This is a genomic window from Crocosphaera sp., from assembly GCF_030064895.1.
Taxonomy (GTDB): Bacteria; Cyanobacteriota; Cyanobacteriia; order Cyanobacteriales; family Microcystaceae; genus Crocosphaera.
Genome location: NZ_JASJEB010000023.1, coordinates 1 through 42239 on the forward strand (window position 1 = coordinate 1; position 42239 = coordinate 42239).

Sequence of the window (42239 nt, forward strand, 5' to 3'; positions counted from 1 at the left end):
AAAAGCGATGCAGCGCGGTCTTGGGGGTTTCCCCCATGAGCGACTGCATCAAGAAGCTTGTGGAGTCGGTCGGACGGGGGTGTTAAGAAATTAGCATCTAGTTACGAGGCAATCTGAAAGAAGCAAGAATCTCCCGTTACAATCTTTGATTTAACGGGAGAGTGTCAAAACTCTTACTCATTTATCACCCTTGCTAAATCATTTATTACTGTTACAAAATGATTAACTCTCATTACTCACTTCTTTCTCCTGCCTCATAAGACTATTTCTTATTAATAGCTAGATAGATCGTGTTTAAAGTAGGTTGGGTTGAGGCACGAAACCCAACACCCATAAGCTTCTGTTGGGTTTCACTATCGTTTTACCCAACCTACCAAGTTTCCAATTACTTTTACAAAACGATTGATCTATCTTAAATGGTAAACGTTTAATATAATCACGAATAACCTCGCCAGACAGAAAACCATGCCAGATTTAGCGTAAAGTGTAATACGTTCAAATTCGTCGTCGGTTAACCTAACTTTAATGCTTTTATCCCTGGCCATGTTCCCTTGATTGGAGTACAATAATCATTATAACCGAGTGACCAGTAATGTGGGCCGGTTAATACACAAAAACAAAAAAAGTACCATGAAAACTGAAGAATCAAAGTATAGGGTTTTTACCACTAATCCCTGGTAATGTAAAACTTTGAGGGACTAGAAAAACTGATACTTTTTGCGGTCGGGCAGCCCGTGTTATGGATAGAAACCAGGAAACAGAAAAGGCTTGTGGAGTCGGTCGGACGGGGGTGTTAAGAAATTAGCGTCTAGTTACGAGGCAATCTGAAAGAAGCAAGAATCTCCCGTTACAATCTTTGATTTAACGGGAGAGTGTTAAATCCTTAGATTACTTCTAGCTTAAGACTGATATTCTGATGCTACAATCATAGATCCAATACCCCGATCGGTAAAAATTTCCAAAAGAATAGAGTGGGGGATACGACCATCGATAATGTGGGCAGCTTTAACCCCTTGAGCCAGCGATCGCACACAACAATTTACTTTCGGGATCATCCCTCCGCCCACAATACCTTGAGCGATTAAGTCTCTAGCTTGTTTAATATCTAGTTTGGTTAAGAGTGTATTGGGGTCTTGATAATCTTCGAGAATACCTGCGGTATCGGTCAACAAGATTAATTTTTCTGCACCCAAAGCTGCGGCTATTTCCCCTGCTACAGTGTCGGCATTAATATTATGAGCTTGTCCTATTTCATCGGCAGCGACTGAGGAAATAACGGGGATATAATTATTATTGACTAAAGCATCAACAATTTTGACATCGACTTTGCTAACCTCTCCAACGAAGCCAATATCTTCTTTGTCCACACGACGGGCTTTAACTAAGTTACCGTCTTTTCCGCATAGTCCCACACCTTGGCCGCCGGCTTTATTAATTAAAGAGACTAATTCTTTATTAACCCGGCCAACGAGTACCATTTCTACTACATCCATTGTTGCAGCATCGGTGACCCTTAAGCCGTCTTTGAATTGGGGTTCAATGCCTAATTTACCTAACCAACTGTTAATCTCGGGTCCACCGCCATGAACAACTACAGGATGGACTCCTACACAAGCTAGAAAAATAATATCCCGAATGACTTTATCTTTGAGGGAACTATCTTTCATGGCAGCCCCTCCATATTTAATCACAACGGTGCGTCCAGCGAATTGTTGGATGTAGGGAAGGGCTTCGCTCAAAACTCGGACGCGGTTGGCATCGGCTTCTTGAATATACTCGTTTTCGCTACTCATAAATTAATGGTTATAACTCACATAGCCTTAAAAATGATAGCATTGTTAAGGCTAATTTTGTCAGAAATTTAATTATAAAATATTCTTAAATTATTTTTTGTTTTAGAATTGTTCCTAAACAAAATATTAAGTAGGGTACGTTAGGCAAACTATAATTTTTTGAGCATTTGCTATACTTTTTTTATGTCGTAAAGCACCAAAAAAAACTATTTTTGTTTGTTATGCCACGCTAATACACCCTACAATTATCTTAGCATAGTCAATAAAATAAAGATAAAAAAGAAAAGATTGTGAACAGTAAAATGTCGGAAGAATGGTTAGCTTTAATGATTGGTAATTCTCGACTACATTGGGGCTATTTTAAGGGGGAATTTTTACATAATACTGGTGATACTCTTCATATTCAGCAAATGGTTAATCCTTTGAGATTGCCTGATAATTGTTTTAGTTTTCCTCTGGCTGATTCTTTACCTTTAATGCTTGCTTCTGTGGTTCCATCTCAAACTAAATTTTGGCAAAGTTATCAAAATGTTAATCTAATTAGGTTAGAGGATGTTACCTTAAATAATCTTTATTCAAGTATGGGCATTGATCGAGCTTTAGCTGCATTAGGTGGGGGAGAAATGTATCAGTTTCCTTGTTTAATTATTGATGCTGGTACGGCTTTAACTTTGACGGGTATTGATAGAGATCGCACTTTTATTGGGGGAGCTATTTTACCTGGATTAAAGTTACAATTTGATTCATTATCTTCAAAAACAGCAGCTTTACCTAATATTAGTTTACCGAAAAAATTAAGCGATCGTTGGGCTAATAATACGGAGAATTCTATTATTAGTGGGATTTTATATACGGTTTTAAGTGGAATTAAAACTTTTATTGATGATTGGTTGCTCAAATATCCTGAAAGTAAAATTATTTTAACTGGTGGTGATGCTACTCAATTATATGATTATTGGCAACAAGAAAATTATGAACAATTAGAACAAATAATAGTTGATCATAATTTAATCTTTTGGGGAATGCGATCGCTTTATGTTTCAGGTTTGTACTTTTAAGAGTTTATCTATTTTTAGTTATGATCAAACAAAAATATTTACTACGTTTATTTATCCTAACTTTGAGTTTATCGATTTTCTTGGGTTCGGTTAGTTCTTCTTATTCTCAAAATCCTTCTTCTAACCTTTCTAGTAAGCAAATGGTAATTAAGGAGATTAAAGGATATGCACAGCGTCATGTTGATAATAATGAGAACATGAAAACTGAGGTTATTATTGAGCTTTATAAGGACAATACTATTGGACTGACAAAAGTAACAATTGCTGAAATTTATGAAACAGAGTATGCTCGACTAAAACAAGTAAAAAATCAAGATAGTAACAGTATTTTTTCACAATTACCTAAAGGTTTATATGGATGGATTGTTGCTGCTGTTCTTTTTATTTTATTGATTATTAGAGATTTAATTAAGGAGTTGCTAAAAACATCATTCAAGAATATAAGTAACTGGGTTTATCAGCAATTTTCGGGAACAGCTTTTTTTGAAGATATAAATCTCAAAAGTTATCGTCAAGCTTTGATTAAAAAATATGAAAAACTGAAGATAATTTTTCGTCCTAATTATCCTTTAGATATGAGAACAGTTTATGTTCCTTTGAAAGTTTCAGGAAGCAAAGAGTATAAATCAATTGAAGTTGATAATGCACTTAAAGATTATAAGCGTTTAGTAATAAAAGGTGCGCCTGGTTCTGGGAAATCAATGTTTTGTAGATATTTCTGTCTGTCTTATGCGGAGGGTAAATTAAACTATTTATTGGATAAACCTATTCCTATTTTATTGGAATTACATAGTTTAAAACATTCTAATCTGACTGTGGAAAATTTAGAAAAAATTTTAGTCAAAGTCTGTGCTTTAAATGATTTTCCTAAAGCAGATCGTTTTATTACTGAAGGTTTGAGAAAGGGAAGGATATTTTTATTATTTGATGGCTTAGATGAGGTTAATATTTCTGCACGCTCATCGGTTATTGAGGTCATAAAAAACTTTTTAGATACTTATGACAAATGCCGAGTTATTATTACTTGTCGTACAGCAGTTTATCAGAATCAATTTTTTGATGTTGTGGATCAAACTTTAGATATAGAAGAGTTTAGAGATAAACAAATTCGAGATTTTCTCAAAGAATGGAAGTCTCAAATGTCTCCTGGAAAATCAGTGGAACAACTGATGGAACAATTGCGAAAACGACCGAAAATTATGGAGTTAGCAAGAAACCCTTTATTATTAACTATGATTGCTTATCTTTATACTGATACACCTTTTATTTTGCCTCATTCTCGTATCGAATTTTATCAAAAAGCAACGGATACTTTACTTGAACTTCGAGATCAAATAAAAAATATACGGAATGAATATGAAGGAAAGAATAAAAGACGTATTTTACAATCTCTTGCTTTATATCTTTCTAATTCTCCACAACAAGATCGTCGTGAAATATCTTATGACATCATAATAAATAAACTTAAAGAAGTTCTCCCAAGTCTTAATTTAAGTCCCAGTGATACCAACCCTATTATCAAAGAAATTTGCGATCGCAGTGGTTTATTATTACGTATTGACGGAGGAGAAAATTATAAATTTGCTCATCTTAGCTTACAAGAATATTTTGCAGCAGAAGCATTAAGAGGGAGTGAACTAGAATTGATTAATAAGTTTAAAATTGATACAGTTGCATGGCGAGAAATTGTTAAATTATGGTGTGGTTTAGCCACTGATAGCACTAACTTAATTCGAGAAGTTTATGAAAAAGATCCTTTAGCAGCGTTGGAATGTTTAGCAGATGCTCAACTTGTTGATGAAACCCTAGCTAACAAAATTATCGAACATTTTAAACAAGAACTTCTCAATCAAGAAGATACAGAAAATATTGCCAAAGCTTTAGCTGCTGTTGCTGCTGATTATCGTCCCAGGGGAGAAGCTTTATTACAGTTTTTAGTTGACATTATGAATGAGGATGATAACTCTAGTCATAAACAAGCAGCAGCGAAGACATTATCTTACACAAATTTACCTAAAGCAGTGTATATTTTAGCTGAATACTATCATCAACCTCATTTATTACAAGTTCGTCAGGAATTAATTAGAATGGGTGACTTGGCTGTGTCAACCCTGGAATCTATTGCTATGGAAAATTGTGTCCAAGCAATGGATGATTTAGTTGCTATTGGAACCCCTGATGCTGCTGATACTTTAGAGAAATTCCTGCATAATCCTCAATTAAAAGAAGAAGCTGCTTATCGGGTGGCTGCTGTTTTAGATAAACTTAAAGAAGATGAAAATAGTAGCGGTCGCCTTTAATTTTTCTAATAACATGATATTATTTGAGTTCGGAGTTCGGAGTTCGGAGTTCGGAGTTCGGAGTTGTTATTTTGTTAAGGACATAATAGGAGTTTGAGACTTGAAGCTTATTAGTAAGCTATCCATAAATTCCCTTTCGTCCAACTCAAGTCATCAATTATGACTACAAATAAACCCGTTTAATTGAACATAATTTCAACAGTCCGTATCTAATCACATATTTACTCTATTTTATCAAGATATACTTTACAAAAGTTATCTATGGGTAAAAATGAACTATAAAAAATGAATGTTAGAATCTTGAAAATTTGTGGGGATATCAAGACAAAAAGTTAATTCAAGAACGGAGTAATTACTGTTACAAGGGGAAAGCCTTATTTTCGGATATAGTTAAAGCCCATCCTACCTAAAATATTTATAACACGAAAATAGCAAAAATGCAAATATCGGGCAAATTTAGTTAAAATATGGCAAAATTGCTTAATTATTAAGTTGTGTAAAGAGAGCAATTTGATTGAAAAATATCATATTTTTACTCAAAAAGTATAATCTTTAATTATATAAAATTAGCTAACTAAATCTTTCTGTTTTTATAACGGATAGAAAATTTATAGTCAATTATGATATTTATAACAATCAGTAATGATATGTGAGAAGCGAGAATATATCAGGACATAATAGTATTATCTCCCTACTATTGCCTCCTTGTAGGGGTTTAACACCGTGTTTTACCCAGAAAGCTAATGTTCTCACAACTGAAACCTGATTGCTATAGATAACAATTCTATTATAAGCCATCGAACTGGTAGAAATCATGAGAATTAATAGTTTACAGCTATTTAATAGACGAAGACGCAGACAAACAACAGAATATTTATCTAATGAAGATTATAGTTGGATTTGGGAACCTTTTAAAGACGCTAAAGATTCAAAGTTAGCTAAAACAGCTTGTTTAGTTTCGGAAATTATTGCTAATAGTTCCCCCGATAAAATTCCTAAAGTTCCTTTCAATCTTGATCCTCGTATTGTCATTCCTTTATGTGCGATTGTTCTTCAAAAGGATCTTAATAATCTTGGTCAAGTCAATATAGAAGAATTTTCTTCTAGAAACGACGCTGTTAATTACTTTCTTTTAAAAACACAACCTAGTTCTCGTTGGCTATATTTATTTGATAGTCTATCTCCTCAATTACAATATAATTTATGTTATATTTTTAGTCATTATCGTCTTTGTAATAAGAACGATTGGCGCAATTTATTCAAGCATAACAATTATGAATTTAATACAAGCTGGCATTATTATTTCATCCTTGCTATTTTCTTAGTTATTTCTGTAATAGCTATGATTAGAGGATTTGTTTTTATCAGAATTACTGTTAATATATTTCTGCGTATATTTGTTATTTTTAATTTTATTATACTCATTGCTTTTTGGTTTTATTGGCGAAAACATGGTTTTAAATTAACATCTTTAAAAGATATAAACCGGAATCATGAATTTATTAATTTTATTTATGATATTGGATTAATAGTATGTGGATTAGGAATATTAATTGAGATTTTTTTTCTTGAGATGTTTCTAGTAATCAGTAATATAACAAGCGAACCAAACTGGTTCGCACTTTCAACTTTTTTTGTCTCTTTCATTGGATTTATTACAAGTTTATTAATCAAAAATATTATCATCAAATCCAAAATAAGAAATGATTTTATAGCTGTGAATATTGGTGTAATTATTATTCTTGGTGGGATTCTTGGTGGGATTCTTGGTGGGATTCTTGGTGGGATTATTATTGTTGGTGTAATTATTGAAGGGATTATTATTGTTGGTGTAATTATTGAAGAGATTATTATTATTGTTGAGAGAATTATACAATCCTTGAAACCTTTATGTATGTTAATTATTATGTTTTCTCCTTTTATATCTAGTCTTTATTTTGTCAACTATACTCTCATTAATTTATTATCTTTGGGATGGATAGAAATATTGCTATTTTGGTTAACTACTTTAGGAATAGGTGGGATACTTTACTGGAGAGGAAAGACCCTTGATTATAAAGCGAGAAACCCCTTAAAAGGAATATTAGATAATACAATCATTCAATAATGGATAATGGATAATGGATAATGGATAATTGATAATTGATAATTAAACTATGAAAATTATTCATCATCTTGTTTGTTTCCACGTATTAAAAAACGTACCTCTTCAAGTAAGACATTAAATCTTTTATCACTGTCAGCTTGTCGTTGTTTCATCAACTCCATTTCTTCAGCGTGTTTTTGCTGTTGTTGTTTCATTAAGGCCATTTGTTCGTCAAACATATCCATTCTCTGTTGAGTTTGAGCAGCTACTTGTAATAAAGCTTGTGCCGTAACTCTCAACCCATCAACACTATCTTTAACTTCACTAATACTTTCTCGCATTTCTGTGATACTCTCTTTCATTTCACCCACAGAAGAAGCCAACTCATCCAACATTTCATCATTCCAACGTTCTGTCGTCATAGCATTTCCCTGATTTTGAATTCTTGCTTTATTTTACCAACTAACTAGAAAAAATATTATTGGCTGTAAACTAATTAACCTTCTTGTTTTCCCCTCTTCCAGTAGGAGATGAAATATTTTAACTGATAACTGTTCACTGATAACTGTTCAAGACCAACATTGATATACTATGCTTATAGATTGCTATTATATTGAGGGATAAAATTAGCCACTAATGCAACCTACTGACCCCGACCAGTTTACCGAACAAGCCTGGGATGCGATCGTAAAATCCCAAGAAGTCGCGCGACGCTTTAAAAATCAAAACTTAGAAGTTGAACACCTTGTTTTAGCCCTTCTAGAACAGGAAAAAGGCTTAACTTTGCGTATTTTAGAACGGGCCGAAATAGATATCCCTCGGTTGCAACAACAAGTGGAAACATTCACCAACCGACAAGCTAAATTTGCTACCGTCGAGCAGCTATATTTAGGCAGAAGCTTGGATATTATGACCGATCGTGCCGAAGCATCCCGTCAGAGTTGGGATGATAAATATATTTCAGTAGAACATCTCTGGGTTGGTTTTGCAGAAGACGAACGTATTGGACGAAAATGTTTACGCAGCTTTAACCTAGATCCTCAAGATTTAGAACAGGCCATAAAATCAGTGCGAGGGACTCAAAAAGTCACCGAAAAAGATCAAGAAGATCGTTACGAAGCCTTAGAAAAATATGGTCAGGATCTCACCGAAGCAGCAAGAGAAGGCAAGTTAGACCCTGTAATTGGTAGAGATGAAGAGATACGCCGAGTAATTCAAGTTTTATCCCGTCGTTCCAAGAATAACCCCGTTTTAATTGGAGAACCAGGTGTCGGGAAAACTGCGATCGCCGAAGGGTTAGCACAACGGATAATTAACGGAGATGTGCCGGAATCATTGAAAAATCGGCAATTAATCTCCCTAGATATGGGTAGCTTAGTTGCAGGGGCAAAATTACGGGGACAGTTCGAGGAACGCTTACAAGCTGTGATGCGAGAAGTCACCAACTCCGACGGTCATATCATCCTCTTTATCGACGAACTCCACAACGTGGTAGGAACAGGGTCACGGGAAGGTAGTTCTATGGATGCAGGGAACCTCTTAAAACCCATGTTAGCACGGGGAGAATTGCGCTGTATCGGTGCAACAACCCTCGATGAGTACCGTAAGCACGTTGAGAAAGATCCTGCCTTAGAACGGCGTTTTCAGCAGGTGTATGTGAAGCAACCCTCCGTAGATGACACTATTTCAATTCTTAGGGGACTCAAAGAACGCTACGAAGTACATCATGGGGTCAAAATAACCGACTCTGCCTTAGTTGCTGCGGCCACCTTATCAAACCGTTATATTACTGATAGATTCCTCCCCGATAAAGCCATTGATTTAGTAGACGAAGCTGCTGCAAAATTAAAGATGGAAATTACCTCTAAACCCGTGGAATTAGAAGATGTAGATCGACGCTTAATGCAGCTACAAATGGAAAAATTATCTTTAGAAGGAGAAGAACAAAGAGGAATTTTAGTTGTTGACAAATCGTCCAAAGAAAGATTAGAAAAAATTCAACAAGAAATTAAAGAATTAGAAGAGATACATGAAAAATTAGGTAGTCAATGGCAATCTGAAAAACAGATGCTAGAGGAAATAAATTCTCTTAAAGAACAAGAAGAGCAATTACGCCATCAAATTGAACAAGCAGAAAGAGATTATGATCTTAACAAAGCTGCTCAGTTAAAGTATGGGAAATTAGAAGGGTTGCAACGAGAATTAGAATCTAAAGAAACACAATTAATTGATATTCAAGACCAAGGAGAAACCCTATTAAGAGAACAAGTTACCGAGTCCGATATCGCTGAAATTGTAGCAGGATGGTCTGGCATTCCTGTTAACCGTTTATTGGGGTCAGAAAGGCAAAAATTATTAGACTTAGAAGGTCATTTACATCAACAAGTTATCGGTCAAGAAGAGGCAGTTTCAGCCGTTGCAGCAGCCATCCGTCGCGCTAGGGCCGGGATGAAAGACCCCTCTCGTCCCATAGGTTCCTTTTTATTCATGGGTCCAACAGGAGTAGGAAAGACAGAATTAGCGAGAGCATTAGCAGCCTTTCTCTTTGACTCCCAAGATGCCATGATTCGCATTGATATGTCCGAATACATGGAAAAACACGCCGTTTCAAGGTTAATTGGTGCGCCTCCTGGTTATGTCGGTTACGATCAAGGAGGACAACTATCAGAAGCCGTTCGCCGTCGTCCCTACTCTGTCGTGCTTTTAGATGAAGTAGAAAAGGCACACATCGACGTTTTTAACATTTTATTACAAGTGCTTGACGATGGACGCATTACCGATTCTCAGGGTCGTGTCGTCGATTTTCGTAACGCTATCATCGTTATGACCAGTAATATTGGTAGCGAATACATTTTAAATTTAGCCGGAGATGATGATAATTATGAAGCCATGCGTAAGAAAGTTTTACAAGCATTACGGAAGCATTTTCGCCCTGAATTTTTGAACCGTATTGATGATTTAATTATCTTCCATACCCTCAAGAAACAGCAATTAAGAAGTATTGTTACTTTGCAACTTAAACGCATTGAAAGGTTATTAGAAGAGCAAAATATTGCCATAGAATTGAGTGATGCTGCCCTTGATTATATCGTTAATTCTGGTTATGATCCTGTGTATGGTGCGAGACCTTTAAAAAGGGCGATTCAACGAGAGTTAGAAAACCCTATTGCTACTAAAATATTAGAAATGACTTTTGATTCTGGGGATACTATTTTTGTTGATTGTAAAGACAATAATTTGCTTTTTAATAAAGAAAAGAAAGATGAAGAAGTTCCCAATGTTGAGGTTGAAGTAGTTTCTTAATAGTAGGGTGGGCAATGTCAACCCTACGATTTATTGTTCTTATTTTTAATATCTTCTTTTAATTGTTTAAGCTGTGTACATTCAGGTTGATCTGTAAACATTTCTCTAGCCCAATGTTCACAATATAATTTCCTAGATATTATTATATCTCAATCACTCTACTGTACGCAAAGTGGTGTAATTACATAAAAATTTTTAAATTTGTTAGTAGCTTATGAGTATAATTTCGTAAATTTCTCAAGATTCAATAAAACCATTAAATAAGTAAACTTCCAAACTTCATCAATTTTTCAGCTTCTGAAGATGTTATTTTTCGTTTACCTTGTAACACATCTAAAACGACTTTCTCACTATCAAATATCTCTAAAAAATCTTGAGGAGATAGATTATCTTCTTCTATTAAAGCTTTAAGTAACTCAAACCCTTCTAATTTTGGAATAGGTTCAGAATTGTCTTCATATTCATAAATTAACATTCCTAATACTCTTACATATTCTCGATCTTCTGGTTGTAATATTCCTTGATCTAAAATAAAATTAACTCTATTTTGAGTTGCCATTAATTCCTCATCATTTTTAATGGGACGAGGGGGAAACTCCATTACTAACTGTAAATAATAATTATTAGCTTCTTTTAAACCAGTCGTCATTTTTCCAAGACTCCTTACTATAGTTTGCGTGAGTTAAAACTGCCCGAATAAAAACTAATTGTGCGTCATAATCAATATAAGTGATTAAACGGTAATTATTACCACTAATATTGAAAACTGTAAAATTTCCAACAACATCTGCTGAAGGAAAGACTTGACGTAGTTCAACAAAATTAAAGAAGTTATACTTAGATATCCTCTCATACCATAGTAGCAACCCTGGCTTGGCTGTAGCGTGTTTTTCCCAAAATTCTCGCAAGGTTCTTCGACTAATAACACGCATTTTAGTTTTATTGCTTCGATTTTCTTAAATAATTATATAATAAAAAGAAAGTCAGACAACGAAACCAATGGTTAAAACACCATCTAAACCTTTAACCCTAGAAGAATTTTTAAACCTCCCTGAAACAAAACCAGGGACGGAATTTATTCAAGGAAAAATTAGACAAAAATCTATACCACAAGCAGAACATAGTTTATTACAAGGTGAACTTTGTTCTGTTATCAATAATATAACAGAAGAGGAAAAAATTGCTTATGCTTTTCCAGAATTACGTTGTACCTTTGGGGGAAATTCTATTATTCCTGATGTCTCTGTGTTTCGTTGGTCAAGAATTCCTATAAATTCATCAGGAAAAATTGCCAACCGTTTTGAAACATATCCTGATTTGTCAATTGAAATTTTATCCCCTCGTCAAAGTTTAACGAGAGTATTAGAAAATCTGTTATATTGTTCTCAATATGGAACAGAATTGGGTTGGTTAATTGATCCCGGAGAAAAAAGGATTTTAGGTGTTTTTCCTGAACAAAAAGTACAATTATTTCGAGGTGATCAAGAATTACCAATTTTAACAGGAATCGATTTACAGTTAACCGTTGAACAGATATTTAATTGGTTAAAATTTTCTTGAAGTTTACCTAAGAATTACTATCTGCTATAATAAAAATAGTTGAAACTTAAACTAAAACATTATGGATTAGTGAACCGATGAAAAATTTAGAAAGTCTTACTATTCATCAGTTCCGAGGTTTAAAAGATGTCAAACTTGAAAACCTGGGTCAAATTAATGTCTTGGTTGGGTTTAATAATTCAGGTAAAACAAGTGTACTTGAAGCGATTCAAATTTATTGTAATCCTTTAAATATTAGAGTTTGGTTAAATGTTGCTAATCAAAGAAAACAAGATATAACTCTGCTAAAAAGATTATCAATAGAAGCTTTACAATGGTTATTTCCTGGTAGTAAAAAACCTATCATGATAACAACTCAAGGGATGTTTATCATAAAAAAAATTTATGTAAATTATAAAGCTGTAGAAGAAATAGGATTTTTTGATCGCAGAAGTGATCACCAATTAATGCTCGAAAATATTGAAGATATTGAAGATGATGATCTAAGAGAATCTAGAAATGTTGTTAAATTAAGTATAGAAGTGGGTTTCAATAATGATCAAAATGATCCTCAATTATTTACTATGACCAAAGAACTTGAAATACGTGATAAACATCCTATTTCTATTGATAGTAAATTTTATAGTTTATCCAGTATTTTCATTTCTGCCTATTCTCATATATCTGAAAAGGGTCTTTCTCGTTTATTATCGGAAGTAAGAATGCAAGACTTTAAGACAAATGTTCTTGAATTATTACAACAAGTTGATCCTAATATTTCTGATTTAGAAATTTTAAATTCACCTAGTTCAACTTCTTCTGGATTTGAAGTTTATATTCAACATGATCAACTGGGACTAACTCCAGTAAGTAATTTAGGGGATGGTCTTCGTCGTTTACTCTATATTTCTTTAATTATTATTCAAGCAAAAGGAGGAGTTCTTCTTATTGATGAAATTGAGTCATCAATTCATACCGAAGCGTTAAAATTTTCCATGCAATGGTTAGTTAAATGGTGTAAAGAATTGGATATACAATTATTTGCTACTACTCATAGTTTAGAAGCAGTTGACGCAATTTTAGAAGTAACAGAACCCACAACAGATTTAGTGTTTTATCGCTTAGAAAATAAAGAAACATACACTAAAGTTGTCAGACATCCTGGAGAAAGATTAAAAAGATTAAGAGAAGAGTTAGGCCAGGAGGTTCGTTGGTGAATCGTCAATATGCTTTAATTGGAGTAGAAGGAAATCATGATCAAGTATTTGTGGCCAAAGTTCTCAAAGAACTTTTCAACTTTCAGGAATTTAATGGTGATGAGTTAGAATTAGAAAAATTTTGGAAAAAATTTGTTCCTACTTATCCCCCTAAAAATGGTAAACTTTATAAGAGATTAGATATGCCCTCTATCTTATTTAATGATAAATTATCGGTGGGAATTTATGTAGGAGAAGGGGCGAATTTAATTAAAAACTTGACTCTAAAATTATCTGATATAGATATAGACAACCTGAGTGTTTTTGCTATTGTTGCTGATGCTGATGAAAATAGTCCTCAAGAGGTCGTTCAAAGTTATTATGATAGATTAAAAGAGTATTTTCCTAATTTTCCTTTAAACCCAGGAGAAATTGTCAATAATACACCACGTTTAGGAATTTATATCTTACCAAATAATTCTAATCAAGGAGTCTTAGAAACATTACTTTTTCAATGTGGAGAAGTTGCTTATCCTGACTATATAAAAAGAGCAAATAATTATATCGATCAATTTACTGAAGAAGAAAGAAAAAAATTAAAATTAAAATGGAAACCTTTTGATAAACAAAAAGCGATAATTGCTACAATTGTTAGTGTCCTGAAACCAGGAAAAACCAATACGGTAAGCATTAAAGATAATAAATGGATTAGTAAAACTACTAAAGAACAAGTCCCTGAATTAGCAAATTTTGTGAATTTTTTAGAAGAATTACTCAAATGAGAGAGATTCCTCCGAATAAAAAAGATAGAAATAAAAGGAATAACAAGTAAAAAATTGGGGGTGACATCAACCCGCATCACACCCCCTACACCAACACATTTATTCAGGACGATTACCATAGAATAGTTGCATAGTTTCCACAGTTAAAACTTGGGGAGGAGTTGCATCGGGAGGATAAAGAAAATCAACCTCAACATTTCTTTGTTCCCCTGGTTTCAAATTAAATCTGACCAAAGGTTCCCCTTTTTGTCCTTGTCGCTGTACTAGGTGGAAGAAGCGTTGTTGATTGCTTCCATCCCGATCTTCATAATTCACCTGTACTGTTCCACGAAAGAACACTTGACCTTGAGGACGACGGGAAAACATCAAGCGATCGGCGTATTCATTTTTCTTAAAAGGAGTTTGCAAAGTTACAGCAACCGTTTGGGGTTGATTAGTTTTATTAACCAAAGGAAGGGTTAAACTATAATGGACCCCATAGTTTCCGTGGGCTTGATAAGCGGTATCAGGATAACGTACTAACATAGGTGCGCTTTGTATTTGTCGAGTCCCGTGGGTTCCTGTTGTCACCGTACTCAGGGGATAAGAAAACGCCCCACCCCGTCGAGGAATACTCAAGTAAGGTTTACCAGGTCCATCGCTTAATCTTGCTTCCCATTCCGACCCCACAGAAATACCAGCAACACGGCCATAGATGGTTTTATCACCATAGTCTATATTTGGGGGAGTGGGTGCTAAGTCCCTGGGATAGATTAAACCACCTTTAGTAACAATCTGTCGCCATTCGTTGAGGTTGGGTTGTCGATAAGAAATCTTGACCTTTTCTTTTTCCCCTTCTTCATATTTAATTTGTTCTGCCACCTCATAAAGGGCTAAATTAGCCATATAAAGCGGTCCATCGCTATACACCTTCAAAAAAGTAGAACGCGCGCTACTCGGTTGAATAGGGAGGGTAAATAGCATCCGACTTTGGTAAGGTGGGATAACAATACGACGGGATAATTCTTTTTGGTTAACCCCTCGGAGAATGTCACCCATTAAACGGGAACCTGGGCCAGAAAACACTTTTCCTGATGGGTCTTCAACTATGGGAGGAAGATTAATAAAGGGTGCATCAGAAGAGTTGAGGTAACTAGCTCCTTGTTTAATATTAACCGTTATGGTCTTAGACGTGGGGTTATGTACCAAAAGACCTTGATAAAGGGTTTTGTTGCCTTGGGCCGGTCGAGAAATATGATGTGTGAAAACATCAAAACGGCCTTGTACAGGATGATTTAGATGCGCTTGAGGCTGTATTTTGCCATTGCTAGGAAAGGTAGATAATAAGACACCTTCCCGAGAAACAACTTCCGGACTATTGCTATTGAAAACGAGAACGTCATTAAGTTGCCCAGGTAAAGGGCGTATCTCTTGAGGTTGAGTGATAAATTGAGGATTCCTTTCCCTATAGGTTAAGGGATAGGACGCTGTTTGTGCGATGAGAAGTGATGATAGTAATGAAAGCATAGATATAAAACCAGCAATTTTCAAACAGAGTTAATTATTTTAACTTTTTTTCACATTGCCGTCATTGACTGGAATTTGTCAATCCCTATATAGAAAAGAACTAAAACAGGACAAATTAGTTCCCATTGCTCTTTTAAATCACTTCGAGCTAACAGAAGCTTTCCTTGAAGCGTTAGGATTGTTCCATTGAAATTTTAAATCTTAACTATAGAGAGAGACGGGGAGATGGGGAGATGGGGAGACGGGGAGACTGGGAGATAGGGAGACTGGGAGACTGGGAGACTGGGAGACGGGGGAGCGAAATACTTATATTATTTCTAGTGTTCAGATACTTCCCACACTTCCCACACTCCCCACACTCCCCACACTCCCCACCCGTCCCACACTTTACTTACCCATACCCAACTGTTGAGCTTTCTGATAAACTTTTCCTTCTGTCAACAAGGAGGGTGCAATAACTACTTCCACATCTTGCATTTCTTTGAGATTTTTGGCCCCTAAAGTTCCCATACTGGTTTGTAATGCTCCTAGTAAATTATGGGTGCCATCGTCCAACTTTGCAGGGCCGGTGAGAATTTCTTGGATACTGCCTGTGGTTCCCACGTTGATACGAGTTCCTCTGGGTAAGACAGGAGACGGGGTAGCCATACCCCAATGATAATCCTTTCCAGGGGATTCTGCTGCACGGGCAATGGGAGACCCTATCATCACTGCATCGGCACCACAAGCGATACATTTACAGATGTCTCCGCCGGTGACAATACCACCGTCAGCTACCACTGGAACATAACGGCCTGTTTCTCGTTGATAATCATCCCTGGCCGCCGCACAATCTGCGATCGCCGTTGGTTGGGGAACCCCTACTCCTAACACTCCGCGAGAGGTACAAGCTGCCCCCGGACCAATACCTACTAAAACGGCTGCTGCCCCTGCTTTCATCAAGTTTAAGGCTACTTCGTAGGTGACACAATTACCAAAAATGACAGGCATAGGCATTTCTTGGCAAAATCCCTGTAAATCAAGAGGTGTAATCGATTCTGGGGATAAATGCGCTGTGGATACTACTGTTGCTTGGACAAATAATAAATCTGCTCCAGCTTCTGCTACTATCTTACCATATTTGGAAGCACCGGCCGGGGTTAAACTGACTGCGGCAATACCACCGTTGTTTTTAATTTCAATGATGCGCTGTTTGATTAATTCTGGTTGAACGGGTTTTGCGTATAGTTCCTGCATTAACCCCACAAACTCAGATTTGCCTACGGAGACAATGCGATCGAGAATTGGGTTAGGATCTTCGTAACGAGTTTGAATCCCTTCTAAGTTTAGAACACCGATCGCTCCTAAGTCTGAGAGTAACCCGGCCATTTTCACATCCACCACACTATCCATAGCACTAGCTAAAATGGGGATACTCCGTTCAATTCCGCCAATTGTCCAGGACGTATCTGCTAAACTAGGATCTAGGGTACGAGTGCCAGGCACTAATGCGATTTCGTCTATCCCGTAAGCGCGTCGGGCTGTTTTGTTGCGACCAATAATAATATCCACTTCTATATTCCATTCCCTAAGTATTAGATTAGGCTACCAAATTTTTAGGGTTTTAGGGAAGGGGTTTAGTCTGCTAATGTTGATTTTACGGACTATAATGGACGCAGAAAATCTGATTAGTGATCAGTGCAATTCTTTGGTGGTGTAAGTAAGTATTATGAAAATAAACCGTTCTCCGAAGCGACGGGACTATGGCTTACAATATGGTAAAAAGCCTAAACTCCACAGACAACATCATTCTTGGGCTGGTTGGGGTCTGGGTGTTGTTTTGTTAGGATTAGGGGGTGGAACGGTTGTCGGGAGTTTTTTGGTGCAAAAAAACCTGACTCCTGTGGTTGAAGGACAACTTAGTAATTTTCTTAATCGTCCTGTGGAGTTGGGAGAATTAGAAACATTTTCTTTCAATTATATTCGCTTTGGTTCTACGGATCTTTTATCGACACCAACTGATCCGGCTAAGGTGTCTATGTCAGCTTTAAAAATTGCTTATAATCCTCTTAATTATATTATTAATGGCAAGTTAGAAATTGAAGTAACTGCTATTGAACCTTCTGCTTATTTAGAACAAGGGGAAAAAGGTGGGTGGTTAATAACTAAGTTTAATAAGTTAAATCCTAATAGTCCTATTCGTTTTAAACATTTGGTTGTAGAGAAGGGTGAAGCTATTGTTGTTTCTCGTTCTAAGAATGGGGAAAAAGAACCGGCTATAAGTTTAGAAAATTTATCGGGTAAACTTCAACTTGTTAATAATAATATTGGAATCAAGTTTCAAGTTGATTCGGAAATAATTGATAGTGGAAGTATTAATGTTTCTGGGATTTATAATCGTAGGAAAAAAGCAACTAATTTATTGGTTAGAGGGAATCAAATTAATGCTAATATAGTTAGTCAAATTCTGCCTCTTCCTATAGAGTTAGAATCGGGAAAAGTTGATGCTAATTTAGAAGTATCTTATGCGAATAAAAAAATAGAAAATTTACAAGGTGTAGCTAGGTTAAACCAGGTTGATACAAGGCTTAAGGGTTTACCTCAATCTTTGGTGGGTCAGGGAAAATTACGGTTTAAAGGCAGAGAAATTAAGTTTGATGAGGTTGCTACTCAGTTTGGGGAAATAAGGGGAATTGTTAAGGGAAATATTGATTTAGATAAGGGTTTAAATTTAACAGCTAATACTGAAGTTGCTTCAATTACAGATGTTTTTAAGACTATTAAGCAAGACCCTAAAAATATTTCGGTTTCTGGTAAGGTTGAAGGAGATTTAAAGGTTAAAGGTGCCTTTAGAAATCCGAATGTTTTAATATCTCTGAAGAATCAGGATGAGATAAAAATTGATCGTGTTAATTTTAGTGATGTAAGGGCAAGTTTAGGATTAAATAAATCTCAACTGACTATTAATGGTTTTCAAGCTGTTCCTATAGTGGGGGGACAAGTAATAGGAAAAGGAAATATAAAAATTAATTCTTCTTCTCCTCTCTATTCTATTGATATTGAAGGAAAAGGTCTTCCTACAGCTAGTTTAGCTAGTCTCTATGAAACGGATATTCCTAGTTATATTAATGAAGTTTCTACTTGGGTTAATTTATCAGGAAATATCAAGAAAACAGAAACTTTTAAAGCAAGAGGAAAGGCTGATTTTGAAGTGGAAAACGGTACAGTTAAGGCTGAAAATATTGTCTATAATAAGGGTAGTTGGCAAGGGAATGTTATTGTTTCTGAAATTGATGTAAATACTTTTAATTTGCCTCTTAAACAGGGTAAGATTCAAGGTAAATTTATTGTTTCTGGAAACAGTAGAAAACCGATCAAAGATAGTCTTAAAGCGGATGGGGAATTAACAATTAAAGTTAATGATAGTTTGATTAATGCTCAAAACATCAAATTTTCTCAAGGTAACTGGCAAGCAAAATTAGCGGTAAATAATACTAAAATTAGTCAACTTTTACCTCAAACTGCTTTTAAAGGTAGCTTAAACGGAATTTTTTATGTTGAGGGTAACTTAGAATCTAATATTAACAATATTCAAGGTCAAGGTCAGGGAAGTTTGAGCATTGGTGGCGGAAAAATTGTTGCTAATAATCTCTACTTAAATCAAGGTAAATGGTCAACTGAAATCACAAGTAAAAATGTTGATATTAGTAGTTTAACTAAGAAAGTTCCTGAACAATTATCAGGGAAATTAAACAGTAATTTAACTCTAGCCGGAAATATTAACCCTGAGACTTTTATAAATAGTATTGAAGGAAAAGGTAACGCTACATTATCCCTATCTCAAGGGGCGATCGCAGCTAAGGATCTCACCATTACTCAAGGTGACTTTACTACTACTTTGATCCCTAGCTCTCTCCCTCTAAAGACAATATCTACTAATCTAACTGGAAATTTAGCAGGAAACTTAGAAATTGCAGGAAAATTAAACAAAATATCCCCAGAATATATACAAGCTAAAGGAAAATTAGAATTTAGTCAAGGATTATCCTATATCAACCGTTCTCTGACTACTGCTATGGAATGGGACGGACAAAGATTAACCCTAGATGATATTACAGCATCGGGTTTAACAGCAAAAGGATGGTTAGATGTTGATTTAAACAAAAAGAAAGATATATTAACAGCAATTAAAGCATTTTCTTTCGATATTGACTCAAAAAATTTTGATATAGCGAGTTTACCCTTATCTTTACCCGTTGAGAATGTAAACTATTCAGGAAAATTAGACTTTCAAGGGGCGATCGCTGGAACTCCTCAAAACCCTAATATTGAGGGAGAAATGGCCTTAATTAACTTAAAAGTAGAAGATATTAATTTTGAACCTGTAATTAGTGGAAATATTCTCAAAAATTCAGAAAAAGGACTAGAATTAGCTTTAAACGGCACAAAAGATCACATCCATTTGCAACTTGATCCCCAACTCAACTCCCTTACTGTAGCTATTAAACAGGAAAACATAGATTTAGTAGCTAATAAACAAGATAAACAATGGAAAATAGATATCAGTTCCCTCTCCTTACCTATTATCCAAAAAATTGCTCAAACAAAGTCCAAAAATAATACTTTACTCCAACAACCCATGACAGGAAAAATATCCGGTCAATTTAGTCTAGACTTAGACAGTGGGGCGATCGCTGGTAAAACAGTTGCTATTCTTAATCCCATTATAGGGACAATTCAAGCTAAACAACTTAAAGGAAACTTTCACTACGTAAACCAAAGCTTAGCCATAAATAATGCTACAATTTTCACCCAAAACAGTCAATACGACCTAAACGGACAATTTAAACAAACCCCTAATGGTCCTGAAATAGCAGCTAATGTGAACATCGACCGAGGTAAACTCCAGGATGTTCTAGAAACACTACAAATTTTTGAAATAGAAGACCTAAAAAGAGGATTAACACCCCCCCAATACGCAAAAGCAGCCGATCTGTACCAAAACGACCAAAATTCCCAAACATCTCTGTTTAAAATAGACACAGCAAAACAGTCTCTAGGCGATCGCCTAGAAACCTTCGAGCAAATTACAGCATTATTAGGAAAAAATCAAAAGGAAAAACAAGAAAATAAAACTTTACCACCATTAGAAAGCTTAAAAGGAGATTTCGCAGGACAAATTGCCCTAAATATCACCCCAAAAACCGGATTAAAACTCAACTTTGACCTCATAGGACAACAATGGGAATGGGGAGAATATCAACTCACCCAGTTTCAGGCCAAGGGAAACTGGAAAGATGAAATATTGACCCTAGAACCCTTTAATCTACAATTACAAGATAGTTTAATCCAATTTGCCGGTAGTATTGGTCAAACAACCCAAAAGGGACAGTTACAGGTGATAAATATTCCCCTAGAAACCCTGTCCCAATGGGTTAACCTTCCCTCCCTTGTCACCTTGGGAGGACAACTTAACGCAAATATGAACTTAGGGGGAACCCGTGACAACCCTCAAGCATCAGGAAAATTAGTCATTGAACAACCTAGCATCAATCAAACTCTGTTAGACTCTACTCAAGGACAATTTACCTACGAAAAAGGTCAATTTAACTTTATCGCAAGTAGTATTCTTGATCGCAAAAGTGAACCCTTAACCATAGAAGGAACCTTTCCCTACGTTTTCCCCACATCCCAACAGCAACCCCAAAACGATCGCCTTTCCCTCAAGTTTCAGGCCAAAAATGAAGGGTTAACCCTACTAAATATCCTCAGTCAAGGACAACTCGCTTGGTTAGGAGGAAGCGGAGAAGTACAATTAAACTTATCAGGAAAAGTTGACCCAAAACGGGGTATTCCTTATGAACTACAAGCCGATGGTTTAGCCCTAATTAAAAACGCCACCATTGCCACCAAAATGATGCCTGAGAACCCATTTCAGCAAGTTCAGGGCAAAATTTTCTTTGACTTAGATACTATCTCTTTTGATGGTTTAAAAGGGAATTTTAGCGGTGGAAAATTTAATATTAATGGGTCTTTACCATTACTAAAATTAACCCAAAACAACCCATCTCTAACCGTTCAATTAAATAATTTAGCCCTCAAGCTTCCGCAAATATATCAAGGAGGAGTACAGGGAAACTTGCAGATTGGAGGAAGTTTATTAAATCCAGAAATTGGAGGAGAAGTCAATCTATTTTCTGGACAAATTTCACTTAAGGAAACTGGCAAGAAACCGCAGCAAAATAATTCTTTATTGAAAAGCACAAAGTTAAACAATTTGCAAGTAAATCTAGGAGAAAAACTGAGCATCAATAGGTTACCAATTTTAAACTTTTTAGCCACAGGAAATTTAGCCTTGAACGGAACATTAGCAAAACCAGAACCCAGAGGAACTATTAACTTAGAAAATGGCTTAGTTAATCTCTTTGCAAGTCAATTAAGATTAGCAGGAGGTAAAGATAATACAGCACAATTTTTACCACAAAAAGGATTTGATCCTTACTTGAACATTAAACTATTTACTTCCACTACCGAAACAACACAAAATACTGTCAATATTAATCCCAATTCTCCAGAAATACCTGAAACATTTAGTGCTGATAAAAATAGTTTAGAGACAGTCAGAGTTAAGGCCAGCGTAGAAGGATTTGCCAGTAACATCACCCAAAGTATTCAATTAAGTAGTCAACCGAAACGGAGTGAACAGCAAATTATTACCCTGCTAGGAGGCACTTTTCTTAATACATTAGGCACAGGAGAAACCACATTAGGATTAGCAAACTTAGCAGGAAACGCAGTTTTTGGACCATTTCAAGGGGCAATTGGAGAAGCGTTAGGGTTAAGCGAATTTCGTATTTTTCCTACTCCTTTAATCAACCAAGACGACTCCCTTGACACCTCTAATATTGGGTTTGCCGCCGAAGCAGGAGTCGATTTAACAGAAGATTTTTCCCTGTCTATTCAAACCATTGTTAATGGCGATCGCCCTCCAAAACTAGGTTTACAATATCGTATTAATGAGAGTACAGTCATTAGAGGATCGAGTAACTTTTTAGATGATAATCGAGGAAGTATTCGATTTGAACAACGATTTTAAGGTATAAATTGGCTTATGCTATCTTGGTTAAACAAAATTCCTGGTCGTGGCTATTTATTAGTAGGAGTTATGATCTTTGGTGTGGCTAACTCTGTGACTCGTAAACTGATGGATATAGGTGCAAATAATCTTATTGATGGTCGCAACCCTATTTCTTTTTGTAATGTCTTGTTTGTCGGAAATTTGTGTGCTTTAATCGCTTTAATTGGGTTTTATTATCCTCAACTAAAACCTAAATATTTTCGTAATTTATCCTCAAAAAGTTGGTCTTATTTGTTATTAGTGGCTTTATTATCTGGGGCCTTGGCCCCTGCTTTATTTTTTGGCGCGCTTGGACAAACAGCAGTCAATAACGTTGTCTTAGTTGGTCGCATTGAACCTCCTTTAATTTTATTTTTATCCGTTATATTTTTGCAGGCCAGGGTTAATGGTTGGGTAGTTAGTGGTGCAATAGTATCAGCGATTGGCGTTGTCCTCACTGTAGTTTTACAACCCCCCCAAAACGAAATGATGCAAATGTCAGCGTTTCAACTAGGAATAGGAGAGACGATGGCAATCGCCGGGGCCATATTTTCAGCGATCGCTAATATTATCAGTCAAGTTAGCTTAAAAAATGTACCCTTGGGATTATTTAATGTAGTGAGAACTGGTTTTGGGACAGTTGTTTTCTTTGCGATCGCATCATCTTTATTTGGGATAGAACATTTCATGGATGTATCATCCCCTTTCTTGTGGAAATGGATGATTTTTTATGGAACAGTTATCGTTGTTATTGGCCAGTTATCTTGGTTTGCTGGTTTAAAACGTAGCAACGCTTCTGAGGTATCTTTAGCTAACTCTTTTAATCCCATTGCCGGAGTTTTAGCTGCTTTTTTTGTTTTAGGAGAAACCCCAACAGCAGCGCAATATATGGGAGGTGTTGTGATTTTAGGAGGAATTATTCTTAATCAAATTGGAATTGTCAAGCAAAATAAGTTGTCTGTAAAACCTGATATTCCTTCATCTGAAAAGTTTAAATCATCTCCAGGTTTTAAAGGCGTTTAAAAATGAATAATTACTGGGTAAGTCTTCCGGTGCAAAATAGCGTTCTTGATCGGTCAGGATGAATAAAATATTGTAAGTCATACTAAGTGGTTGGACAAAATTAAAGTTAACTCTTAGATATTACAACTTCTATGGGACTTTCGCTATAATCTGAACTCAATACAAAATTTTCTCACATTCAAGAACGAATTATTAACCGATCTAAACTATTTTCTAAGTCTTGGGTTAAGCTACTTACAGCTTGACGACGACTCTTTTTATAGTCATCAAAACGATCGCTAACCGAGATAGGATCACCCACAGTTATCAATGCTTTTTGTTTACCTAGTTGCGGACGGAAAAAAGGATTTTCACCTTTAATTTTTGCCACAACATCCCACAATAATAATACGGTATCTGCAAACCTTTCCGCGCTAGGTTTATCCTTAACATAATAACCAGTTACTGCCACAAAAGACTCAACTAAACGCATATGCCACATTCTTAAACTAGCCTCTTCAGCAATGCGATCGCCTAAACCTTTTTCCAGCGAAGATAATTTATTGATTTCCTTAAAATCATCCCGATAAATATAGTCCCATCCAGCTTGTTCCAAACGACGACAACGATCAATTACCGTTCCTTTTTGTTTAAGATTAAAGTAATTTTCTGCAACTTCTAAGCTAGTATTGAGTAATTTTTTTAACCTTTCTTGTAAAGTTTGCCCTGATTCCTCTGCTAAAGGTTGATGATAAAATTGTTGATAAAAATTTTCCATTACCCCTAAAAAATGTTCCCCTAATTGATATAATCTTTCGTATAATTTTGTTGTTTCTAAGGAATGATTTTTAGAAGAAATACCAGCATCCTTTTCTAACTGAGTTAATAATTTTTCAATCTCTTGCCAAGGAGGAGAAATATAGAAATATTGAATACCAATAGGGACAATAAAAACATCTTCCTTGCGATTACTTTTACGCAAATCTTCTGCACACCAAAACCCCAATTGAGAGATCCCTGGTTCTAGGGGACTAATAATTTCATTATGCCCATTTGTTGCCCCTTCTGGGGCTGCTGAAATAGGGAATTGACTATTAACAAATAACTCCCTTGCTGAACGTAAACCAGGAATATCTAACTTACCCCTTTGTATAGATGTCCCCCCTAATTTAGAGTATAACCAACCCACAGCAGAACCTGCCCATAAAGGAATCCCGCGATCGTACATAAAATGAGAATGAAGAGGATGTTTTAAACTAATTTTTTTTTCTTTAGCCACTTTTGGCAACAGTTTCCAAACTAAATATCCCATACAATAGGAATCGTTAACACTGGGGTGACGAAAAGCCATTAAAAAGCGAACTTTCTTATCTTGAAATTGTTGATAATAATCAGCTAATCGTTCAATATTATTACCCTCAATTTCTTGAATTGTGGTTTGCCATTGTAACCATAAAGGTAAAAAAGTTTTCACCCCACCATAAAGCCAGGGGTTAAAATTAGGAGGAATATGTTCTAAAGGCGGTTGGGCGTGGATTGATGTTTGATTCATTTTATTACTTTATAATTTATCTATTTTTGATCTAAGTTCATCGATTTCTGTCTGGGAATTTTTTTCTTTTAATTTAGCCATTTCTTGTTCTACTTTTTTATTATTTTCTAATTCATTAAATTTACTTTCTAGAGGATCAGGCATTTTACCCATCGTAGTTGATTGTGCTTCTAATTCTAATATTTGTTGATCAATCCTATCAAAAAGATTATCAGAATTATAAGGATCAAAATCTCCTAAAACTTCGTGAAGTTTTTGAGAAGCAATAGCAGAACGAAGTCGAGCCAAATAAAGACTTTTTTTCGCCTTAGCTTCTCGTTCCTTATGTTCAATTGTTCTTAACTCGTTTTTTAGTTTTTCAATAATCTCATTTTGTTCGATAAGTTGGCTTTCAATACTATCAGCTTGTTGTTTATAAGATTGACGTTTAAACAACGCTTCCCTAGCTAAACTTTCACCGCCTTTAGCCATAGCCAACTCCGCTCTTTCGTACCAAGTTGCAGCAGCTTTCTCGTAACGAGATAATTGACGTTCCGCGCTTTTATGGGTTGCGATCGCTTCTGCTAAAGCGCGACGCATAGCAATCAATTCTTGTTCCATCTTATTGATGGCTTCATCTAATAATTTTTCAGGGTCTTCTGCTTCATGAACTAAACTATTCAGATGACCCTTCACAACCCTACCAACTCTTTCTAACCATCCCATTCTTGTTCTCCTAATCTTCTTTTATGGTCTCTAATAATAGTTTACCAAGATTTTGAATCCTAAGTAATTACAAAAAGTTATTAATAACAACGATTACTTAATAGTCATATCCGATGAAGATTGTGAATCTAAAACCTCTCGTTGTTGTAGTTGTTCCATATATTTGACTTGTTGCGGTAATAGTGGCGAGGGAACTTGATTAAGGCCATTTTGCATTTCTAAACGGGTTTTATGATTAAATCCCAAGGGGATATCACTTTGATTATTTTCTTCCATATTCAATTGTTGTTTAATAGATTGACGAAGTTGTTCCTCTTGGGAAACAGATGGGTTATTGACAGGAATTGGAGGGTTTTGAATTGTTACAGTGGGAGAGGTGGGAGGTTGAGGAGAAGGAGAAACAGCAGGAGAAGTTTGTGTTAACTGTTGTTGCATCACTTGACGAAGTTGTTCCTCTTGGGAAACAGATGTGTTATTGACCGGAGTTGGTTGAGATTGAACGGTTACAGCAGGAGAAGTTTGTGTTAACTGTTGTTGCATCACTTGACGAACCTGTTCTTCTTGGGAAACAGGTGGGTTATTGACCGGAGTTGGTTGAGATTGAATGGTTACAGCAGGAGAAGTCTGTGTTAACTGTTGTTGCATCATTTGACGAACCTGTTCGTCTCTCGAAAGCAGTTGCTTATTAATGGGAGGAGATGGGGGTTGAATAGAAGAAGGAAGGGGACGAGGAATCTCTGCAACAGGAATAGTAGAAGCTAAGGGGGCAGTTTTTGGCGGTTGAGGAACCTGTAAAGGGGTTATGGTTTGAGGTTGTAGAGAAGGGGGTAAAATGGCGTTAGTCAGGGTTAAAGGTTGATTAACATTAACCACCTTTCTGATTGGGGCCGGAGGGATAGGAGAAGGTTTCTCGAGTTGTGGAGGAGACTGGGGGGAGATAGAAGCGTTAGAAACCGTACTTAGTCCATCTAAAGTGAACTGATCAGGGGATTTTTTGGCAATATTAAGACTCTTGGGGATGAATAAGTCGGGGGAAGCCATTTCTAGGTTAACGGTGGCTGTAGGCGATTCTAGAGGGGTTTCCTGTATTTTCCATAGTTGTACCCCCACAATGGCCAGATTAGACAACAAAATTAATGAGAATGATCCCACTCCCCAACTGCTAGATACAGATGTTAACCCTTCTTCTAACCATAAGGATAAAGAATTATCGCTTTTTCGTTGGATAGGTTGGTTTTGTTCTAAAACAGGATCATAAGTCAGATTAATTATGTTTTCGTCCTCATGGTATTCATAAGTATTAGCAGGTGTTTCTGCAATGATTTCTGCATCAATGGGTTCTTCTATGAGTTTAGTTGTTTGGTAAGGGCGATTATAGCTATTATTAGCAAAATTGGGATTATTATTAGGATTCATGGTAATTCAGATATTCTTATTGGGAAGTTATATTATATTGTTTAGGTTTAACACATTCTAGTCTTACTTATCTTTCTTCCAAAAGAAGACCCTCGGCTTTGCCGACGGGATGAATTTTGGGCAAGATATCTCGGCTCGTAATATAATGATATATATCTATAATAGAGTAATATAGTCGTACTTAAAGGCTTTTACGGAAATGATCGCCGTTCCCCACTACATAAGTCCTCAAGAATATCTCGATATGGAACGCCAGAGTCAAATCCGCCATGAATATCGGCGCGGTTTGGTTTATGCAATGGCTGGCGGTACGGATAACCACGATCGCATTGCTTTTAACCTACTCAAACTCATTGATAATCAATTAGGAGACGCTACTGACTGTCGGTTTTACTCTGGTAATGTAAAAGTTAATTATAAAGATGATTTTTATTACTATCCTGATGCCTTTGTCACCTGTGATCCTCGCGATCGCCAAGATCGTTATCTTAAAAGGTATCCAAAATTAATTACTGAGGTTCTTTCATCGAGTACAGCTACTTTTGATCAAGGGGAAAAATTCAAAGATTATCAACAGATTGAAACCCTAGAAGAATATGTTTTAATTAGCCAAGAAAGTCAGCGTGTAGAATGTCATCGTCTTAATACTACGGGGATCTGGGAAACAACAATTTACGAGATAGGTGATCTCGTGACTTTACAAAGTATTGATCTTGAGTTTGCGATCGCTGATCTTTATCGTGGCATAGATTAACAGTTCAAAGAATAATTATATAGACTTATATTTTAAAAAGATTTCTTTTTATTCAGCAAGCCAAATGATTAAATCTGATTGACTCTTAAAATCTAATAAAGCTATGCCAAGGTCTTCTAATTTTTCAACAGATAAACCCCTAATCGTAAATAATCATCAAAAAGCGGTAGTTTTGGATGAAAACAAGTTAATTTGGTGCATTACACTTCGTTAATGCACCCTACAATATCAGCGATCTTACTTAATTGTGCATTGTCCATCAATCATTTCACAAGCTTTGTCGCTTTGTACTCCAGCTATACAAATCTCAGACTGTAGTGGAGGTGTGCTGTAATAGGGACCACCATCTCCAGGTGTATCTCCGGCCATTCGGACGGGATGCGTGTATCCAGCACAGTGCATCATTTCATGAATCAAGGTTTGAGCAATTTCCTGATCGCCCTGTGGGAAAAGTACATCAAAATTCACAAATATCTGGTTGCCTCCAACAAATGCCGAAGCATTAACGCCTGGTGTTGTATTTATGTCATGGTCTATTTGGCGAGTGTAGGCAATCCGCAAAGCCTCCTTTTGTTGATTGCTAAGATTACCGCAGACATTAATTTGACCGTACGCAAACCGGTGACGTTCTTCTAATGTTGCTTGATGAGACGCTATAATACTGGGAGAGTATGTAAAATTGTCTCCGATATTAGCTGCATTCGGAAATATTGGAGACAATTCAATCCTGCCGGTATCCCCTCCCCCATCGTCTTGGTATCGGCCTGATGCAGAAACTGCAGTGACAATTCCACCCACCTGTATCTCTCTTAGATCCAATTGAACTTTGCCAGTATCACCGGTGGCTAGTCGAAAATTGAACTCTAGGCGACTGTTGCTAGGAAAGCTTGCACTAGTTGAGACGTAGCTTCCGTCTGGAACTCCATCCCTGAGAATGTTTCCTCTTACATTTGTATTTCCGTCTGAACGAGAAATGCGCATAGTCCCACTGAACTGCGGCTCATCAATGTAACGTACATTCCAGGAGCGAAAAAAGTTATTATCCATTATTTTGTTTGTAGTTTGAGATGAGTATAAGAAGTTAGCTGGATGATATATTTCTGTCGAATGTTTATGATACCTCCTTTTTCCGTATAGTCAACCCCTAGAGAAAAAAACATAAACTTTCCGTATAATCCCTCTGTAAAGCATATTATGCAGAAACATTATGACCCACATTCCGCACATCTTTTGTCCCATAAAAGATCATGGCTTGGAACCCCGCCAGAACGAAGTGGGCAAAGAATAGAAAAATCTTTATTTATTGCCCACCTATTTTCTTTATTCTCAATACCTACTCTTCTTCATCAGTAGCTACTTCCTCAACAATTGTTCCTTCTGGAACTTTATCTGGATCTAACTTAAGAATTAACACAGACAAAGGTGGTAAACATAAATCTACTGAATAAGGTTTACTATGAAATGCCCATTCATCAGCCCATTTACCCCCTAAATTACCCATATTACTACCCCCATATTTTTTGGCATCACTGTTAAATAATTCAACATAATATCCAGCTTCAGGAACTCCGATTCGGTAATGACTATGGGGTTGGGGAGTAAAGTTACAAATCACAATTAAAGCATCATTAGGATCATCACTTTGTCGCACAAAAGAAACCACACTATGGTCTTGATCGTTACAATCAATCCAGTAAAATCCATGATAGTCAAAATCGTGGGTATATAATGCCGGTTCCTGTTTATAAAGGGCATTAAGATCGCTAAAAAATTGTTTCAGTTGTTGATGGGGTTCGTACTGTAATAAATGCCATTCTAAATCACCCCAAACATTCCACTCACTCCACTGGCCAAACTCCATACTCATAAACATGGTTTTTTTGCCAGGATGGGTGTACATATAGGTAAATAAAGCCCGAACGTTGGCGTATTTTTGCCATTCATCCCCAGGCATTTTACCCAACATATTACTCTTTCCATGTACTACCTCATCATGGGATAACGCCAACATGAAATTTTCGTTGTAATAATACAACATACTAAAAGTGACGTTATTTTGATGATATTGACGGTAAAAGGGATCGATGCTGAAATAATCTAACATATCGTGCATCCAACCCATATCCCATTTAAGATTAAACCCTAAACCACCATCATAAATAGGCCGAGAAACTTTCTCCCATTCTGTAGATTCTTCAGCAATAGAAAGAATACCTGGGAAATACTCGAATAATAAAATATTGACTTCCTTGATAAAATTAACCGCTTCTATATGTTCATCCCCACCATATTCATTAGCAATCCATTCCCCCTCCTTACGCAGATAGTTACGGTATAACATAGAAGCCACCGCATCTACCCGAATACCATCAATATGATACTTATCAAACCAAAAAAGAACATTAGCTACCAAAAAGTTTTTCACTTCATGACGGCCATAGTTAAAAACTAATGTCCCCCATTCCTTATGTTCACCAATGCGAGGATCTTCGTGTTCATAAAGATGAGTCCCATCAAAATAAGCTAAACCGTGGGAGTCTTTGGGAAAATGCCCCGGAACCCAGTCTAAAATCACCCCAATACCATTTTCATGACATTTATCCACAAAATACATGAAATCTTCCGGACGACCAAACCGAGAAGTGGGAGAATAAAATCCAGTAACTTGATACCCCCAAGATCCGTCAAAAGGATGTTCTGCGATTGGTAACACTTCGATATGGGTGTAACCCATCTCCTTAACGTAGGGGATCAATTTTTCTGCCATTTCGTAGTAACTGAGAAAACGGGCCCCAGGGTTCCATTCTGAGACTATGACGGGATCAGCTTCTCCGTTGAGTAAAGGCATTTTTTCGTCGGCAGAAGCGTGTAACCAAGATCCTAAATGTACCTCATACACAGACACAGGTTGCTTGAGAGGATCGCTATTACGTCGTTTTTCTAACCATTCCTCATCATTCCACTGGTAAATATTATCTATATCTACGACAATAGAAGCGGTATCGGGTCGAACTTCCCGATAAAAGCCATAAGGATCGGATTTTTCGTAGATATGACCTTCACTATTTTTGATCTCGTATTTATAAACAGTCCCGGCCCCTATTTCTGGTACAAATAACTCCCAGATGGTATTGTTGCGTTTACGCATCTGGTGTTCTCCACCATCCCAGTTATTAAAATCACCAATAATAGAAACATTACGCGCATTGGGGGCCCATACCGCAAAATAAACCCCTGCAACTTGGTTAATTTTACCCACATGGGCCCCTAATTTTTCATAAATGCGGTGGTGGTTTCCTTCAGAAAATAAGTAGATATCCTCGTCAGTTAGATAAGGGGAACTAAAAGCATAGGGATCGTAGATGACTTTTTCGTGTTCCCCTTCCTTAACTTTCAGTTGATAATTATTCAGTTCAGGGGTTTCGATAATACACTCAAAAAAGTTAGGATGATGAACCGAGTTCATGGCATCTTCTTTTCCTTCTGTGGGACGGATAACCCATGCTGCTTCTGCTTTCGGTAAATAAGCCCTGACTACCCATTTTTTAGTCTTTTTACCATCTTCTAGAAGATGACAGCCTAAAATCTCAAAGGGATTATTATGTAAGTTATAAACAATCTGATTAACTTGATCGGCGGAAATAGTGGTGGTCATGGGACTCGCTATATTTCAAGAAACTGAAGGAAGACGCTTATTATTAATGTCAGAATCTAGTAGTCAGAAGTTTCCTCTGTTTAAGCAAAAATAAGGGCTATTCTTACCGAAGACTATAGTATTACAAAAAATGGTTAGGACAAATAGATGTTTGTTTTAGGGAACAGGGAATAGAAGAACAGGTAAGACCAAATAAATAAAAAGTCCTAACATTAATGCGTAGGTCTATAGAAGTACAAAGCTAGACTTTAGACAACAATATCTGTTTTAGTGCATCTTACAACAGTTTGGGACAGATCAATGATCCCCCTCGATATTTGATTGCGAAATAATGGGTTTTAATACTTTAGCTAACCATTTCATCACTTTTTGCTGATAACGATCGCCTTGGGGTAAACAGGACAAAGCGCGACGGTAATCTGCGATCGCATAATTCCAATCCCCCATCAAATAATGAGTATAACCCCTTTCTGCATAAATACGCCCCAAGTATTGATCGGAGATCATTTTCGCTAGTTCCAGGGTTTCAATGGCTAATGAATAGTCCCCTAGTTCTCTGAGGGTGATACCTTGATTAATCCACACTTTCTGGTTATAAGGATTAATATCTAGTGCCTGTTCGTAGTTTTCTATGGCTTTGCTCAAGTATCCTTGATGGGCATAGCAGTTACCTCGATTATTATAAGCCCGATCTAAACTAGGGTTAAGGGCTATCGCTTGATCAAAATCAGACATCGCTTGCTCATAATCAGCCATTTTCAGGTACATTAAACCCCGATTATTATAGTCAATGGCACTATGGGGAAGACGGGCAATCAATTGGTCCAGAATAGCGATCGCCTTTTGATAATTCCCCTGATTAGCTTCTTGTTTAATAATAATCCTTAAACGTAAATCAGAAAGCTCTTTCTTTTTAAGTTGAGTGGCCATGGCGGCTTTTATACACTCCTCTTCTGACACCGATGGCATCGGAAGGGATGATGAGGAAAGTTTATTATAGTTAGTTATATTATCATTCATAATAGCAGTATTAAGGTGCTTATTGAAAACACTGTACTGAATAGTTTGATGCTTAATGGTAAAAAATGTGTCACTCTGGTAACTGTCTCAACACTTTTACCTTGCTCTTCAATCTTCCTAACTATTTACCATCGGGAGTTTCCCCATTTTATAAAATTTTCCTTAAGTTTTTGGACTTTTCCTAAAGTATGAAGATCACTGATAAAATTAGATTATATGAATCATAAGGAGTTACTCTTACTCATGTCTACTACTACATTATTAGCTAATAATTCTGATATCTCTACGGATAGTTATTGTGTATTTGGGTTAGCAACTTGTTTTTTAAAGGAAGATGGAGAATTTCATCAAGTTCGTGTTATTGAACCGATTCCTTCTGCTGCTTTAGAAACTATTTGTCAGGGAATTCCTACTTCTTATGAATTGGTTTCTGCTAAGTCTATTGCAGACATTTTAACAGGAGAAACGTTAACTAAAACTTCTGATTTTCCTGATGATGCTCAGTTTTGTGATGACTTTATTGAACGAACTTTAGCAGCAGTTAGAACTTATAAAAATCGTCCTTCTGCTCAATCTTTAATTCCTTTGGGAACAGTTAAAAAAGACTTGAATTTTTCTTTAGAAAAAAAACGAATTTTAAATGCAGTTAATGTGGTAAAAACTGAAGACAACGTTAAACAACATTCCCATACTCATCAAGTTTTATAGGCTGTAAATTATTTACAATTGGGGTTTACATTTTCCTGCACGAATTAAGCCAACACGACGAGCGATCGCTTCTTCTTTCGAGGAAAAAGGACCCCAATAATTTGTATCTTCTCGGACTTGATTGGAATCAAGTTCTAAAATTTCACATTGTTCTTTTTCTGTTTTAATAATATACCAAGTGTTGCTCATAATAACTAATAATTATGTCCAATAAATAATTGAATATTATAAGAGATGGCTCTCCCGTACCTGTGGTGATAAGCACGGCTTATTAAAACAAGCAAGCTAGTAGTTTTTCTCTCATAGTATCGAAATCTTTAAATCCATAGCTTTGACGAAGAATTAGTTTTATTTTATTGTTTAATCCTTCCATAACACCACTGGTAGTTCGATTAATAAAATAATGACAAATTTCTTGGATATGTTTGTTAATATTCTGTCCCGCAAACCCAATTCACGACAATATTTTCTCTGGTTGGCGATCGCATCGCTTAACAAAACTTCCAGTTGCCCTGCGATCGCCCTATCTTCCATCATGGGACGTTGTTGCCGTTTGGCATGATTACGGTTCATTTTTCGACTCATTTAAGTTAATTATAGCTTATCACCTCTTATTTTAGAAAAAGTTATTTCCTTCTTCCCGATCTGCCTAAAATCGCTGTTTAACACCTCTTGACATCGGCTTCATTCTCTTAACTTGTCACAAATGCCCCCCATCTCCCCGTCACCCCGTCACTATGTAAACTTTTGTTAATAATTTCGGATTTATGGGTGTCTTTTCCAGATAACTCAATAGGCGTTATTCAAAAAGGCAACATGAAAAATAAAATTGTGAAAGGACTCTTAGGTGAAAAGGCTGGCAATACAGTTATAGCTGTATGGCGTTGGGCTTGGGGTTTACCCATTGAAACAGGGGGCAAAGTTGCTAAAAATGTAGCCCAGCAGTCTTTACAAGATATGAACGAAAAAATCCAACAGCTTGCTGCTGGAGTAGCTAAAGTGGTTGCTGCCCATGATAAAGCTAAAACCAAATATCTGGAGAAACGTAAAGAAATTGACTATGCAAAACAACAGGCGAAAATTGCTAACGACAAAGGCAATAAAGATGCGGCCAAAATTGCCATAACCAAAGTTATTATGATGGAAAAGATCATGCCTAAATTGGAAGAAATGGTGAATAAATCAGAAGAAATAATGACTACGGCACAAGATAATCTTCAGCGAGAAAAAGAAAAATTAGAAACCTATAAATTAGAACTTGCTAATTTATCAACTCTCACAGAAATGAATGAAGCAATGAATAAAATTTCTGCTACTACTAATAGCTTGGATTTGGGTTCAGCAACGAGCCAATTTACTGAAGCTCAAAATGCCATTGAAGGTAGATATTTGGAGGAAATGTCTGTGATTGAATTATCAGAAAATTCCACAGACAAACTAGGTCGTCAACTGGATGATTTAACTTTAGAAGACGAAATTAGTAAGCGTTTAGAAGAGTTAAATTAGTTTGTCTTCAATCAAGATTATCTAGTGTAATAGCAGTTTTATACTAAATACAATTAACTGAAAACTGCTGTGAATAAGTCAAGTCAAACACAAAAATATTGGAGTAATGCAGCCATGACAACTAGCAACACAAAAGGGTTTAAAATACCTCCCATTATTTGGATAATTTTAGGTGTTATTCTTATCTTGAGTATTCCGAGAATAATGTCATTTATTAAGTTTCCAGATACAATATTTGTTGAGGATAATAATGATAATAATGATATAGGTATTCTGGGAACAATAACCGAGACAAAACAACAGGCAGTTGAAGCCTATAGCAGAGGAGACTTTCTGGCTGCACAAAACTATTTTCAATTATCACTTGCTCAGCAAAGAAATGATCCAGAATCTTTGATTTACTTAAATAATAGTCGGGCAAAAGAAAGCGTAAATTTACTCAAATTAGCTGTGGTTGTTCCTATTGGCAGCAACTTAAATATTGCTCAGGAAATCTTGCGAGGAGTGGCACAAGCGCAAAATGAAATAAACGATAAAGGGGGAATTAATGGGCAATTTTTACACATTACAATTATCAATGATAATAACGATCCAAAAGTTGCTAAAAAAGTTGCTAAAAAATTAGTTAAAAACTCAGATATTATGGGAGTAATCGGTCATAATGCTTCTACCGTTTCTCAGGAAGTTGCTCCTATTTATCAAAAATCTGGGTTAGTTATGATTACACCAACCAGTTCAGCTAAAGGTATTCCCGATGTAGGAAATTATATCTTTAGAACCCTACCTAATACGAATGCGATGGCTCAAACTTTAGCCAACTATGCCCTAGAAAATAGTCAAAAATTTGCTATTTGCTATGATTCAACATCCTTATTTTCTCGGTCTTTTAAAAACACATTTAGCACAATTATTTTGCAAAATCAAGGACAATTATCACCTACTGTTTGTGACTTCTCAGCAGTGAATTTTAACGGAGATAAAGAAATAAGAGAAGCCTTGAATAATGGGGCTGATACTATGGTCATCATTCCCCATATTGATGGAATAGAAAAAGCTAATTTGTTGGCAGTAAAAAATAGAGGAAGATTAAACTTTTTAGGAACAAGTGTCTTAAATACTATTAAAACATTGGAGGTCGGAGAATCAATGGAAGGGTTATCTATTGTTGTTCCCTGGAGTGCCAAAAATCCCTTAAATCAGCTATTTGCTACCTCTGCACGACAACTTTGGGGGGGGAATGTAAATTGGCGTACAGCAAGTGCCTATGATGCTACAAATACCTTCATTGAAGGGTTAAGGCAAGGTCAAACTCGCGATACTTTGCAACAAGCCATAGAAAACCCTCAATTTAGCACTAATACTATCAATGGGATAGTGAAATTTTTGCCCAATGGCGATCGCTCTGTTAAGGGCATTATAGTACAAGTTCAACCCTCTAAACATCAGACAGGTTACGATTTTATTCCTATTGAACCATAAGTTCGGCTACAGATTCCTATAGGGAGGGGTCATTTCATTTATCATTTATCATTTATCATTCGTTTGGAAGTAGGCTTGAAACCTCTCCCAAACTTCTTTCTCCCTAAAGGGGGAGGCTTGAAACCAAAATGAAAGATGAAAGATGAAAGATGTTTAATGTTCAATGTTCAATGTTCAATGTTCAATGTTCAATGTTCAATGTTCAATGTTCAATGTTTAATGTTCAATGTTCAATGTTCAATGTTCAATGTTCAATGTCTGGTCAACAACCCTTGACCCCTACAATCTTTGTAAAGTTTTGTTAGTATTTTCGGATTTGGAGTGCTTTAGTCTAGATAAAAGAGTAGGGACAACCTGAAAGGTAACTGTTAAACTGCCTTAAGCTAGGATTAATTGTGGAAATTAATTATGTGCGAAGTCGATGAACAATTAAAGCAACTGCTTGAAAAAGCTATGGGAGAAAATCCTAATAGCCAAACCTACAAACTCCTATTTCAGCAAATTATGTTTCAGATGCAACAGTCAGGCAAAATATTGCAACGTAGTCATAATGTAGACATTGATTCTTATCAGAATGCTATCCTGAAAAATTGGGAATGGTTACGGAAGAAATTGCCAGATTATGATCCAGACATAGGTAGGATTTATTCATGGTTCAACAAGACATTATACTACCGAATTAAGGATGAACAAAGCATACTATTCAATCAACAAAATAGTGAAGCTTATCCTCTTTTTGATTACCAAAATGGACAATGGACTAATCCTCTTGATTTAATTCCTGCACCTCCTAAAAACTATGATTTATTGCAAGAAATTGAAGTATTTTTAGAGAAAAATAGAAGTAAACTAGAGTCTAATTATCCTCAAAATTGTCCTCAAGGTAACTGCTATTATTTACTTAACAATCGTCTTCCCATGGGAGAAATTAAACCTTGGAATCTCTTGGCAGAAGAGTTAGAGAGTAATCCAAAAACCTTGAACAGTCACTATCAAAAGAAATGTCTAGAATTCTTAAGAAACTGGCTAGAAAAGCAAGGATATAAACTTTAAATGAATACCCTAGAGCACTGCATTTTTCAACAATAAAGGCCATGAATAATTCTCAAACAAATTTCTTACAATCTATTACCATTCCCTTAACCAAAAGCGATCATAATATTGCTTTAAAACTGGCAACACCACAAATTAGTAAAAGTAAACAACAACAGGTTTATGTTAATGTTCTTTCTGCTTTAGTTGTTAAACACTATTTAGATATTTTTGACATCGAAACAGATTTTGATAATAGTTACGTTTCTCAAGCTTTTTATCATCTAACTTGTGATGTTGCTGATTTAAAAATCATCGATAATCATTTAGGAAAACAAGGACATTTAGAATGTCGTCCTTTAATGAAAGGTGATAGTGATATTTATATTCCCTTGGATGTCTGGGATGATCGCATTGCCTATGTTTTTGTTCAATTGGATGATTATTATAGAAACGGATTAATTATAGGATTTTTGCCTACTATTGATCAAGAAATTATTCCGCTTAATAAACTAAAACCTCTTACTGATTTTCTCGAATTTATCTATATCAAATCTGTCAATTTAAGAGAATGGCTGAATCATCAATTTAGTGATTCTTGGCTCTCCTTAGAAGAGATGATAAAATCTTCTCAAATTGAACCTCAAATGACCTTTCAATTATTTCCTGCTTTTCGTTCTTTGCCTATAAATGGACTTCAGCAACAATTGAGAAAATTAAGTGATAGTATTAACTTAGAAAAACCTATTAATGATATTGTTAATATTATTAAAACTACGGAAAATGAAAAGAAATTTTGGGAAGCAGTAGAACTTTTAAGACTGTTGGAACCATCTCATCCAGCTATGGGAATTAGCAGAATTAAAGAACTTGAAACCTATTTAGCAAGTCCCTTAATTATGATGATACATATTGTTGAGAAAACAGAGGAAACAATGGCTATTGCTTTACAAGTTAATTCCTTAAGTCTTGATAATAAATTGCCCCCTAACCTAACCCTAAGTCTTTTTGAAGGCACTGATAAACTACTAAAAGAGATTGTTACCAATTCCGATCCCTTGGATATGAATATTAAGTTAAAATTTAGTGCAGTGTTAGGTGAGCAATTTACAGTTAAACTAACATTAGGGGATAAAGTTTTCAGTGAACACTTTATTGTATAAATAGGATCTGCTTATGGATAAAAAGATTATTCTGCAAATTATTGGAGGTAGTTTTCAAGAAGGATTTTCCGTCATTGTACAAATTAGTAAAAGAGGACAATCTCTACAATCTAATTATCAGGGTAAACTACCTGGAAACATGGAGATTATGTCCGCTTATCAACAGTGGCAAAATGATTATTATTTGAGTCCGATGATTCGTTCTGCCGGTATCAGAAATCCTCGTATTAAACTATCCAATGAATTAACGGAGGTAGTGTCTGAAAATGATTATATAAATAGTCAAGAAAACTTACAAACAATGATGAAAAACTGGTTAGATTCCAGAGATTTTAGAGAGATTAAAGAACATATTTGTGACGAGGTTAATAAAGATGAATCAGCACAACTAATTATTACTACAAATAATGTAGATTTACAACGTCTCCCTTGGCAAACTTGGAACTTATTTAAACGTCGTACTCTGATAGAAGTTAGTTTTAGTTCAGCTAATTTCTATCATTAATTTAATTTTAGTTGAAAATAACAATGGCAGTTAAAACAATTAAGAATCCGAGAATTTTAGTGATTTTTGGAAGCGATCAAAATCTCAATTTACAGAGAGATCAAGAAATTATTGAAACCTTGAAGAAAAAAGGAGCTAAAATAACCTGGTTACAGGAATCAGATACAGAAAAAATAACCAAGAGAAAGTTAATTAACCTATTGTCAACTAAACATTGGGATATTTTGTTTTTTGCTGGTCATAGTTACTCATGTTATGATCAAGATAATCAAGAAAATGGGATAATTTTACTTAGTGAAGATGAAAATATTTCTTTAAGGGAGTTACAAACTTCTCTAAAAAAAGCAGCAAAAAAAGGACTAAAAATTTGTATTTTTAATTCTTGTGATGGATTATTTTTAGCTCGAAACTGTGCTAATTTTGGCATTCCTAAAATTATTTTTATGCGAGAACCTATTCCTGATAAGGTTGCCCATGATTTTTTAGAAGCCTTTCTTTTACAATTTTCTCAAGGAGAATCTTTAGAATTATCTCTTCGTCATAGCCGAGATATTTTAAGAGACAAATACGAACAAAATCATCAAACTTTACCAGGAATTAGTTGGTTACCAACCCTTTATCAAAACCCTACCAGTCCTTTAATAATTTGGAAACAAATTAATATAATTAAGCAAAGGATTATTGCTGCTATAATTACTATATTTTTAATACCTTTACCAATATCTTTCTCCATCTATCTGTTATCACTAATAAACGGTTCTTCTGAAAATATTACTGCTTCTACTCTAACAAATACTTTTATTCATACTATTAATCCTCGTTTTAGTGGAGGCGAAAGCAGTTTATTGAAATTCAATAAAGATCATAAATTAATCCAAGACGCAAACAAATATTATCAACAAAAAAAATGGAAATTAGCTAAAGATAAGTTTCAAGAAGTTTTAGAGAAAGATAACAATAATCCTGAAATTATGATTTATAAAAATAATGCTCTAGCTGAACTGAATGAAGAAAATATTAAAATTGCAATTGTTATTCCTGTAAATAACCCTGATATTGCTCAAGAAATGTTGCGAGGAGTGGCACAGGCACAAGAAGAGATAAATCAAGAAGGTGCTATTAATAGTAAACTTTTACATATTACTATTGTTAATGATGATAATGAGCCACAAATTGCTGAAGAAGTAGCTAAAAAATTAGTTAAAAATCCAGAAATTATCGCAGTGATTGGTCATAACTCATCAGAAGTATCCTTAAAAGCAGCTAAAATTTATCAAAAAGAAGGCTTAGTTATGATTAATCCAACTAGCTTAGCCTATGGTATAACCGATGTCGGTAATTATATCTTTCGTACCTTACCTAAGATTCAAAAGATGGCTGAAAAGTTGGCTGAATATGCAAAAATAAACAATCAAAAAATCGCTATTTGTTATGATTCGCAAGCCTTCGCCAGTAAATCTTTTAAAGACCAATTTACAGCAGCTTTGGGAGAAGAAAAAGATCGATTAGCTAATAGTATTTGTGATTTGCATTTACCCTTTTTTAATGCTAGTCAAGAAATAGATGAAGCCGTCAAATATAAAGCTAATACCATGCTGATACTTCCCAACATTCAGCAACTGGAAAAAGCCTATGAACTAGCTAAAGCCAATCAAGGACGATTAAACTTGTTAGGAGAAATTACTCTGGTTACTGGAACCACCCTTGATCAAGAAAACTCTATGGAAGGACTGACCTTGCTTGTACCCTGGAGTCCTAAAAATTCAGAAAATCAGCCCTTTGCCGCCTCTGCTCGACAATTTTGGGGGGGAGATGTGTCTTGGCGTACAGCAACGACCTATGATGCTACCTATGTGGTGATTAATGGCTTAAAAGAAGGTCAAACCCGTGAAAGTTTACAAGAGAGGTTAAACAAACCTCAATTTAGCAGTAAAACTATTAATGGAGAAGTAAAATTTTTGTCCAACGGCGATCGCCAAGGGGAACCCTTTCTGGTTCAAGTTCGACCTTCTAAAAATCACCCCACAGGTTATGATTTCCAAATGTTAGATCCGAAAAAAAACTAAGAAGCAGTGACCATCAAGCTAATTCTCCCTAAAATGATTGTTATAGTAACAGAGAAAATCATGTCAAAAAATAACAATAGCGGTTTATTTGTAGTCGGGGTAGTTTTGGGCAGTATGGTGGGAACCGTTACCGGACTACTATTAGCCCCCCGTTCCGGAAAAGAAACCCGACGCATTATCAAAAAATCTGCCGATGCACTGCCAGAAATGGCCGAAGACTTATCCACCAGTGTGCAACTACAAGCCGATCGCCTCTCAGAGTCCGCACAAAAAAACTGGGATGGAACTCTAACCCGACTCAAAGAAGCGATCGCAGCCGGCATAGAGGCCAGCCAACTGGAAAACCCTCCTGTGGACTCTCCCCGCGATATCACTCCTCAAACCAACTCTTCCAACAATAATTAGGGAAAAATTTGACATCCTCACGCGCCCTCCGCTACGCTAAAGGACGATGATTCCTAAATCTCACGATCTAGGTTTCTGCTTCAATGCAGTTGCCTTCCGAGATTTACTCTCTTCAGGTCTTACACTCGCTCCACAGACTGACACCCCAAAGGGGTTCGGCAGTCGCTCATGGGGGAAACCCCCAAGACCGCGCTGCCTCACCGCAAGCCCTGCGGCCAAAATATTGCCACTGGCGTTAATGTCACGGTCATGGTTAGTCCCACATTTAGGACATTCCCATTCCCTAATATCTAACGACAGTTTATCTACAATGTGACCACAATTTCCACAGCGTTTACTACTAGGAAAATAACGGTCAATTTTGACTAATTCCTTGCCATACCATTCACATTTATACTCTAGTTGGCGGTTAAATTCTCCCCAACTAGCGTCACTAATTGACCTAGCTAACTTATGGTTCTTGACCATATTTCTAATAGCTAACCTGCATTATTCATGAGAGAATTGAGAACAAGCCTGAAAGCCTTATATAATAAGGAATATGGAGATTTGACCCCAATAACAGTCTGTAATTTTTATCTATTACTAACTATTGATTATTTAATGATTAAA

At 36.0% G+C, this 42239-nt stretch carries 32 protein-coding genes and 3 pseudogenes; 18 read left to right on the forward strand and 17 right to left on the reverse strand.

Annotated features, from left to right (window positions below; translation table 11 throughout):
- Positions 1 to 899: 899 nt before the first annotated feature.
- Entirely contained in the window at positions 900 to 1793 is an 894-nt protein-coding gene (gene argB / locus QNJ66_RS08415) for an acetylglutamate kinase (RefSeq protein ID WP_300505163.1), read from the reverse strand.
- 302 nt (positions 1794 to 2095) lie between these two features.
- Here argB and QNJ66_RS08420 point away from each other — a divergent pair, with 302 nt between their 5' ends.
- The 3 genes from QNJ66_RS08420 to QNJ66_RS08430 all read left to right on the forward strand — a co-directional run bounded on the left by QNJ66_RS08420 (position 2096) and on the right by QNJ66_RS08430 (position 7258).
- Entirely contained in the window at positions 2096 to 2851 is a 756-nt protein-coding gene (locus QNJ66_RS08420; RefSeq protein WP_300505245.1) for a pantothenate kinase, read from the forward strand.
- Between the two features lie 20 nt (positions 2852 to 2871).
- Entirely contained in the window at positions 2872 to 5151 is a 2280-nt protein-coding gene (locus QNJ66_RS08425; protein ID WP_300505165.1) for an NACHT domain-containing protein, read from the forward strand.
- Between the two features lie 814 nt (positions 5152 to 5965).
- Positions 5966 to 7258, forward strand: coding sequence for a hypothetical protein (locus QNJ66_RS08430; protein WP_300505168.1), 1293 nt, complete (start codon positions 5966 to 5968; stop codon positions 7256 to 7258).
- Positions 7259 to 7314: 56 nt separating this feature from the next.
- Here QNJ66_RS08430 and QNJ66_RS08435 read toward each other — a convergent pair whose 3' ends face one another.
- Positions 7315 to 7659, reverse strand: a complete 345-nt coding sequence (locus tag QNJ66_RS08435) for a hypothetical protein (RefSeq protein WP_300505170.1) — start codon at positions 7657 to 7659, stop codon at positions 7315 to 7317.
- A 214-nt stretch (positions 7660 to 7873) separates the two neighbouring features.
- Between QNJ66_RS08435 and clpB the strand changes: the two genes are divergently transcribed.
- Positions 7874 to 10540, forward strand: coding sequence for an ATP-dependent chaperone ClpB (clpB, locus tag QNJ66_RS08440; RefSeq protein ID WP_300505173.1), 2667 nt, complete (start codon positions 7874 to 7876; stop codon positions 10538 to 10540).
- A gap of 256 nt (positions 10541 to 10796) precedes the next feature.
- Here the strand turns inward: clpB and QNJ66_RS08445 are convergent, their stop codons facing one another.
- Together QNJ66_RS08445 and QNJ66_RS08450 are read right to left on the reverse strand one after the other, a co-directional pair.
- A complete protein-coding gene (locus QNJ66_RS08445) occupies positions 10797 to 11189 on the reverse strand; it encodes a transcriptional regulator (RefSeq protein ID WP_300505176.1) in 393 nt (130 codons plus the stop codon).
- A complete protein-coding gene (locus tag QNJ66_RS08450) occupies positions 11164 to 11472 on the reverse strand; it encodes a type II toxin-antitoxin system HigB family toxin (RefSeq protein ID WP_300505177.1) in 309 nt (102 codons plus the stop codon). Before QNJ66_RS08450 ends, QNJ66_RS08445 begins: the two co-directional genes overlap by 26 nt.
- A 67-nt stretch (positions 11473 to 11539) precedes the next feature.
- Between QNJ66_RS08450 and QNJ66_RS08455 the strand changes: the two genes are divergently transcribed.
- The 3 genes from QNJ66_RS08455 to QNJ66_RS08465 all read left to right on the forward strand — a co-directional run bounded on the left by QNJ66_RS08455 (position 11540) and on the right by QNJ66_RS08465 (position 14057).
- The gene (locus tag QNJ66_RS08455) at positions 11540 to 12100 is read left to right on the forward strand and encodes a Uma2 family endonuclease (RefSeq protein ID WP_300505179.1); all 561 of its coding nucleotides are present in this window, start codon (positions 11540 to 11542) and stop codon (positions 12098 to 12100) included.
- A 77-nt stretch (positions 12101 to 12177) separates the two neighbouring features.
- Positions 12178 to 13296 carry an ATP-binding protein gene (locus tag QNJ66_RS08460; protein WP_300505181.1) on the forward strand — a complete coding sequence of 373 codons (1119 nt, stop codon included), beginning with the start codon at positions 12178 to 12180 and terminating at the stop codon, positions 13294 to 13296.
- The gene (locus QNJ66_RS08465) at positions 13293 to 14057 is read left to right on the forward strand and encodes a DUF3226 domain-containing protein (protein WP_300505184.1); all 765 of its coding nucleotides are present in this window, start codon (positions 13293 to 13295) and stop codon (positions 14055 to 14057) included. The genes QNJ66_RS08460 and QNJ66_RS08465 overlap by 4 nt, the downstream gene beginning before the upstream one ends.
- A 99-nt stretch (positions 14058 to 14156) precedes the next feature.
- Here the strand turns inward: QNJ66_RS08465 and QNJ66_RS08470 are convergent, their stop codons facing one another.
- Positions 14157 to 15563: a DUF3370 domain-containing protein gene (locus QNJ66_RS08470; RefSeq protein ID WP_300505187.1), complete on the reverse strand. Its 1407-nt coding sequence runs from the start codon at positions 15561 to 15563 to the stop codon at positions 14157 to 14159.
- Positions 15564 to 15950: 387 nt separating this feature from the next.
- The gene (locus QNJ66_RS08475; RefSeq protein WP_300505190.1) at positions 15951 to 17114 is read right to left on the reverse strand and encodes a GuaB3 family IMP dehydrogenase-related protein; all 1164 of its coding nucleotides are present in this window, start codon (positions 17112 to 17114) and stop codon (positions 15951 to 15953) included.
- 157 nt (positions 17115 to 17271) lie between these two features.
- On the opposite strand from QNJ66_RS08475, the gene QNJ66_RS08480 reads away from it, so the two are divergent.
- Positions 17272 to 22638 carry a translocation/assembly module TamB gene (locus QNJ66_RS08480; RefSeq protein WP_300505193.1) on the forward strand — a complete coding sequence of 1789 codons (5367 nt, stop codon included), beginning with the start codon at positions 17272 to 17274 and terminating at the stop codon, positions 22636 to 22638.
- Between the two features lie 15 nt (positions 22639 to 22653).
- Positions 22654 to 23682, forward strand: a complete 1029-nt coding sequence (locus QNJ66_RS08485; RefSeq protein WP_300505196.1) for a DMT family transporter — start codon at positions 22654 to 22656, stop codon at positions 23680 to 23682.
- A 178-nt stretch (positions 23683 to 23860) separates the two neighbouring features.
- On the opposite strand, the gene QNJ66_RS08490 is transcribed toward QNJ66_RS08485, so the two are convergent.
- The 3 genes from QNJ66_RS08490 to QNJ66_RS08500 all read right to left on the reverse strand — a co-directional run bounded on the left by QNJ66_RS08490 (position 23861) and on the right by QNJ66_RS08500 (position 27334).
- Positions 23861 to 25213, reverse strand: a complete 1353-nt coding sequence (locus QNJ66_RS08490; protein WP_300505199.1) for a 1-acyl-sn-glycerol-3-phosphate acyltransferase — start codon at positions 25211 to 25213, stop codon at positions 23861 to 23863.
- A 9-nt stretch (positions 25214 to 25222) separates the two neighbouring features.
- Complete coding sequence (locus QNJ66_RS08495) at positions 25223 to 25918, reverse strand: PspA/IM30 family protein (protein ID WP_300505202.1); 696 nt, start codon at positions 25916 to 25918, stop codon at positions 25223 to 25225.
- Between the two features lie 93 nt (positions 25919 to 26011).
- Positions 26012 to 27334, reverse strand: coding sequence for a hypothetical protein (locus QNJ66_RS08500; RefSeq protein WP_300505204.1), 1323 nt, complete (start codon positions 27332 to 27334; stop codon positions 26012 to 26014).
- A 199-nt stretch (positions 27335 to 27533) separates the two neighbouring features.
- Between QNJ66_RS08500 and QNJ66_RS08505 the strand changes: the two genes are divergently transcribed.
- Positions 27534 to 28088: a Uma2 family endonuclease gene (locus QNJ66_RS08505; RefSeq protein ID WP_300505207.1), complete on the forward strand. Its 555-nt coding sequence runs from the start codon at positions 27534 to 27536 to the stop codon at positions 28086 to 28088.
- A gap of 48 nt (positions 28089 to 28136) precedes the next feature.
- Here the strand turns inward: QNJ66_RS08505 and QNJ66_RS08510 are convergent.
- The 4 genes and pseudogenes from QNJ66_RS08510 to QNJ66_RS08525 form a co-directional block, all read right to left on the reverse strand.
- Positions 28137 to 28235, reverse strand: a pseudogene (locus QNJ66_RS08510) (DUF4351 domain-containing protein); the annotation flags it as partial.
- 90 nt (positions 28236 to 28325) lie between these two features.
- The gene (locus QNJ66_RS08515) at positions 28326 to 29135 is read right to left on the reverse strand and encodes a hypothetical protein (RefSeq protein WP_300505209.1); all 810 of its coding nucleotides are present in this window, start codon (positions 29133 to 29135) and stop codon (positions 28326 to 28328) included.
- Positions 29136 to 29421: 286 nt separating this feature from the next.
- Positions 29422 to 31743 carry a 1,4-alpha-glucan branching enzyme gene (gene glgB / locus QNJ66_RS08520; RefSeq protein ID WP_300505213.1) on the reverse strand — a complete coding sequence of 774 codons (2322 nt, stop codon included), beginning with the start codon at positions 31741 to 31743 and terminating at the stop codon, positions 29422 to 29424.
- Positions 31744 to 32040: 297 nt separating this feature from the next.
- Complete coding sequence (locus tag QNJ66_RS08525; RefSeq protein ID WP_300505217.1) at positions 32041 to 32763, reverse strand: tetratricopeptide repeat protein; 723 nt, start codon at positions 32761 to 32763, stop codon at positions 32041 to 32043.
- A gap of 243 nt (positions 32764 to 33006) precedes the next feature.
- Between QNJ66_RS08525 and QNJ66_RS08530 the strand changes: the two genes are divergently transcribed.
- Positions 33007 to 33471: a hypothetical protein gene (locus tag QNJ66_RS08530; protein WP_300505220.1), complete on the forward strand. Its 465-nt coding sequence runs from the start codon at positions 33007 to 33009 to the stop codon at positions 33469 to 33471.
- A 12-nt stretch (positions 33472 to 33483) separates the two neighbouring features.
- Here QNJ66_RS08530 and QNJ66_RS08535 read toward each other — a convergent pair whose 3' ends face one another.
- The 3 genes and pseudogenes from QNJ66_RS08535 to QNJ66_RS08545 form a co-directional block, all read right to left on the reverse strand.
- Positions 33484 to 33660 (reverse strand): hypothetical protein, encoded by a 177-nt coding sequence (locus QNJ66_RS08535; protein ID WP_300505222.1) that lies wholly within the window; start codon positions 33658 to 33660, stop codon positions 33484 to 33486.
- 82 nt (positions 33661 to 33742) lie between these two features.
- A pseudogene (locus QNJ66_RS08540) lies at positions 33743 to 33886 on the reverse strand (transposase); the annotation flags it as partial.
- A complete protein-coding gene (locus QNJ66_RS08545; protein WP_300505224.1) occupies positions 33832 to 34056 on the reverse strand; it encodes a hypothetical protein in 225 nt (74 codons plus the stop codon). The gene QNJ66_RS08545 and the pseudogene QNJ66_RS08540, both read right to left, overlap by 55 nt.
- Before the next feature lie 231 nt (positions 34057 to 34287).
- Here QNJ66_RS08545 and QNJ66_RS08550 point away from each other — a divergent pair, with 231 nt between their 5' ends.
- From QNJ66_RS08550 to QNJ66_RS08580, 7 genes are all read left to right on the forward strand, one after another.
- The gene (locus QNJ66_RS08550) at positions 34288 to 34977 is read left to right on the forward strand and encodes a PspA/IM30 family protein (RefSeq protein WP_300505227.1); all 690 of its coding nucleotides are present in this window, start codon (positions 34288 to 34290) and stop codon (positions 34975 to 34977) included.
- Positions 34978 to 35046: 69 nt separating this feature from the next.
- Positions 35047 to 36456 (forward strand): ABC transporter substrate-binding protein, encoded by a 1410-nt coding sequence (locus QNJ66_RS08555; protein ID WP_300505229.1) that lies wholly within the window; start codon positions 35047 to 35049, stop codon positions 36454 to 36456.
- Positions 36457 to 36864: 408 nt separating this feature from the next.
- Positions 36865 to 37509, forward strand: a complete 645-nt coding sequence (locus QNJ66_RS08560; RefSeq protein WP_300505231.1) for a hypothetical protein — start codon at positions 36865 to 36867, stop codon at positions 37507 to 37509.
- 41 nt (positions 37510 to 37550) lie between these two features.
- Positions 37551 to 38651, forward strand: a complete 1101-nt coding sequence (locus QNJ66_RS08565; protein WP_300505234.1) for a DUF1822 family protein — start codon at positions 37551 to 37553, stop codon at positions 38649 to 38651.
- Positions 38652 to 38664: 13 nt separating this feature from the next.
- Positions 38665 to 39156 (forward strand): hypothetical protein, encoded by a 492-nt coding sequence (locus QNJ66_RS08570; RefSeq protein ID WP_300505237.1) that lies wholly within the window; start codon positions 38665 to 38667, stop codon positions 39154 to 39156.
- A gap of 23 nt (positions 39157 to 39179) precedes the next feature.
- A complete protein-coding gene (locus QNJ66_RS08575) occupies positions 39180 to 41222 on the forward strand; it encodes an ABC transporter substrate-binding protein (RefSeq protein ID WP_300505239.1) in 2043 nt (680 codons plus the stop codon).
- Positions 41223 to 41282: 60 nt separating this feature from the next.
- Complete coding sequence (locus QNJ66_RS08580; protein WP_300505243.1) at positions 41283 to 41627, forward strand: YtxH domain-containing protein; 345 nt, start codon at positions 41283 to 41285, stop codon at positions 41625 to 41627.
- Positions 41628 to 41687: 60 nt separating this feature from the next.
- Here the strand turns inward: QNJ66_RS08580 and QNJ66_RS08585 are convergent.
- Positions 41688 to 42110 (reverse strand): annotated as a pseudogene (locus QNJ66_RS08585) (RNA-guided endonuclease TnpB family protein); the annotation flags it as partial.
- Positions 42111 to 42239 lie beyond the last annotated feature (129 nt).

Coding starts and splice junctions, on each gene's coding strand:
- QNJ66_RS08470 (WP_300505187.1), bottom strand. CDS start 15,563: ATGCTTTCATTACTATCATCACTTCTCATCGCACAAACAGCGTCCTAT.
- QNJ66_RS08550 (WP_300505227.1), top strand. CDS start 34,288: ATGAAAAATAAAATTGTGAAAGGACTCTTAGGTGAAAAGGCTGGCAAT.
- QNJ66_RS08420 (WP_300505245.1), top strand. CDS start 2,096: ATGTCGGAAGAATGGTTAGCTTTAATGATTGGTAATTCTCGACTACAT.
- QNJ66_RS08495 (WP_300505202.1), bottom strand. CDS start 25,918: ATGGGATGGTTAGAAAGAGTTGGTAGGGTTGTGAAGGGTCATCTGAAT.
- QNJ66_RS08490 (WP_300505199.1), bottom strand. CDS start 25,213: ATGAATCAAACATCAATCCACGCCCAACCGCCTTTAGAACATATTCCT.
- QNJ66_RS08430 (WP_300505168.1), top strand. CDS start 5,966: ATGAGAATTAATAGTTTACAGCTATTTAATAGACGAAGACGCAGACAA.
- QNJ66_RS08445 (WP_300505176.1), bottom strand. CDS start 11,189: ATGACGACTGGTTTAAAAGAAGCTAATAATTATTATTTACAGTTAGTA.
- clpB (WP_300505173.1), top strand. CDS start 7,874: ATGCAACCTACTGACCCCGACCAGTTTACCGAACAAGCCTGGGATGCG.
- QNJ66_RS08505 (WP_300505207.1), top strand. CDS start 27,534: ATGATCGCCGTTCCCCACTACATAAGTCCTCAAGAATATCTCGATATG.
- QNJ66_RS08480 (WP_300505193.1), top strand. CDS start 17,272: ATGAAAATAAACCGTTCTCCGAAGCGACGGGACTATGGCTTACAATAT.
- QNJ66_RS08575 (WP_300505239.1), top strand. CDS start 39,180: ATGGCAGTTAAAACAATTAAGAATCCGAGAATTTTAGTGATTTTTGGA.
- argB (WP_300505163.1), bottom strand. CDS start 1,793: ATGAGTAGCGAAAACGAGTATATTCAAGAAGCCGATGCCAACCGCGTC.
- QNJ66_RS08525 (WP_300505217.1), bottom strand. CDS start 32,763: ATGAATGATAATATAACTAACTATAATAAACTTTCCTCATCATCCCTT.
- QNJ66_RS08580 (WP_300505243.1), top strand. CDS start 41,283: ATGTCAAAAAATAACAATAGCGGTTTATTTGTAGTCGGGGTAGTTTTG.
- QNJ66_RS08425 (WP_300505165.1), top strand. CDS start 2,872: ATGATCAAACAAAAATATTTACTACGTTTATTTATCCTAACTTTGAGT.
- QNJ66_RS08460 (WP_300505181.1), top strand. CDS start 12,178: ATGAAAAATTTAGAAAGTCTTACTATTCATCAGTTCCGAGGTTTAAAA.
- QNJ66_RS08570 (WP_300505237.1), top strand. CDS start 38,665: ATGGATAAAAAGATTATTCTGCAAATTATTGGAGGTAGTTTTCAAGAA.
- QNJ66_RS08485 (WP_300505196.1), top strand. CDS start 22,654: ATGCTATCTTGGTTAAACAAAATTCCTGGTCGTGGCTATTTATTAGTA.
- QNJ66_RS08435 (WP_300505170.1), bottom strand. CDS start 7,659: ATGACGACAGAACGTTGGAATGATGAAATGTTGGATGAGTTGGCTTCT.
- QNJ66_RS08500 (WP_300505204.1), bottom strand. CDS start 27,334: ATGAATCCTAATAATAATCCCAATTTTGCTAATAATAGCTATAATCGC.
- QNJ66_RS08565 (WP_300505234.1), top strand. CDS start 37,551: ATGAATAATTCTCAAACAAATTTCTTACAATCTATTACCATTCCCTTA.
- QNJ66_RS08545 (WP_300505224.1), bottom strand. CDS start 34,056: ATGAGTCGAAAAATGAACCGTAATCATGCCAAACGGCAACAACGTCCC.
- QNJ66_RS08450 (WP_300505177.1), bottom strand. CDS start 11,472: ATGCGTGTTATTAGTCGAAGAACCTTGCGAGAATTTTGGGAAAAACAC.
- QNJ66_RS08515 (WP_300505209.1), bottom strand. CDS start 29,135: ATGGATAATAACTTTTTTCGCTCCTGGAATGTACGTTACATTGATGAG.
- QNJ66_RS08535 (WP_300505222.1), bottom strand. CDS start 33,660: ATGAGCAACACTTGGTATATTATTAAAACAGAAAAAGAACAATGTGAA.
- glgB (WP_300505213.1), bottom strand. CDS start 31,743: ATGACCACCACTATTTCCGCCGATCAAGTTAATCAGATTGTTTATAAC.
- QNJ66_RS08455 (WP_300505179.1), top strand. CDS start 11,540: ATGGTTAAAACACCATCTAAACCTTTAACCCTAGAAGAATTTTTAAAC.
- QNJ66_RS08560 (WP_300505231.1), top strand. CDS start 36,865: ATGTGCGAAGTCGATGAACAATTAAAGCAACTGCTTGAAAAAGCTATG.
- QNJ66_RS08530 (WP_300505220.1), top strand. CDS start 33,007: ATGTCTACTACTACATTATTAGCTAATAATTCTGATATCTCTACGGAT.